This window comes from Bacillus sp. SKDU12, assembly GCF_010093085.1.
Classification (GTDB): Bacteria; Bacillota; Bacilli; order Bacillales; family Bacillaceae; genus Bacillus; species Bacillus mexicanus.
Genome location: NZ_MSRC01000022.1, coordinates 1 through 57671, shown reverse-complemented (window position 1 = coordinate 57671; position 57671 = coordinate 1). Strand labels below are relative to the sequence as shown.

Here is a 57671-nt window from a genome sequence, read left to right as displayed (position 1 = left end):
GGGCGGAGCGGCTTCATATCTGTCCTCGTTTTTTTCTGTGTCAAAAAACTTAGAGGAGATTAGGTGACAACCATGACAAAGTTAGTGAATGAAATGATTCTTGTCCTTGATTTCGGCAGTCAGTATAACCAGCTGATTACACGCCGCATCCGTGAGTTCGGTGTGTACAGTGAGCTGCATCCCCATACATTGACGGCTGAAGAAATTAAAGAAATGAATCCAAAAGGAATTATTTTATCCGGCGGTCCAAACAGTGTGTATGATGAAAACTCTTTCCGCTGTGACGAGAAAATCTTCGAGCTTGATGTTCCTGTTTTAGGAATTTGCTATGGCATGCAGCTGATGACTCATTACCTTGGCGGGAAAGTTGAAGCGGCAAGCCAGCGCGAATACGGAAAAGCAAACATCCGCATCGAAGGCACACCTGATTTGTTCAAAGATCTTCCGAACGAACAAGTGGTTTGGATGAGCCACGGCGATTTGGTTGTAGAGGTTCCTGAAGGCTTCACTGTTGACGCGACAAGCCATCACTGCCCGAATTCAGCGATGAGCAAAGCGGACAAGAAATGGTACGGCGTTCAGTTCCACCCGGAAGTGCGCCACTCTGAATACGGCAATGATCTTTTGAAAAACTTTGTATTTGGCGTTTGCGATTGTGAAGGCAAATGGTCAATGGAGAACTTTATTGAAATCGAAATGCAGAAAATCCGTGAAACGGTCGGAGACAAGCAGGTTCTTTGCGCGCTAAGCGGCGGTGTTGATTCCTCTGTTGTTGCTGCTTTGATTCATAAAGCGATCGGTGATCAGCTGACTTGTATCTTTGTAGATCATGGTCTTCTCCGTAAAGGCGAGGCTGAAGGTGTCATGAAAACATTCAGCGAAGGCTTTAACATGAACGTAATTAAAGTAGACGCAAAAGACAGATTCTTAAATAAACTTAAAGGTGTTTCTGATCCTGAGCAAAAACGCAAAATCATCGGTAATGAATTCATTTACGTGTTTGATGATGAAGCGGACAAGCTCAAAGGCATCGACTACCTTGCACAAGGAACGCTTTACACAGATATCATCGAGAGCGGTACAGCAACGGCGCAAACGATCAAATCTCACCACAATGTCGGCGGGCTTCCTGAAGACATGCAGTTTGAACTGATCGAGCCGTTAAACACGCTTTTCAAAGACGAAGTGCGCGCGCTTGGCACAGAGCTCGGCCTTCCGGATGATATCGTATGGCGCCAGCCTTTCCCAGGACCGGGACTCGGAATCCGCGTTCTTGGCGAAGTAACAGAAGAAAAACTGGAAATCGTTCGCGAATCTGATGCGATTCTCCGTGAAGAGGTTGCTAATCATGGGTTAGAGCGTGATATCTGGCAATACTTCACTGTTCTCCCTGACATCCGCAGCGTTGGTGTTATGGGTGACGCAAGAACATATGATTACACAATCGGAATCCGCGCCGTTACATCAATCGACGGCATGACATCTGACTGGGCGCGTATCCCATGGGATGTGCTGGAAGTCATTTCGACACGTATCGTAAACGAAGTGAAGCACATTAACCGCGTGGTGTACGATATTACAAGTAAGCCGCCTGCGACGATTGAGTGGGAATAAGTAAATAACTAATAGAAAAACGTCCCTTTTACAAAAAGGGGCGTTTTTTTATCTTTTTGAAACCGTTTCGGCAGTTTTCGTATCTAACAACATAGGAGGTGGATAAGGTGAAGGAAGAAAGATTGATTACAAAGGCGAGAAAAGGAAATACTCGAGCCTTTGAAAAGCTTATGCTGGCACATCAAGATACTTTATATAAAACAGCTTATCTCTATTTGAGAAATAAAGAGGATGCACTTGATGCTGTACAGGAAACGGCTTATAAAGCTTTTATGAATATAGAAAAACTAAAAGAGCCAAAGTATTTTTTAACATGGCTAACCCGAATATTGATCAATTCCATTTTTGCCATGAATAAAAAGAAAGGCGATTTGGTTCCGTTTGAGCAGCAGCATGATACTGGAACCGATCAAGCCAATATTGAGGAATACATGGATTTGCGAAATGCGATTGATTCACTTGATGAACATGTTCAGCTCACGATTCAGCTCTATTATTTTCAAGATTATTCGATTTCAATGATAGCTGAACAAACGGGAATGGCAGAAGGCACGATCAAAACCCATTTACATAGAGCGAGAAAAGCATTGAAGCAGGAGCTGGAAAAGGAGGACCAAAATAAATGGACAAATACCAAGTAAAACAGATGTATGACGAAATAACAGTGCCAAAGAAAGCACTCAAAAATGCAATACATCAAGCTGTCGTTCGTGCTGAAAATGACAAGAACAGCAGACGACGTTTTAAATGGGGACGAAACATTACTAATGGAATCGCTGTTGCTGCTGTGGTAGGTATACTGTATTTAACGTCCGGTCTTTTCCTGCCTTCTATAAACAAAGAGATGGGAAGCATACCCATTGTCGGCCAAATTTATAAGGAGTTTCAAGATAAAGTTGGCCTATCATTGTTTGAAAGCAATTTGGTCACAGCTTTGAATGAAAAGGCTGAATCCAGAGGAATCACCGTTTCTGTAAACAGCTCCTATTACGATGCCGGACAGCTTGTCTATAATTTTACTGTTGATAACTTCCAGTCTGATGAAAATGAGCTCAGCTATCGTGTGAGCAATTCGAGTTTTAACGATAATTTTTCAATCGATCCTGATTCTTTAAGGCTCAAAAAATTAAATAACAAACAATATGCTGGTCAATTAAGGCTTTATACAAAAGGGATAGAAATAAAAAATGGGGATACCGTGCCTTTTGTGATTACTCAGATCAATGAAATACCGGGGAATTGGAGATTTAAACTGCCGATTACCAAAAAGAAAACGAGTTATTTAGAAAGCTCAAAAGTGGTATCAGCTCATCATAATCGTTATCAATTTTCCAATATTCAAGTGGAGAACGGAAAGCTCGGATCTGTCCTTCAATTTACAATAGATTATCAAGGCATAGCAAAAAATGATACGGTGGCAATTGATGAAGTCAAAGATGATTTAGGAAACACATATGAGATGACAGAGTCAAACATCGAACTTGGAAATCGCAAAAAGGTAAACGAGAGAACGGTAAGAGTAAAAGGACAAACACTGTTAGAATCACCAATTAATCCAAAAGCGAAAAAGCTAACATTAAGAGCATATATTAAATCTGAGGCAGAGGTCAGTGAAATTGTCCCGCTAAATGCTGAGATGCCGTTTCATGTTTCAAAAACAAACCATCAAAACATAGGGATTGAAATCAATAACATGAAACAAGAAGGAAGAAAAGTATTGGTGCAATACCGCTTCACTGGAATTGATACCTCAAGCATGGACGAAAATGATTTAGTGAATATAGGTGAAACGATTGGTCTTGGTGATACGAAAAAAATGCAATCTTGGCCTGATCCAGTAGGTGATTATGAAGAAGGTTATTATTTGAAAGCAAATACAGCTAAAGTGAAAAATATGAACACAGCCGAAATGGTATCCACTTTTGAACTGGATGATGCCTATCTTGATAAGCTATCTTTAAAACATTTCGAGTTTGATAAGTATGGTCTGTATATCGATAAAGGTGTTATAAATGATCTTATTCAACCCAATCCATTCTCATTTACTGTACCAGTGCATCAGGTGAAGCAGCCTAGTGAAAAAAAGTCATCATAAGTTGAAAAGCCGTATGCAGTCATGCATACGGCTTTTTTATCATTTATACCAATTAAGTCAATAGACGAATAAACCAAATTTTTTAATAAGTAATGTTCGTTATTTATATTGTCATTTCATGTCGCAATTGGTACAATAGACGCAGAAATCAAATAAGATGAATTCGTATAATCGCGGGGATATGGCCCGCAAGTTTCTACCAAGCTACCGTAAATGGCTTGACTACGTAAACATTTCTTTCGTTTGATATAAATAAAACACGTTTATTTATTCAAACTGGAATCCGTCTGTAGTCAAGCGTCCCAAAATGTATTGGGGCGTTTTTTATTTGGCGATTTCAGGGCAGGATAAATAGCAAAGAGTGAAGGGAGTCAAATAGCGTGAAGACGTTTTTTCAGTTTGATGAGCTGGGCACCAGCTATCGCAATGAAATCATTGGCGGATTAACGACTTTTTTATCTATGGCCTATATTCTGTTCGTCAATCCGATTACGCTTGCTTTGGAGAGCGTGAAAGATTTTCCGGAGGCGCTGAGAATTGATCAGGGTGCGGTCTTTACAGCGACAGCGCTGGCATCGGCAGCAGGCTGTATTTTAATGGGATTGATCGCGAAATATCCAATCGCCATCGCGCCCGGTATGGGGCTGAACGCGTTTTTTGCATTTTCTGTCGTCCTCGGTATGGGTATTTCATGGCAGGCAGCTTTGTCTGGTGTTTTCATTTCAGGTCTTATTTTCGTTGCTCTTTCGTTAACAGGTTTTCGTGAAAAAATCATCAACGCCATTCCGCCTGAACTGAAATTGGCAGTCGGCGCGGGTATCGGCCTTTTTATTACATTCGTTGGATTACAAGGTTCAGGAATCATTTCAGCGAACTCTTCCACACTTGTCAGCATCGGAAACATTCACAGCGGCCCTGTGCTGTTAACGATTTTCGGTGTGGTTGTCACAGTTATTTTAATGGTGCTTCGCGTTAACGCGGGCGTGTTTATCGGGATGCTGTTAACAGCAGTAGCCGGCATGATTTTCGGTTTGGTTCCGGTTCCGACGCAAATTGTCGGGAGTGTGCCGAGCCTTGCGCCGACGTTCGGACAAGCGTGGCTTCATCTGCCGGATATTTTCTCCGTACAAATGCTGATCGTCATTTTAACGTTCCTGTTTGTCGGATTCTTTGATACAGCGGGTACACTTGTTGCTGTAGCGACTCAGGCTGGTTTGATGAAGGAAAACAAATTGCCGCGTGCGGGCCGCGCGCTTCTAGCTGATTCATCTTCCATTGTCATTGGCGCTGTGCTTGGTACGTCTACAACAACTTCTTACGTTGAATCAAGCTCAGGTGTAGCTGCCGGTGCCCGTTCAGGATTTGCGGCGATTGTAACAGGTATTCTCTTTTTACTTGCTACGTTTTTCTCACCGCTTCTTTCAGTCGTTACATCAAACGTAACAGCTCCGGCGCTGATTATTGTCGGTGCGCTGATGGTGGCGCCGCTTGGCAAAATTGCTTGGGATAAGTTCGAGGTGGCCGTTCCTGCTTTCCTTACCATGATCATGATGCCGTTAACGTACAGCATTGCGACTGGTATTGCTATCGGATTTATTTTCTATCCGATTACGATGGTGTGCAAAGGAAAAGCCAAAGAGGTTCACCCGATCATGTACGGACTGTTTGCCGTATTTATCCTGTACTTTATCTTCTTAAAATAAACAATGAAAACCAGCTGCCGGCAGCTGGTTTTTTTGTTGCAAAAGATAAAACCTTTTCATACGATATACCGTCATGTAGATGTGCCATTAGGCTTTATTTAAATGACTTGACTGTTCAGGAAGGCTTCGATACCTTATATAAGTGTTTTATTTTCTGAATGGTATTCCGCCGTATTTTTTTGATAGGAGTTGCTGACATGACGGAAGAAAGAAAAGAAACGTTTGAAGAAGAAGTTAACCAGCGTGAAAGAATAGATGCAGATGAAGAACCGCTATCGAGAATGTCCAGAAAGGCGAGCAGGCAAAGCAAGCAAAAGCAGAAACCGCACAAAAAACGCGGTGAATCAACTGTTAAAGACAAGCTTGCGCCTATATGGGCAGCCATCAACAGATATTGCGGTTTTGCGTTTTCGATTTTAAAATCACCGGCGAAAACCGTGGTAGCGGATGGTTTTTCTCATTATAAGTATGGTTTGATTTCAATGCTTATATTCAGTATCGTCTTTTCAATTGGAAACTGGTTTCAATTAAAGGCGAGCTGGAACCGGCCGCTCGGTTTTGGAGAACGCCATCATGCTTTTTACGACGGGTTTTTAGTCGTTCTTGTGTATTTGCTGATCTTTTTAGCGGTAATGGTCTTAGCGGTATGGGCTGTCTCCCGCTATATGATAAAGCAGCGGGTGACATTCAGAGAAGCGGCTGCCGGTTTGGGTTCATTGCTTGTACCGGTGATTGCAGTTTCTATCCTTTGGATGATTTTTGCAATCGTCAATATCTCAGTGTTGACCGTTCTGTTTACAGTGCTGATCTTGTTCTCAATCTTTTTTGCGATGGCGCTGTATGTGCAGCGTCTGCATCAAGCGGCACACGATGCACCAATTGACTATATCTATTGTGTATTTGCGGTGGTTGCCGTAGCGCTGCTGTTTGCGGCGGTGACTTGGCCATTTATATCTGAATATTTCACGGCATCGCTGATTCCGCTTTAATGAAAAAACCGGCTGTTTATAGCCGGTTTTTTCATGTCACATATTTTACAAATATATCTAAAAAACATAGTTGATTCAAAGGATTAACCCATGTATGATAAGGAAAAAGTTGTAAAATACAAACGCAAGAAGCCTTTATTTTAAGGGAGGATGATGGACATGGCCGAGGTGCTTCGCCGAGCGATTCATCAAAAAAAACAATTTTTAAAAACCAAATTACTGCTTTCGGAATTTTATCAGGGGAGAGGGGAACAGCTTGCCGATTATACGCTGAGTGAGCTTGAGAAAGAATACAAGTCCCTTCTGAGAGTGAAAAAAGAGATTTGACAATATAGGAGAAGAGGTGAGTCTGCTGAAAAGCGGGCTTTTTTATTTTGATTTTGAAAAAGTGAGAAAGAGGGTAAACTACTACTGTTTAATCTCATGAAGCGTGTCGAAATATTTTCCTTAAGATTACGGTCTCAACTCATTGTAAATGGTCGATTTCTCTAGTAGAATATGAATGCTTTATGCAAGCTGAAGAGTAGGGAGTTGAAATAAAATGATGCAAACCGTCTTATCAAATGGAGCAGCCATGGTTCTCATCATTCTCATTATTAATATTGTTTATGTATCATTTTTCACAATAAGAATGATATTAACGCTGAAAGGCCAGCGCTACTATGCGGCCGGCATCAGTACGATTGAAATATTGGTGTATGTGATGGGGCTGAGTCTTGTACTCGATAACTTAGACCAGATTCAAAATGTGATCGCGTATGCGCTCGGTTACGGTCTTGGTGTGATTGTCGGTATGAAAATAGAAGAGAAACTGGCACTCGGCTATATTATGGTCAATGTGATTACGAAGGAGCTTGATGTTGATCTGCCGAAGCAGCTTCGGGAAAAAGGCTACGGTGTGACAAACTGGGTGGCCGGCGGGCTTGAAGGCGATCGCACAGCCCTTCAGATTTTGACACCGAGAAGATATGAACTCCAGCTGTATGATACGATTAAAACAATAGATCCAAAAGCCTTTATTATTGCGTATGAACCAAAAACAATCCATGGCGGCTTCTGGGTTAAAGCAGTGAAAAAGAGGAGAATTAAAGAATAATGGCAAAACCGAAGAAGAAAAAGTTTGAAGTAACAGAGCAGCAAACCATTGATGCGGTGCTTCAACAAATGAAAGAAGAAGGATATTTGCCTGTACGGCGAATGGAAGAACCTATTTTTATGGAAAAGAAGGAAAATGGGTCAATTCAGATTGTTCCGTGCGGAAAAAAAATCATATTCGAAGGGAAATTGATCTAAAACACGAACATTAAAAGAATGAATTTTTGTATCGTTCGATAATATCGTTGACATTATCCATGTCCGTTGTTAAGATAAACATGAAATCAAAACACGACCTCATATAATCTTGGGAATATGGCCCATAAGTTTCTACCTGGCAACCGTAAATTGCCGGACTATGCAGGAAAGTGATCGATAAAACTGACATGGATATATCGCAGAAGCGAACGACTGACGATACATGTACCATGCCCGGTTTGTATTGCTTCCTCATAAGTGCAATGCAGAGCGGGTATTTTTTATTTTCTGAAAACAAAAGCATGAGAAGGTGGGAACAGAATGCAGCCGCTAGTAGGAGTCATCATGGGAAGCACTTCCGATTGGGAGACAATGAAAAACGCATGCGACATACTCGACGAACTTAATGTTCCGTACGAAAAAAAGGTTGTTTCCGCTCACCGGACGCCTGATTTGATGTTTGAATACGCTGAAACCGCCAGAGAAAGAGGCATCAAGGTAATAATCGCCGGTGCCGGAGGAGCGGCCCATCTTCCAGGGATGACGGCGGCGAAAACAACACTGCCGGTCATCGGAGTTCCCGTTCAGTCCAAAGCGCTGAACGGGATGGATTCACTTCTTTCCATCGTTCAAATGCCTGGAGGCGTGCCTGTTGCAACAACAGCTATTGGCAAAGCGGGAGCCGTGAACGCCGGCCTGTTAGCGGCGCAAATTTTGTCAGCCTTTGTCGAAGAGCTTGCCCGTAAGCTGGATGAGAGAAGAGAACATACAAAACAGACGGTGTTAGAAAGCAGTGATCAGCTTGTCTAATCAAATCATCTATCCGGGAGCTGTAATCGGCATTATCGGCGGCGGCCAGCTTGGGAAAATGATGGCTGTATCCGCCAAACAAATGGGATATAAAGTCGCTGTCGTTGATCCGGTGAAAGATTCGCCGTGCGGGCAGGTTGCGGATGTCGAGATTACCGCACATTACAATGACCGTGAAGCGATTCGGAAATTAGCTGACATCAGCGATATCATCACGTATGAGTTTGAAAACATCGACTATGACGCGCTGCATTGGCTAAAGGATCATGCGTATCTCCCGCAAGGAAGTGAGCTGCTGCTCGTTACCCAAAACCGTGAAACAGAGAAAAAAGCAATTCAAGCCGCAGGCTGTGAAGTCGCGCCGTACAGCATTGTTCATACAAAGGATGAACTGAAACAGGCGGTACATAAGCTCGGGCTTCCCGCAGTGCTGAAAACATGCCGCGGCGGATACGACGGCAAAGGCCAATTTGTCATCAAGGAAGAGACGCAAATGGAGCAGGCTGCCGCTCTTTTAGAACACGGCACTTGCATTCTCGAAAGCTGGGTTTCTTTTAAAATGGAACTGTCGGTTATCGTCGTCAGATCGGTAAACGGCGAAATCTCAACATTTCCGACAGCTGAAAATATTCACCACAACAATATTCTCTTCCAAAGCATCGTGCCTGCGCGGGTGGAGGAAGGAATTGAGAAGAAGGCTGCTGAGCTGGCTGTTAAGCTTGCGGAGGAGCTCAATCTTGTCGGACCGCTTGCTGTTGAGTTGTTCCTGAGAGAAGATGGAGAGCTTTTAGTCAATGAACTGGCGCCAAGGCCGCACAATTCTGGGCATTATACGCTGGACCTATGCGAAACGAGCCAGTTTGAACAGCATATCAGAGCGGTATGCGGCCTTCCGCTGGGAAAAACAGATTTGCTGAAGCCAGGCATGATGGTGAATCTTCTCGGTGATGAAGTGAAGCTTGTGGAGGAAGTGCCGGAGCTTTTAAAAGAAGCAAAGCTTTATATATACGGAAAACATGATATTAAAAAAGACCGCAAAATGGGGCATATTACTTTTATGAAGCAGCCTGAAGACGACTGGATTCAGGAGATTACAAATCAATGGATGAATAGAGACGGAGGACAAGCAGAATGATCGAACGTTATTCAAGACCTGAAATGTCCGCGATTTGGACGGATGAAAATAGATTTCAAGCGTGGCTAGAGGTGGAGATTCTCGCCTGTGAAGCGTGGGCGGAGCTTGGCGTTATTCCGAAAGAAGACGTAAAGGTCATGCGCGAAAACGCGTCATTTGACATCAACCGTATTTTAGAAATCGAACAGGACACGCGCCATGACGTTGTCGCTTTTACACGCGCCGTTTCCGAATCATTGGGCGAAGAAAGAAAGTGGGTGCACTACGGCTTAACGTCAACTGACGTCGTGGACACAGCTCTTTCGTACTTATTAAAACAGGCAAACGATATTCTGCTCAAGGACCTTGAGAGATTTGTTGACATTATTAAGGAAAAAGCAAAAGAACATAAATACACAGTCATGATGGGGCGTACACACGGCGTACACGCTGAACCTACAACATTCGGCTTGAAACTTGCGCTTTGGCATGAAGAGATGAAACGTAATCTTGAGCGTTTCAAACAAGCGAAAGCAGGCATCGAGGTTGGGAAGATTTCCGGCGCTGTCGGCACATATGCGAACATTGATCCATTTGTTGAGCAATATGTATGTGAGAAGCTCGGATTGAAAGCAGCACCGATTTCAACTCAAACCTTACAGCGTGACCGCCATGCTGATTATATGTCGACGCTTGCTTTGATTGCGACAAGCATCGAGAAATTCGCAGTGGAAATTCGCGGGCTGCAAAAAAGTGAAACACGCGAAGTTGAGGAATTTTTCGCGAAAGGGCAAAAGGGTTCATCTGCAATGCCGCACAAACGCAACCCGATCGGCTCAGAAAACATGACAGGCATGGCGCGCGTCATCCGCGGCTACATGCTAACAGCTTATGAAAATGTGCCATTATGGCATGAACGCGATATTTCTCATTCTTCAGCTGAACGGATTATTCTCCCCGATGCGACAATCGCGCTCAACTACATGCTGAACCGCTTCTCAAACCTCGTGAAGAACTTAACGGTCTTCCCGGAAAACATGAAGCGCAACATGGATCGCACGCTCGGCCTGATCTACTCTCAGCGCGTGCTGCTTGCTTTGATTGACACAGGCCTTACTCGGGAAGAAGCCTATGACACAGTGCAGCCAAAAGCAATGGAGGCATGGGAAAAACAAGTGCCGTTCCGTGAGCTTGTGGAAGCGGAAGAGAAAATCACATCCCGTCTTTCTTCAGAAAAAATTGCTGACTGTTTTGATTACAACTACCATCTGAAAAATGTTGATCTGATCTTTGAACGTTTAGGTTTAGCGTAGAAGAAGCTGATAAGCGGCTTCTTCTAGGCTGCTGTCGTTTGAAAATTCCCAACATTCGGGTTAGGAGGCCTTCTGTGAATATTGTGAAGAATGAACTTTTATATGAGGGAAAAGCAAAAAGGATCTATAGAACCGATGAAGAAAACACGCTGTATGTCGTGTACAAAGACTCCGCCACTGCCTTTAACGGTGAAAAAAAAGCAGAAATCAGCGGAAAAGGGCGTTTAAATAACGAAATTTCAAGTTTCATTTTCAAGCACCTTCACGCTAAAGGCATTCACAATCACTTTATCGAGCGCATTTCAGAAACAGAACAGCTTATTAAAAAGGTAACGATTGTGCCGCTTGAAGTCGTCGTCAGAAATGTTGTGGCAGGAAGCATGTCCAAACGTCTCGGCATTCCCGAAGGCACGGAGCTCGAGCAGCCGATTATCGAATTTTATTATAAGGACGACGCGCTGGGTGATCCGCTCATCACAGAAGATCATATTTGGCTCTTGAAGGCGGCGACTCCTGAGCAGGTAGAAACAATTAAGTCCATTACAAAAACAGTAAATGAAGAGCTTCAAACGATTTTTGATGATTGTCATGTCAGATTAATAGATTTCAAGCTTGAATTCGGTTTAGATGCAGACGGGCAAGTGCTATTGGCGGATGAAATTTCTCCTGACACATGCCGCTTGTGGGATAAAGACACGAACGAAAAGCTGGACAAAGATTTATTCAGACGCAATCTTGGAAGCTTAACCGACGCGTACGAAGAGATTTTCAAAAGACTGGGAGGCATTCATCATGTATAAAGTAAAAGTATATGTCAGCTTAAAAGAAAGTGTGCTAGATCCACAAGGGAGCGCTGTCCAGCATGCCTTGCACAGTATGACGTACAGCGAGGTTCAGGATGTACGCATCGGAAAATACATGGAGCTCACCATTGAAAAATCTGACCGTGATCTTGATGTCCTCGTAAAAGAAATGTGCGAAAAACTTCTTGCGAACACAGTGATTGAAGATTACAGATACGAGGTTGAGGAGGTAGTCGCACAGTGAAATTTGCGGTGATTGTGTTACCCGGCTCCAACTGTGATATCGATATGTATCATGCTGTAAAGGATGAGCTAGGCCATGAAGCGGAATATGTCTGGCATGAGGAAACAAATCTTGACGGCTTTGACGGGGTATTAATTCCGGGAGGATTTTCTTACGGCGATTACTTGAGATGCGGTGCTATCGCCAGATTTGCGAATATTATGCCAGCTGTCAAACAGGCGGCCGCTGAAGGAAAACCTGTTCTTGGCGTCTGCAACGGATTCCAGATTTTACAGGAGCTTGGCCTTCTGCCAGGGGCAATGAGACGCAATAAAGATTTGAAGTTCATTTGCCGTCCGGCTGAATTAATTGTGCAAAACGACAAAACATTATTCACAGCTTCTTATGAAAAGGGCCAATCAATTACAATCCCGGTTGCCCATGGTGAAGGAAATTTCTACTGTGATGACGAGACGCTTGCTTCATTGAAAGAAAATAACCAAATCGCTTTCACATACGGCTCCAATATGAACGGGAGTGTCAGCGACATTGCCGGTGTCGTGAATGAGAAAGGCAACGTATTAGGCATGATGCCTCACCCTGAGCGCGCGGTTGATGAACTGCTTGGAAGCGCCGACGGTCTTGCTTTGTTTCAGTCTATCGTGAAAAATTGGAGGGAAACTCATGTCACTACTGCTTGAACCAAGTAAAGAACAAATAAAAGAAGAGAAAATGTATCAGCAAATGGGTGTCAGTGATGATGAGTTTGCACTGATTGAATCCATTCTTGGCAGATTGCCGAATTACACTGAAATCGGAATTTTTTCTGTTATGTGGTCAGAGCATTGCAGCTACAAAAATTCAAAACCCATTCTGCGTAAATTTCCGACAAGCGGCGAGCGTGTGCTGCAGGGGCCGGGAGAAGGCGCCGGGATTGTTGATATCGGTGATAACCAAGCGGTTGTGTTCAAAATTGAATCACATAACCACCCATCTGCTCTTGAACCTTATCAAGGCGCTGCGACTGGTGTAGGCGGCATTATCCGTGATGTATTCTCAATGGGTGCCCGTCCAATCGCTGTATTGAATTCTCTTCGATTTGGTGAATTGACTTCACCGCGCGTGAAGTACTTGTTTGAAGAAGTAGTAGCGGGTATCGCCGGTTACGGCAACTGCATCGGTATTCCGACAGTCGGCGGAGAAGTGCAGTTTGACAGCAGCTATGAAGGGAATCCGCTTGTCAACGCCATGTGTGTCGGTTTAATCAACCATGAAGACATCAAAAAAGGCCAGGCGAAGGGTGTCGGCAACACAGTCATGTACGTAGGAGCGAAAACAGGACGTGACGGAATCCACGGTGCTACGTTTGCTTCTGAGGAAATGTCTGATTCGTCTGAAGAAAAGCGCTCTGCTGTTCAAGTCGGCGATCCGTTTATGGAGAAGCTTTTGCTTGAAGCATGTTTGGAAGTCATCCAATGTGATGCGTTAGTCGGCATTCAGGATATGGGAGCTGCCGGTTTAACGAGCTCAAGCGCGGAAATGGCAAGTAAAGCCGGCTCTGGTATTGAAATGAACCTTGATCTGATTCCTCAGCGTGAAACAGGTATGACTGCATATGAAATGATGCTTTCTGAATCACAGGAGCGGATGCTTTTGGTCATTGAGCGCGGACGTGAGCAGGAAATCATCGATATTTTTGACAAGTACGATCTTGAAGCGGTTTCTGTCGGACGTGTCACAGATGATAAAACGCTTCGCCTGACACACAAAGGAGAGGTAGTATGCGAGCTGCCTGTTGATGCCTTGGCAGAAGAAGCGCCGGTGTATCATAAGCCATCTCAAGAGCCTGCCTACTACCGCGAGTTTTTAGCAACGGATGTTCCGGCTCCTCGAATTGATGATGCGAACGAAACACTGAAGGCTCTTCTCCAGCAGCCGACGATCGCAAGCAAAGAGTGGGTTTACGATCAGTATGACTACATGGTGCGCACGAATACAGTTGTCGCTCCTGGGTCTGATGCAGGTGTTCTCAGAATCCGCGGAACGAAAAAGGCGCTGGCGATGACGACAGACTGTAACGCCCGTTACCTCTATCTTGATCCTGAAGCCGGCGGAAAAATTGCTGTCGCTGAAGCGGCACGCAACATCATTTGCTCAGGGGCAGAACCGCTTGCAGTGACAGATAACCTTAACTTCGGAAATCCAGAGAAACCGGATATCTTCTGGCAGATCGAAAAAGCGGCTGACGGCATCAGTGAGGCGTGCAATGTTCTCAGCACACCTGTTATCGGCGGAAACGTTTCGCTTTATAACGAATCAAACGGAACGGCGATTTACCCGACACCTGTAATTGGCATGGTCGGTTTAATTGAAGATACAGCACATATTACAACACAGCATTTCAAAGAAGCAGGAGATCTCATATACGTGATCGGCGAAACAAAACCTGAGTTTGCCGGAAGCGAGCTGCAGAAAATGACAGAAGGCCGCATTTACGGAAAAGCGCCGCAAATCGATCTTGATGTAGAGCTGGCTCGCCAAAAAGCATTGCTTGCCGCGATTAAAAAAGGCTTCGTTCAATCTGCGCATGATGTGTCTGAAGGCGGCTTAGGCGTAGCGATTGCAGAAAGTGTCATGACGGGGGAAAACCTTGGTGCGAACGTAGCTATAGAAGGGGAAGCAGCCTTATTATTCTCTGAATCTCAATCCCGCTTTGTCGTTTCTGTGAAGAAAGAACACCAAGCCGCGTTTGAAGCAGCTGTGGAAGATACGGTTCATGTCGGTGAGGTTACAGCTGACGGAATTTTAACGATTCAAAATCAAGACGGACAACAATTGATTCATGCGCAAACGAAAGAGCTTGAGCGCGCGTGGAAAGGAGCTATCCCATGCTTGCTGAAATCAAAGGCTTAAATGAAGAATGCGGCGTTTTTGGGATTTGGGGACATGAAGAAGCTCCGCAAATCACGTATTACGGTCTCCACAGCCTCCAGCACAGAGGACAGGAGGGCGCGGGAATTGTCGCAACTGACGGTGAAAAAATAACAGCGCACAAAGGCCAAGGGCTGATTACGGAAGTCTTTCAAAATGGCGAGCTCAGTAAAGTGAAGGGAAAAGGAGCTATCGGGCACGTTCGGTACGCGACGGCTGGAGGCGGCGGATACGAAAATGTTCAGCCGCTCCTCTTCCATTCCCAAAACAACGGAAGTCTGGCGCTTGCTCATAACGGAAATCTTGTCAATGCCACTCAGCTGAAGCAGCAGCTTGAAAATCAAGGGAGCATTTTTCAAACCTCCTCAGACACTGAGGTTTTGGCTCACCTGATCAAAAGAAGCGGCCACTTCACCCTGAAGGAGCAAATGAAAAACGCGCTTTCCATGCTGAAAGGCGCCTACGCATTTCTGATTATGACCGAGACAGAAATGATTGTTGCCCTTGATCCAAACGGGCTTAGACCGCTGTCAATCGGCATGATGGGCGGCGCTTATGTGGTCGCCTCAGAAACGTGCGCATTCGATGTCGTCGGTGCGACATATCTTCGTGAGGTAGAACCGGGCGAAATGCTGATCATCAATGATGAAGGCATGAAATCAGAGCGTTTTTCCATGAATATCAATCGTTCCATTTGTAGCATGGAGTACATTTATTTCTCAAGACCGGACAGCAACATTGACGGCATTAACGTGCACAGTGCCCGTAAAAACCTTGGGAAAATGCTGGCTCAGGAATCCGCAGTTGAAGCTGACGTCGTGACAGGGGTCCCGGATTCCAGTATTTCTGCGGCGATCGGCTATGCAGAAGCAACAGGCATTCCGTATGAGCTCGGCTTAATCAAAAACCGCTATGTCGGCAGAACGTTTATTCAGCCATCCCAGGCTCTTCGAGAGCAAGGTGTGAGAATGAAGCTGTCGGCGGTGCGCGGGGTTGTGGAAGGCAAACGCGTCGTCATGGTAGACGACTCTATCGTGCGCGGAACAACAAGCCGCCGGATTGTCACGATGCTCAGAGAAGCGGGTGCGACAGAGGTGCATGTCAAAATCAGTTCACCGCCGATCGCTCATCCGTGTTTTTACGGCATTGATACATCCACACATGAAGAATTAATTGCGTCATCGCATTCAGTTGAAGAAATTCGTCAGGAAATCGGGGCTGACACCCTCTCATTTTTGAGTGTGGAAGGACTCTTGAAAGGCATTGACAGACCATATGAGGATGCTAATTGCGGACAGTGTCTTGCCTGCTTTACAGGAAAATATCCGACTGAAATTTTCCAGGATACAGTGCTTCCTCATGTAAAAGAAGCCGTATTAACCAAATAAAACTTGAAAATGACATAAGGCAGCGCAATTCGGCTGCCTTTCTCTTTCTGCCCTCGTACAGGGAGATATTTTGAAAAGCGCCTTAAAGGAGTGAATAGGATGTCTGAAGCATATAAAAACGCAGGAGTTGACATCGAAGCCGGATATGAAGCTGTAAAACGAATGAAAAAACATGTGGAGCGCACAAAACGACTTGGCGTGATGGGCAGCCTCGGCGGTTTTGGCGGCATGTTTGACCTGTCTGAGCTTTCTTATCAAAAGCCCGTTTTAATCTCGGGAACGGACGGTGTCGGTACAAAATTAAAGCTCGCTTTTTCAATGGATAAGCATGACACGATCGGTGTGGACGCTGTTGCGATGTGTGTCAATGACGTACTGGCACAAGGTGCAGAGCCGCTGTTTTTCCTCGATTATTTAGCGGTCGGAAAAGCGGATCCTGTGAAAATTGAGCAGATCGTACAAGGTGTGGCAGACGGATGTGAGCAGTCAGGTTCAGCTTTAGTCGGCGGCGAAACGGCTGAAATGCCGGGACTATATACAGCTGATGAATACGATATTGCCGGTTTCTCAGTCGGAGTGGCGGAAAAGGACGAAATCGTGACTGGCGGCAATATCAAAGCAGGTCATCTTTTGATCGGCCTCAGCTCCAGCGGCCTTCACAGCAACGGATTTTCTCTGGTGAGAAAAGTGCTTTTGGATGATGCTGAGCTGGATCTTGATACAGCATACGAACCATTTGGGCGCCCGCTTGGCGAGGAACTGCTTGAGCCGACAAGAATTTATGTCAAGCCTGTTCTTGCCGCAGTGAAAAGCGGGAAAATCGACGGCATGGCGCACGTAACAGGCGGAGGATTCATCGAAAATATCCCGCGCATGCTACCAGACGGCTTAAGTGCGGAAATCGATCACGGCTCATGGCCGATCCCGCCTATTTTCTCTTTCCTGCAAAAGTACGGCAAGCTGAAGGAAGAAGACATGTTCAACGTTTTTAATATGGGAATTGGCTTTATTTTGGCAGTCAAAGAAGAGGATCTGACAGATGTGATCGAAACGCTTGAAAGCCATGGCGAAAAAGCCTATTTGATCGGGCGTGTAAAACAAGGCGAAGGCGTCACATTCGGCGGTGCGGCACTTTCATGAAAAAGTTCGCTGTATTTGCATCCGGGAACGGTTCAAACTTCGAAGCCATCGTCACGCGGATGAAAGAGGAGAACTGGGATGCGTCCGTATCGCTTCTCGTTTGCGACAAACCGCAGGCGAAAGTCATCGAACGGGCGGAAACGCACCAAATTCCATCCTTTGCATTTGAGCCGAAGTCTTACGAAAACAAGGCTGCATTTGAGCGGGCGATTATTGAACAGCTTCACCTTCATGATGTTGAAATGATTATTCTTGCCGGCTACATGAGGCTGATCGGCGATACGCTGCTTCAGGCATACGGAGGGAAAATCATTAATATTCACCCATCGCTTCTGCCTGCGTTTCCGGGGATCGACGCAGTCGGACAGGCGTACCGGGCGGGTGTGAAGGTGGCCGGAATCACTGTACATTACGTCGATAAAGGAATGGATACGGGGCCCATCATTGCTCAGAAGGCAATCGAAATAGACGAAAGCGATACATTGGAAACGATCGAACAGCAAATTCAGAAGCTTGAGCATAAATGGTATCCGAGTGTGATTAAACAGCTATTAGGATTAAATAACAGAGGTGAAAAGGCATGGCCATTAAACGTGCATTAATCAGTGTTTCAGATAAAACAAATCTTGTTCCTTTCGTAAAAGAATTAACAGAGCTTGGCGTTGAAGTCATCTCAACAGGCGGAACGAAAAAGCTTCTTCAAGAGAACGATGTGAATGTCATCGGAATTTCTGAAGTGACAGGCTTTCCTGAAATTATGGACGGGCGGCTGAAAACACTTCATCCGAATATTCATGGCGGCCTTCTCGCAGTTCGCGGCAATGAAGAGCATATGGCGCAGATCAATGAACACGGAATTCAGCCGATTGATCTCGTAGTCGTCAACCTTTATCCATTTAAAGAAACGATTTCTAAAGAAGATGTCACATATGAAGAAGCGATCGAAAACATCGATATCGGCGGACCGGGCATGCTGCGCGCGGCTTCAAAAAACCATCAGGATGTGACGGTTATCGTCGATCCGGCGGACTACAGCCCAGTGCTGAATCAAATCAAAGAAGAAGGCGGCGTATCACTTCAGAAAAAACGCGAGTTGGCGGCAAAAGTATTCCGTCATACTGCGGCGTATGATGCGCTGATCGCTGACTATTTGACAGATGCTGTCGGTGAAAAAGAACCTGAGCAATTCACAGTGACCTTTGAGAAAAAACAATCGCTTCGCTACGGAGAAAACCCGCATCAGGAAGCGACATTCTATCAAACAGCACTTCCAGTCAAAGGCTCTATTGCGCAGGCGGAACAGCTCCACGGCAAAGAGCTTTCTTACAACAACATTAAAGACGCGGACGCGGCAGTTCAAATCGTACGTGAATTCACTGAGCCGGCTGCGGTGGCTGTGAAGCATATGAATCCGTGCGGCGTAGGAACAGGGAAAACGATCGCAGAAGCATTTGACAGAGCGTTTGAAGCAGATAAAACATCGATCTTCGGCGGCATTATCGCGCTGAACCGTGAAGTGGACAAGGCAACTGCGGAGGTGCTTCACAGCATTTTCTTAGAAATCATCATTGCCCCTTCTTTCAGCCAAGATGCGCTTGACATCCTGACTGCGAAGAAAAATCTTCGTCTGCTGACGCTTGATGTGACTGCTGCCGTTCAAAAAGAAAAACAGCTGACTTCCGTTCAAGGCGGGCTGCTCATTCAAGACTTAGATATGCACGGCTTCGATGATGCGGAGATTAGCATCCCGACAAAAAGAGAGCCGAACGAGCAAGAGTGGGAAGACTTGAAGCTTGCTTGGAAAGTCGTCAAGCATGTGAAATCAAATGCGATTGTTCTCGCGAAGGACAACATGACAATCGGCGTGGGGGCAGGGCAAATGAACCGCGTCGGATCAGCGAAGATCGCCATCGAGCAAGCAGGAGAAAAAGCGAAGGGCGGCGCACTCGGATCTGATGCATTTTTCCCGATGCCGGATACTGTTGAAGAAGCGGCAAAAGCGGGCGTTACGGCTATTATTCAGCCAGGGGGATCTGTGCGTGACGAGGATTCTATCAAAAAAGCGGATGAATACGGCATTGCCATGGTGTTCACCGGGATTAGACACTTCAAACATTAAGGAGATGAAAACGACGTGAATGTATTCATTATCGGTAAAGGCGGAAGAGAACATACGCTGGCATGGAAGGCAGCGCAAAGCAGCCTCGTCGAGAATGTATTTGCCGCTCCTGGAAATGACGGCATGACAGCCTCCGCACAGCTTATAAATATTGAAGAAAGCGATCACGCCGGGCTTGTCTCGTTTGCAAAGGAAAATCAAGTCGACCTGACTATTGTCGGGCCTGAAGTTCCTTTAATTGAAGGTCTGGTCGATGAGTTTGAAAAAGCCGGTTTGCGCGTGTTCGGTCCATCAAAAGCCGCTGCGATCATTGAAGGCAGTAAACAGTTCGCTAAGGATTTAATGAAGAAATACGACATTCCGACCGCAGAATACGACACGTTTACCTCTTTTGAAGAGGCGAGGGCATACGTGCAGGAAAAAGGCGCTCCGATTGTCATCAAAGCAGATGGACTTGCCGCTGGAAAAGGGGTAACGGTTGCTATGACGGAGGAAGAAGCGATTGCATGCCTGCATGATTTTCTTGAGGATGAAAAGTTCGGTGATGCAAGCGCGTCTGTTGTCATTGAAGAATTTTTGTCCGGTGAAGAGTTTTCTCTGATGGCATTTGTCAAAGGGGAAAAAGTGTATCCAATGGTCATTGCTCAGGATCACAAGCGGGCGTTTGACGGAGATAAAGGCCCGAATACAGGCGGCATGGGCGCTTACTCTCCAGTTCCGCAAATTTCGGAAGAAACGGTTCGCCATGCTGTAGAAACGATCGTTAAGCCGGCCGCAAAAGCAATGGTACAAGAAGGCCGTTCCTTCACTGGCGTTTTGTACGCTGGATTGATGCTTACTGAAAACGGCTCGAAGGTCATTGAATTTAATGCCCGTTTCGGCGATCCGGAAACACAGGTCGTGCTTCCGCGCATGGAATCTGATATGGTACAGGTGCTTCTTGATCTTTTAGAGGATAAGGAAGTTGACTTAAGATGGAAGGATACCGCTGCTGTAAGTGTTGTGCTTGCTTCAGAAGGGTACCCGGAAAGCTATGCAAAAGGCACGCCGATCGGCAGCCTTGCAGCGGAAACAGAACAGGTTGTGGTCTTTCATGCAGGAACGAAAGCAAAAGGCGGAGAGTTTGTCACAAACGGCGGCCGCGTCGCCAATGTGACGGCTTTTGATGAAACGTTTGAAGCGGCGAGAGACCGAGTGTACAAAGCCGTTGATGAGATGATTAAGCCGGGGCTCTTTTTCAGAAAAGACATTGGCGCACGCGCTTTGAAGGCTGCCCAAAAATAAGTGCAAAACCCGCAGATTGAGCTGCGGGTTTTTTGTTATGCAAAAGCGGGGTGCTGAGCGGAGGAAGAAAGCACAACAAGTGTGGTCGGTTTGCCATGGGCCATCGAGGCGTCAATAAAATCCTCAAGCGTATGTACCGATTCTGTCACCACTTTTGTCACATAGCTGTACATCCCTGTAATGCGGTGATTTTCAGCCACATCTGGGTGCGCTGTGGCAAAGGCTGCGTAGTGTTTGCAGCTTTTCGGCTCCATCAGGATGAAAGCGGTGACATGCTTGTTTAGTTTTTCGTAACAGATATTCGCGCTGTACCCGGTAATCACTCCTTTGTCTTCCAGTTTCCTGACACGTTCCGCCGCGCTTGGCGAGCTGAGTCCGACAAGCTTTCCCAGCTCAACCATTGTTAATCTGCCATTTCGCTGCAAATGCGAGAGAATCTGAAGGTCTGTATCGTCCATTTGTCTGGCTCCTTTACATATTTAGGCGAATGAATGAAAATTCCTTTAATCATAAGGTGATACTGTTGATTTAACTTCATTGTAGCATATGGATGCCGTCTTATTTTTCCTATAATAAAGCCATCAATGGGAGAGGGGGTAGCATGTTGCCAAAGTTACAGCGTTCTATTACTTGGATACAAGGGACGGCGTTAACGATTGGGGCCGTTTTAGGCTGCGGAATATTGATTCTGCCGTCTGTCACAGCTGACGCAGCCGGTCCCGCTTCTTTATTTGTTTGGGTGTTTATGTCTTTCTTATCTTTTCTTCTTGTCGGCACGCTGGCCCGGCTTGTGAAAATAGCGCCCAGTGCGGGAGGAATTACGGCTTATGTGCAGCTGGCTTTTCAGAAAAAAGCCGGCACGGTTTTGGGCTGGATCATATTAGGGTCCGTTCCGATCGGTGTTCCCATCATCGCTTTGACTGGCGCGCATTACATCAGTTACATCATAAAGGCTTCCGATTGGCAGATTACTTTGATTGCGGGATGCATGCTGATTGTCTCAATTTTGCTTCATATGAGAGGTATTCAACTATCCGCGAATATCAGTACACTCGTCATGTGTGTCATCGTATTTCTTCTTGTCGCTTCGGTTGCCGTGTCATTGCCTCATGTCGAAGCAGCAGAATTTCAGCCGTTTCTTCCGCATGGCTGGCCTGCCGCGGGATCTGTTTCTGTGATGATTTTTTTCTCATTTGTAGGCTGGGAAATGATTACTCCATTGGCTGAGGAATTTCATCGCCCTGAAAAAGATGTCCCAATCAGCTTGTTTTTGGGAGCGGCTTGTGTGGCAGGGCTGTACATCCTGCTGTCATTTGTGACGATAGGGACTCATTCGTATGGAGAAAATGGAGAAATCGCATCGCTTGCCATGCTCATATCAAAAGGAGCTGGGGAAAGCGGCGTATTTGTAACAGTATGTTTAGCGCTGTTTATCACATTTACCACCATTCACGCCAATATTGCGGGTTTTTCCCGAATGGTGTACGCATTGGCGAGAGAAGGGCACATTCCCATCTATTTCGGAAAACTCGGCAAGACAAATCATACGCCTATCCGTGTATTGATAGCGCTGGCCGCAGTGTTTGGCTTAGTGCTGATATCGCATTGCCTGTTTCAAATCGATTTGACGACTCTGTTAAAAGGACCGAGTGCGGCTTTTATCGCATCTTACATATGTACAATGGCTGCAGCGCTGAAGCTGCTGAGCTGGAGAGATTCAGGCTGGTGGATGGCGCTCGGGGCGTTTGCGGCGTGCGCAGTGATTTACTCATTCAGCGGCTGGGCACTCCTTTATCCGACAGTGCTGGCAGCCGCAGGGTATCTCTATATAAAGAAAAAGCTTGCTCAAGAATCGTGAGCAAGCTTTTTTGTTTATCTGTTTTGATGCTCCTGTTCGTTATTGCCGGGAGCATTGTTTTGAAACATATAGGTCACAGGACAGAAGCGCAAGATTCCCGATCCTGCTTTCATGGCCCCCATAAAGATGTAAAAGAGGTGCATTCTGCACCAAGGTTTTTTCGAAAACTTTGCACTGGCGGCTGACATAATCGTCAGTCCGCATGCGATTCTGAAGACTGCATTGATGAGACTGATATTTGGCTTCATGGAAATCCGCTCCTTTGTACTTGCAAATGTAATTGACCTTCAAAAACTTGTTACGTTTTAATCATGCGTCATGAGGAAGGATGTGATAACATGAGTCTAATACATGTAAAGGAGAGTATGTGAATGTCCGAACGCACCTTTAACTGGAAAATCCAAGACATCAGGGCACAGGTTGATGTTGTAGACTCAAAGCTGCTTCCAACGCTCCTTTTACGGAATGCTCTCGTCTTAAATCCATATGTAAAACAATGGCTTAAAAAAAACATTTGGATTTATCAGGACCGCATTGTTTACGTGGGTCATGAACTTCCGAATCGAGCCGAAGAAATTCATACGATCGATTGTGAAGGAAAATACATTGTGCCGGGGTATATCGAACCGCACGCACATCCTTTTCAAATATATAATCCCCAAACGCTGGCGGAATATGTGTCTCAATACGGAACAACGACATTCGTGAATGATAACTTATTTTTGCTTTTACAAACCGGAAAAAAGAAAGCGCTTACCGTATTAAATGAACTTAAAAAGCAGCCTGTTCAATATTTTTGGTGGTCACGCTATGACCTTCAGACTGAGGTTCAGAACGAGGACCACGTTCTTCCGTTTGATGTCAGAAAGCAGTGGATTGAACATCCGGATGTGATTCAGGGCGGAGAAATGACCGGATGGCCTCGTTTAGTTGATGGTGATGATTTAATGCTTCACTGCATGCAAACTACAAAGAAGCAGAGAAAACGCATTGAAGGGCATTTCCCCGGCGCTTCGGATAAAACGCTTACAAAAATGAAGCTGTTCGGAGCGGATTGTGATCATGAAGCCATGACAGGTGATGAAGTAATGAGAAGGTTGGAACAGGGCTACTATGTTTCCCTTCGGAATTCTTCCATTCGCCCAGATGTAAGAAAAATCTTGCGGGAACTGCATGAAAAGGGATTCCGCTGTTATGACCACTTTTTTTACACGACAGACGGCGCGACACCGAACTTTTATAAAGGCGGCATGACAAACGAGCTGATCCGCATCGCGCTAGAAGAAGGTGTACCTGCAATCGATGCCTACAACATGGCATCATTTCATATTGCAAAGTATTATCAAATGGATGATTATTTAGGTGTGGTCGGACCGGGAAGATTGGCGTCGCTGAACATACTTGAAGATCCGTTACATCCGAATCCTGTGACTGTATTGTCAAAAGGGGTCATCCTTCGTGAAGACGGCTGTAATTTGAAGGCGTTTACAAAAATGAGCTGGGACAAAGGCGGTCTTGTCCCGCTTAAGCTTTCATATGATATGACGATGGATGATTTGCAGTTTTCCATGCCGATGGGCGTAAAAATGCGGAATGCGGTCATTATGGAGCCGTATATGATTGAGATTGACAATTCGATGGAACAGCTCTCGTTTGATCATGATGAAAGTTATTTGACAATGATTGATAAACATGGAAAATGGCGAGTGAATACGATGATAAAAGGGTTTGCTTCAAGCGTGCAAGGGTTTGTGAGCTCCTTTACGACGACAGGCGATATTGTCGCGATTGGAAAAAATAAAGCGGATATGCTGCTCGCATTCGCTCGCATGAAAGAGATCGGGGGAGGAATCGTTCTTGCGGAAAATGGGAACATTCTGCATGAAATTCCGCTTGCGCTATGCGGCTGTGCTTCTTCGGAAGCGTATGAAAATGTGCTGAAGAAGGAACAAAAGCTGATAGAGCTTTTGACTGAGAGAGGCTACGAGTTTTGTGATCCCGTCTATACGCTGCTCTTTTTGCAAAGTACACACCTTCCGTATATACGCATTACGCCGAGAGGAATCTTCGATGTCATGAAAAAAACTGTACTCTTTCCATCGATAATGCGTTAAAATATAAAAGAGCGGGGAGCCGACAAATGAAGAAATGGATGGCAGGTTGCGTGCTATGTTTTGTGTTTTTTCTGCTTGTATCCTGTCAGCAGAAGGATGCTCTTCCGGATGCTGAAAAGAAGCTGAAAGCTCCTTTGACGGGACTGGAGACTGAACAGAAGGTAATTGAACGCCGGCCTGTTGCTGTTGTGGTGAACAATCACTTGAAGGCAAGGCCGCAATCAGGGCTGTCTAAAGCCGACATTGTCATAGAAGCGCTTGCCGAGGGGCAAATTACACGATTCTTGGCCATTTTTCAAAGCCAGATGCCTGAAACTGTCGGACCGGTGCGGAGCGCGCGGGAATATTTCGTCACTCTCAGCAATGGCTTTGACAGCATATTTGTCCACCATGGCTGGAGTCCCGGCGCCAAAGAGCAGCTGGAATCCGGAGCTGCCGATTATATGAATGGATTGGATTTTGACGGAAGCTTATTTTGGAGAGCTGATTTCAGCAAACCGCCCCACAATTCCTACACGTCTTATGAGAATATAAAAAAGGCGGCGAAGCAAAAGGGATACGAGCTGAAGCGGAAAACAGATCCGCTGCTGTTTCAAACATCAGAAGCAAAACCTGCAAATGTATCTTACAATGTTCGGGTAGATTATGGAACAAAGAACATTACAAATCTTGTCGAATACAACTATGATAAAAAAGCTGAATCTTATATAAGAAGCTCTGATGGTGTCATAACGACAGACCGGGAAACCGGAAAGCCGGTTGCAATGCAGAATATTTTCATTGTTGAAGCCAGCCATCATACTATTGATCAAGATGGAAGACGCGACATCGACCTGGAATCAGGCGGGAAAGGTCTGTTGTTTCAGTGCGGCAGCGTTATTGAAACAGACTGGAAACAAGTAAACGGAAGAATTGTGCCGGTGAAAGACGGCAAATGGCTGCCGTTTGTGCCAGGAAAGACTTGGATTAATATCGTGCCTGATCTCGATGCGGCTTCTATTACGTAAAGGAGAAGGTGTGTAACGATGCAAATCGATAAATTACGCGGCAAAGAGCTGGACCAGTTATTCAACTCAATCTTATCGCTGAAAGACCTGGAGGAATGTTACCGGTTCTTCGATGATCTTTGCACAATTAACGAAATTCAATCGCTGGCTCAGCGCCTTGAAGTGGCGCGCATGCTTCGCGAAGGAAACACGTATCATAAGATTGAAACAGAAACAGGCGCTTCCACGGCTACAATTTCCCGTGTGAAACGCTGTTTAAATTACGGAAATGACGCTTATGAAATGGCGCTTGACCGTGTGAAGGGGACGGAAACAGAATCTTCTTCAAAATAAAAAAGAACCGCCCTGCCGCCGGCAAGGGCGGTTTTTTTATGCGACGTCTTCCTCCTGTTTTTCATTTCATAAGCAAGGAATCTTTTGTCTGAATCTTAGAGCTATTGAAGGCTTGCTGGATCTCTCTTTTTTTATGAAAAAAGAATCAAAACACCTTTTTCAGTGAATAACGAGATTAACGGCTTTTTCCGTTTTTCCGCGCTATGTGAATTTGTTATAATGTTTAAATGGTAACAAATGAATGGAGGAACGTATGACGTGTACGATGTAACGGAGTGGAAGCATGTCTTTAAACTCGATCCAAATAAAGATTTGCCTGATGAACAGCTGGAGATTCTTTGTGAATCAGGAACGGATGCAGTCATTATTGGCGGAAGCGATGGTGTGACAGAGGATAATGTCCTGCAGATGATGTCTAAGGTAAGACGGTTTTTAGTGCCGTGTGTCCTTGAGGTGTCAGCAATTGAAGCGATCGTTCCCGGCTTTGACTTATATTTTATTCCGAGTGTATTAAATAGTAAGAACGCGGACTGGATTGTCGGTATGCATCAGAAAGCAATGAAGGAATACGGAGAACTGTTGTCAATGGAAGAAATCGTAGCGGAAGGCTACTGTATCGCAAATCCTGATTGCAAAGCGGCAGCACTGACTGAAGCGGATGCGGAGCTGAGTATTGACGATATCGCCGCTTATGCGCGTGTATCTGAGCTATTGCATCTTCCGATTTTTTATTTGGAATACAGCGGTATGCTTGGCGACATAGAAGCCGTGAAGAAAACGAAATCTGTATTGGAAACGTCCACCTTGTTTTACGGCGGCGGCATCAAGGATGCGGAAACGGCAAAGCAATATGCAGAACATGCAGACGTGATCGTTGTGGGCAATGCGGTATATGAAGATTTTGACAGGGCTTTGAAAACGGTAGCAGCGGTGAAAGGCGAGTAGTAAATTGTACGGATTTGGTTTATGATAGAACATATGTTTTGTATAGGCGGGTGAACAAATTTTGAATTATATTAGCAATCAATTACTAAGCGGATTAAACCCCGTTCAGCAGGAGGCAGTCAAAACAACGGACGGCCCTCTCTTGCTGATGGCGGGAGCGGGAAGCGGAAAGACGCGTGTCCTGACACACAGAATCGCTTATTTAATGGCGGAAAAGCATGTGGCGCCGTGGAACATTCTGGCGATCACATTTACCAATAAAGCGGCACGCGAAATGAAAGAACGTGTGGAAAGCATTCTCGGACCTGGTGCGGACGATATTTGGATTTCCACATTCCACAGCATGTGCGTGCGAATTTTGCGCAGAGATATCGACCGGATCGGGATCAACCGCAATTTCTCCATCCTTGATACAGCTGATCAGCTTTCAGTGATTAAGGGGATTTTGAAGGAGCGCAATCTTGACCCGAAGAAGTTTGACCCAAGAAGCATCCTCGGCACGATCAGCAGTGCGAAAAACGAATTGACCGAACCAGAGGAATTCTCTAAAGTTGCCGGCGGCTACTATGATCAGGTAGTCAGCGATGTGTATACTGATTATCAGAAGAAGCTTTTGAAAAACCAATCGCTCGATTTTGATGATTTGATTATGACGACAATTAAACTGTTTGACCGTGTGCCGGAAGTGCTTGAATTTTATCAGCGTAAATTCCAGTACATCCACGTCGACGAGTATCAGGATACGAACAGAGCCCAATACATGCTCGTAAAGCAGCTTGCAGAACGTTTCCAGAACCTTTGCGTGGTCGGGGACTCTGATCAGTCGATTTATAGATGGCGCGGCGCGGATATCGCCAATATCCTTTCTTTTGAAAAAGATTATCCAAACGCCAGCGTGATTTTGCTTGAACAAAATTACCGTTCGACGAAACGGATTTTGCGCGCGGCGAACGAGGTTATCAAAAACAACTCAAACCGCAAACCAAAAAATTTGTGGACGGAAAATGATGATGGCATCAAAATTTCCTACTACCGCGGAGATAATGAGTTTGGCGAAGGACAGTTTGTAGCGGGGAAAATCCATCAGCTTTACAGCTCAGGTAAGCGGAAGCTGTCAGAGATCGCCATTTTGTACCGGACAAATGCACAGTCCCGTGTGATTGAGGAAACGCTTCTCAAATCTGGCTTGAACTATAACATTGTCGGCGGCACAAAGTTCTATGACAGAAAAGAAATCAAAGACATCCTCGCATACCTGCGCCTCGTATCCAATCCGGATGACGATATCAGTTTTACGCGTATTGTTAATGTCCCGAAACGCGGAGTCGGTGCGACATCACTTGAAAAAATAGCTTCGTATGCGGCGATGAATGGCTTGTCCTTTTTCCAAGCGATTCAGCAGGTCGATTTTATCGGGGTCAGCGCCAAAGCGGCCAACGCGCTCGACAGCTTCAGACAAATGGTTGAGAACCTGACCAATATGCAGGATTACTTATCCATTACAGAGCTGACAGAAGAAATTCTTGATAAAACGGAATACAGGGAAATGCTCAAGACTGAGAAATCAATCGAGGCCCAAAGCCGTTTAGAAAACATTGACGAGTTCCTGTCTGTTACGAAAAACTTTGAACAGAAAAGTGAAGACAAGACACTTGTTGCGTTCCTGACAGACTTGGCGCTGATCGCAGATATTGATCAGCTCGACCAGAAGGAGGAAGAGTCAGGAGGAAAGGATGCAGTCACCTTGATGACCCTGCATGCCGCAAAAGGGCTTGAATTCCCGGTTGTTTTCTTGATGGGGCTTGAAGAAGGCGTCTTCCCGCACAGCCGTTCATTAATGGAAGAAGCCGAAATGGAAGAAGAACGCCGCCTTGCTTACGTCGGCATTACAAGAGCGGAGCAGGAGCTTTATCTGACTAACGCCAAAATGCGGACCTTATTTGGCCGAACAAACATGAACCCGGAATCTCGCTTTATTGCTGAAATACCGGATGACTTATTGGAAAACCTAAATGAGAAAAAAGAAACAAGAGCGCCGTCTGCGAGAAAAATGCAGCCGAGACGCGGCCCTGTTTCACGGCCGGTATCCTACGCCAGCAAAACAGGCGGCGACACCTTAAACTGGGCAGTCGGAGATAAGGCCGGCCATAAAAAATGGGGCACAGGAACTGTCGTCAGCGTAAAAGGCGAAGGAGAAGGAACGGAGCTTGATATTGCTTTTCCGAGCCCTGTCGGTGTGAAACGCCTGTTAGCAGCGTTTGCTCCTATTGAAAAGCAGTGATTGAAGAGGAAAGGAAGAAGCAGATGGACAAAGAAACAGCGAAGCAGCGGACAGACGAACTGCGCCGCACGATCAACAAGTATAGCTATGAATATTACACCTTAGATGAACCGAGCGTCCCTGATGCCGAATACGACAGATTGATGCAGGAGCTGATTGCGATTGAGGAGAAGCATCCAGACCTCAGGACGCCCGACTCTCCTACACAGCGTGTCGGCGGGGCTGTGCTTGAAGCGTTTCAGAAGGTCACTCACGGCACGCCGATGCTCAGCTTAGGCAACGCTTTTAATGCGGATGATCTTCGTGATTTCGACCGCCGGGTGCGCCAGGCGGTCGGCGACGACGTGGCGTATAATGTGGAGCTGAAAATAGACGGTCTTGCTGTTTCTCTCCGTTATGAAGACGGCTATTTTGTCAGAGGTGCCACAAGAGGTGACGGAACGACAGGAGAGGATATTACGGAGAATTTGAAGACGATCCGGAATATACCGCTCAAAATGAAACGTGATCTGTCAATCGAAGTGCGCGGCGAGGCATATATGCCGAAGCGTTCGTTTGAAGCGCTCAATGAGGAACGGATCAAAAACGAAGAAGAACCGTTTGCCAATCCGCGAAATGCAGCTGCGGGATCACTCAGACAGCTCGATCCGAAAATTGCGGCGAAACGAAACCTCGATATCTTCGTCTACAGTATAGCGGAGCTTGACGAGATGGGTGTGGAGACGCAAAGCCAGGGGCTTGATTTTCTCGACGAAATCGGATTTAAAACGAACCAGGAACGAAAAAAATGCAGCAGCATAGAAGAAGTGATTGCGCTGGTCGATGAATTTCAGGAGAAGCGAGCTGACCTTCCGTATGAAATTGACGGCATCGTCATTAAAGTCGATTCTCTTGATCAGCAGGAGGAGCTTGGTTATACGGCGAAAAGCCCGCGTTGGGCCATCGCGTATAAATTTCCTGCTGAAGAGGTCGTGACAAAGCTTCTCGATATTGAATTAAATGTCGGCAGAACCGGTGTGATTACGCCAACCGCAATTTTGGAGCCGGTAAAAGTTGCCGGCACAACGGTCTCAAGAGCATCCCTTCATAACGAAGATTTAATTAAAGAGAAGGACATTCGGATTTTGGATAAGGTCGTTATTAAAAAAGCGGGCGATATCATTCCGGAAGTCGTGAATGTCCTCATTGAACAGCGCACAGGAGAAGAAAAAGAATTCAGCATGCCGACGGAGTGCCCTGAATGCGGTAGCGAACTCGTCCGCATCGAAGGAGAAGTGGCGCTCCGCTGTATTAACCCTGAATGCCCTGCGCAAATTCGGGAAGGGCTGATTCATTTTGTTTCCCGAAATGCCATGAACATTGACGGACTCGGCGAACGAGTGATCACACAGCTGTTTGAGGAGAACCTTGTCCGCAATGTGGCGGATTTGTATAAGCTGACGAAGGAACGGGTTATCCAGCTCGAACGCATGGGAGAAAAGTCAACTGAAAACCTGATCAGCTCCATTCAAAAATCAAAAGAGAATTCGTTAGAGCGCTTGCTGTTCGGACTTGGCATCCGCTTTATCGGTTCAAAAGCCGCAAAGACGCTTGCCATGCATTTTGAGAGCTTGGAGAATCTGAAAAAAGCTTCAAAAGAGGAGCTCCTTGCGGTCGATGAAATCGGTGAAAAAATGGCTGATGCGGTCATCACTTATTTTCATAAAGAAGAAATGCTTGAACTCCTGGACGAACTTCAGGAGCTGGGCGTAAACACACACTACAAAGGCCCGAAAAAAGTGAAAGCTGAGGACAGCGATTCTTACTTTGCGGGTAAAACTATTGTATTGACAGGAAAGCTGGAACAACTGTCAAGAAACGATGCCAAGGCGCAAATCGAAGCGCTCGGCGGCAAGATGACAGGCAGCGTCAGCAAAAACACAGACTTGGTCATCGCCGGAGAAGCGGCGGGAAGCAAGCTGGCAAAAGCACAAGAGCTGAACATTGAAGTGTGGAATGAAGCGCAATTAATGGAAGAGCTAAAGAAATAAGAGGAGTGTTTTCTATTGAAAAAGACGTTGGCAATGGCGGCAACGGCGGCAGTGTTAATGCTGTCTGCCTGCTCGTCAGGTTTTGGGGGGGATAAGGAGGAAGAGATCACGCAAAAGACACCGAAATCGTCAGAAAAAGCGATTGTCCCGAAATATAATATCTCTGACTCCTATTACAAAATGGTGCTGCCGTTTAAGGCGGGAAAAGCGCGCGGCTTAACAACGGAACAGCTGAATACAAGATTGGACATTGATGAGTTTGAAACAGGGCTGATGCGTCTTGCCCAAGATTCGTTCTCGACTGACGATTATCTATTCCAAGAAGGGCAATATTTAGATGAAGATACAGTGTTAAGCTGGCTGGCACGGAAAAAAACAGGATCTGATCTGAAAAAAGCCCAAAAAGATGATCAAAACTTTAAAAATGAAGGCTTGAACCCAGCGCTTCCAAGCTCCGGTTCCACAGAAGAAAAGAACGAAAACAGCCCGGTTTATTTAGCGTCCATGCTGGAACACGATTATTTAGTCAGAAAAGACAAAAATTCCATCCAGCTTGGCGGCGTGATGATCGGTCTTGCGTTAAACTCCGTGTATTACTATCGTGAGAAAACGGGCGATCCTCAAAAAGAAGTGGAAATTAAGGACAGCACGCTTCGCGAGCAGGGCGAAAAAATTGCACAAGAGGTCATTAACCGCCTCCGTAAAAAAGATAACTTGAAGAATGTGCCGATCACTGTCGCGCTCTACAAGCAGGCGTCAAAAACATCAATTGTTCCGGGGAATTTCATCGCTAAAACAGAAGTGAAGGCAGGCTCCGCGGATATTCCAAATTGGGATGACATCAAAGAAAAATACGTATTTTATCCGGCTGACGCAACGACAGCAGAAAAATACCCGGATGACTCAGAAGTCTTCAAGCGGTTCAAAAATTCAATTGAAGAATATTTCCCGAACTATACAGGCGTTGTCGGTACAGCGCTATATGAAAATGATGATATGAAAAAAATGAAAATTAGCATTCCAATGCAATTTTACGGAAAAAGTGAAGTCGTCGCATTCACCCAGTTCTTAACGGGAGAAGTGATGGACTACTACTCCAAGGGCTCGATTGATGTTGAAGTCAATATCACGTCCTCGGACGGACAGGAAGCGGTTATTATTCGCAATGCCGGAGATAAAGAGCCAACTGTTCACATTTATGAATGATCAACAAAGCAACCCCCTTGTGCCTATAAGGCCCGAGGGGTTTTTTGTGTTATAATTAGCAGGATAAGGAAATATGTTTTCGCTTCCGCCGAAGCACAAATCAAAGGGGAGGTATGTTGATGCTGGAATTCGTGTGAAAACAATGGGTATCAAATCAATAGCAAAAGAAAGGGAGTTAGAAAAACGTGCATAAAGAAATTAAAAAAATATTTCATGAAGATCAGGTTTTGGCAGAGGCGGCAGTGAGATATGGTTTCCGAAAGAGTCAGATGCGTTTTCTGGCAGATGCGGAAAACTACGTATATGAATGTATGAAAGATCATCAATCTTATATTTTAAAGATTACCCATACCATTCGAAGAACTTCAAATGATATGAGGGGAGAAATGGATTGGCTCCGTCACCTTGCAGAAGGCGGGCTTTCGGTTGCGAAATCGCTACCATCGCTGAGCGGAAAAGATGTTGAAGAGGTGCCGGACGGAAATGGCGGTTTCTTTTTATTGAGAATCTATGAGAAAGCGCCAGGGCAAAAAGTGGATGAATCGGACTGGAATGAAATGCTATTTTATGAGCTTGGCAAATACACAGGTGAGATGCACAACCTGACAAAAAGCTACAAACTGAGCAATCCCGCTTTTAAAAGACAGGAATGGGATGAAGAGGAGCAGTTAAAGCTGAGAAAGTATGTGCCTGAAGATCAGACAAAGGTGTTTCAGCAAGCCGATTTGCTGATGAATGAACTGCGGCGTCTTCCGAAAAATCGGGACAGCTATGGTTTGGTGCATGCGGATTTGCATCATGGCAATTTTCATTGGGATCATGGCAAAATCACAGCATTTGATTTTGATGATATTGGCTACAATTGGTTCATTAATGATATCAGCATACTCCTCTACAATGTGCTTTGGTATCCTGTTGTGCCTTATGAAAATAAAGCTGCATTTACAGAGGAATTTATGACGCATTTCATGAAAGGATACTGGGAGAAAAATGATCTGGATCCCGCGTGGCTGAGAAGGATACCTGATTTTCTGCGCCTTCGCCATATGCTGATTTACGGATTGCTGCATCAGATGTTTGACCTTAACACAATAGGAGAAGAGGAAAAAGAAATGCTCGCCGGCTTCAGACGAGATATAGAAAATGGCACACCGATTACAGCATTTGATTTTTCCGCACTGATGTAGATAAAAAAGCCAATGGGATTCAATGTCCCATTGGCTTTTATAATGTATCACATTTAACGCCGACTACGCCTTCAATGTCTTTAATATCATAGTAGACATCGGTCGTGTACCTGTTTTTATGGACGCGGACCTTCACTTCCATAATTGGGAATTCCTTTTCGCCGAGGTCGTCGATCCGGACAGAGTGTGTTTTGATATCTCTTCTTTTCATTTCTTTTAAAATCTCTGTCATTTTGTCTTTATCAGAAAGCGACATTCTGATGCGGATGTCTTTTTCCTGCAGGCGGTCCGGACCGATCTTTCTGACTGCCCATGGCAGAAATTCCACACTGATCAGGATGAACAGAAGACTGGCAAATGCTTCTTTATAAAATCCGGCTCCCGTTGCCAGCCCAAGCCCCGCTGCTCCCCAGATCATAGCTGATGTCGTCAAGCCGGAAATGACATCATTGCTTTTTCGCAAAATGACACCGGCTCCGATAAAGCCGACGCCGGAAATGATTTGTGCCGGCAGACGCAGCGGGTCCATCATGATGCGATAGTATTTAGGGAAATGATATGCCGCATTTATACTGACGATCGTCAGCATGCATGAGCTGACGGCGATAACGATACAGGTTTTTAATCCGAGCGGTTTATTTTTTAATTCACGCTCCAGCCCAATGACCATGCCAATCAAAGTAGCAATGGCCAATTTTAATAAAATATCAGGATCAATATACCAGCTCAACAGCAAATTCCCCCCTTCTCTAAGGTGTTTTTAAATAAATATGATTTTCTCACAGTATTTATAGCAAAACAAGAGCATAAAAGCCACCAAGCGGTGCTTGATGGCTTTTTGATTACTTTTTGCGTTTTAATAACAGTTTTTCCATGACACCGAACAATCGGTAAGAGGCTTTTGCAGGACGTTTTGTGATCAAGCTTCCGATAACACCCGCAATCATACTCAGGAAAAATCCTGGAATCATTTCATAGATACCTGTGGAGTCAGCTAAGCCAGTTGTAATCCAAATTAATACTGTGGCAGCTCCGACAATCATGGCTGAAAGGGCGCCCCATTCAGTCATTCGTTTCCAATACAGGCTCAGAAGAATAGCAGGCCCAAAAGCAGAACCGAATCCGGCCCATGCATAACCAACCAGATCAAGAATCGTGCTGCTTGGATTCAAGGACATCAGAACCGCAATAACTGCGATCATTAAGACTGACAGCCGACCGGCCAAGACCAATTCTTTATCCGATGCTTCCCTTCTGAAAAATGTCCGATATAAATCCTCGATCATCGCGCTCGCTGTTACCAGAAGCTGAGAAGAGATCGAACTCATAATGGCTGCTAAAATAGCAGACAGCAAAAATCCCGTAATCAATGGGTGGAACAAAATTTTAGAAAAAATAATGAAAATCGTTTCAGGATCACTTATAGCAACTCCGAATTTATGCGCGTAAGCCACACCGACTAAACCTGTTACGGTTGAACCTAGAATAGAGATGATCATCCAGCTCATGCCGATTCTGCGTGCAGGTTTTAAATCCTTGATATGCTTAATCGCCATAAAACGGACGATGATATGAGGCTGGCCGTAGTAGCCTAAGCCCCAGGCCAAATAGGAAATAATGCTAATGACGCTCGCGCCTTTAAATATATCCAATAGCTTTGGGTCTACAGCTGTAATCTCATGTAAAGCAGGAGAAACGCCGCCCAGCTGGGTAAAAGCAACGATCGGCACAAGCACTAGTGCTACAAACATGATCGCACCCTGTACAAAATCAGTCAAACTGACAGCAAGGAAACCGCCAAATAGTGTATACAACACAACAATACCTGTAGTCAGCAGAAGTCCAAGTGTATAATCGGCTCCAAAAGCAGATTCAAATAATCTTCCGCCTGATACCATACCAGAAGAAGTATACAGTGTGAAAAAGATCATAATGATTAAAGCTGATACAATTTTCAGCACTGATGAAGAATGCTGGAATCGTTTATCAAAGAAATCGGGAATCGTAATCGCGTCATCCGCCGCTTCCGTATAAGCTCTAAGACGGGGCGCCAATAGAAGATAGTTCGAATACGCGCCGATTGTTAAACCGAGTGCAAGCCATAATGTCGACAAGCCTGTCGCAAACATTGCGCCTGGTATTCCCATCAGCATCCATCCGCTCATATCCGCCGCTCCGGCAGACAAAGCAGTTACAAATGGCCCGAGACCTCTACCTCCAAGCATGTAATCATTGATGTCAGTTGTTTTCTTAAATGAGTACCAGCCGATTAACAGCATGGCAGAAAAGTAAATTCCTAATGATATAATAATTTCAATACTCACGTTTTACCCTCTTTTCACTAATAATGTTGCATCACCTCTCAAATTGATGGTGCCAGTTAAGCATCCTGGCGCAAGTGCAAACCTTACAATCATTCGCTGTGCAGGTGCACTTGTTAACTTAACCTAACAAAGTATTCCCGTCCATTCAAGCGATGAAACTTGGATATTCCGAGGAAAATACTGTTGCAAACCTAGAAGGGAACAGAGAATAAAACGCTTTCAAAAAATAACAAAAGTAAAAATTTTCAGAAAATTATTTTGTTTCTCCTTTGCCTCATTTTAGTATAAAATAAATAGGGTATTATCTCGGAATCACAAGCCAGTCCCAAGGCGTTTTGTTGCTTTAGAGGGCTTGTTTTTGATATGATCAGTATTATATGACTTAACGGAGAAATATGTGGAGGTGGATCATATGTCACGAATTTCAATAGAAGAAGTAAAGCACGTTGCGCACCTTGCGAGACTTGCAATTACTGACGAAGAAGCAAAAATGTTTACTGAACAGCTTGACAGCATCATTTCCTTTGCCGAGGAGCTTAACGAGGTTAACACAGACAATGTGGAGCCTACAACTCACGTGCTGAAAATGAAAAATGTCATGAGAGAAGATGAAGCGGGTAAAGGTCTTCCGGTTGAGGATGTCATGAAAAATGCGCCTGACCATAAAGACGGCTATATTCGTGTGCCATCAATTTTGGACTAAAGGAGGGACACAAGAATGTCATTATTTGATCGTAAAATCACAGAATTAAAACAGCTCATACATAAAAAAGAGATTAAGATTTCTGATCTGGTTGATGAATCTTATAAACGCATCCAAGCAGTTGATGATAAGGTGCAAGCCTTTTTGGCATTAGATGAAGAAAAAGCGCGCGCATACGCGAAGGAGCTTGATGAGGCGGTTGACAGCCGTTCTGAGCACGGCCTTCTTTTCGGTATGCCGATTGGCGTAAAAGATAATATCGTAACAAAAGGGCTGCGCACAACATGCTCCAGCAAAATTCTCGAAAACTTTGATCCGATCTACGACGCTACTGTTGTTCAGCGCCTTCAAGACGCTGAAGCGGTCACAATCGGGAAATTGAACATGGATGAATTCGCCATGGGATCATCTACTGAAAACTCAGCGTACAAGCTGACGAAAAACCCATGGAACTTAGAGACAGTTCCCGGCGGTTCAAGCGGCGGTTCAGCGGCTGCGGTTGCTGCGGGAGAAGTTCCGTTTTCACTTGGATCTGACACAGGCGGTTCCATCCGTCAGCCGGCATCTTTCTGCGGTGTTGTCGGATTAAAGCCTACATACGGACGCGTTTCCCGTTACGGACTGGTCGCATTTGCGTCTTCATTAGACCAAATCGGGCCGATTACGCGTACAGTTGAGGACAACGCGTTTTTGCTTCAAGCGATTTCTGGCGTTGACAAAATGGACGCTACGAGTGCAAATGTGGACGTTCCTGATTTTCTTTCTTCATTAACTGGCGACATCAAAGGATTGAAAATCGCTGTACCGAAAGAATACCTCGGTGAAGGTGTCGGCAAAGAAGCGAGAGAATCTGTACTTGCTGCCCTGAAAGTTCTTGAAGGCCTCGGCGCTACATGGGAAGAAGTATCTCTTCCGCACAGCAAATATGCGTTAGCGACATATTACCTGCTGTCATCTTCTGAAGCGTCAGCCAACCTTGCACGCTTTGACGGCATTCGCTACGGTTACCGTACAGACAACGCGGACAACCTGATCGACCTTTATAAGCAAACACGTTCAGAAGGCTTCGGCGATGAAGTCAAACGCCGCATCATGCTCGGAACGTTCGCTTTAAGCTCAGGCTACTACGATGCGTACTACAAAAAAGCGCAAAAGGTGCGTACGCTGATTAAGAAAGATTTCGAAGACGTTTTTGAGAAATACGATGTTATTGTCGGACCTACTACCCCGACACCTGCATTTAAAATCGGTGAAAACACGAAAGATCCGCTCACAATGTACGCAAACGATATCTTAACAATTCCAGTCAACCTTGCGGGCGTACCGGGCATCAGCGTACCGTGCGGATTAGCAGACGGACTTCCGCTCGGCCTGCAAATCATCGGAAAACATTTTGATGAAAGCACTGTATACCGTGTTGCTCATGCATTTGAACAAGCGACAGACCATCATAAAGCAAAACCTGAACTGTAAGGGGTGAAAAGAATTGAACTTTGAAACGGTAATCGGACTTGAAGTCCACGTCGAGTTAAAAACAAAATCAAAAATTTTCTCAAGCTCTCCAACGCCATTCGGCGCGGAGGCGAACACGCAGACAAGCGTAGTTGACCTCGGATATCCGGGCGTCCTGCCTGTTCTGAACAAAGAAGCTGTTGAATTCGCAATGAAAGCGGCTATGGCGCTCAACTGTGAGATCGCAACAGATACGAAGTTTGACCGCAAAAACTATTTCTACCCAGATAACCCGAAAGCGTATCAGATTTCTCAATTTGATAAGCCAATCGGCGAAAATGGTTGGATTGAAATTGAAGTCGGCGGAAAAACAAAACGCATCGGCATCACACGTCTTCACCTTGAAGAAGATGCCGGAAAACTGACACATACAGGCGATGGCTATTCTCTTGTTGACTTCAACCGTCAAGGAACACCGCTTGTTGAGATCGTATCTGAGCCGGATATCCGCACGCCGGAAGAAGCGTATGCGTATCTTGAAAAGCTGAAGTCTATCATCCAATATACAGGCGTTTCCGACTGTAAAATGGAAGAAGGTTCACTTCGCTGTGACGCCAATATTTCTCTTCGTCCGATTGGCCAAGAGGAATTCGGCACAAAAACAGAATTGAAAAACTTGAACTCCTTTGCGTTTGTTCAAAAAGGCCTTGAGCATGAAGAAAAACGTCAGGAGCAGGTTCTTCTTTCCGGCGGCTTGATTCAGCAGGAAACGCGCCGTTACGACGAAGCGACGAAGAAAACCATTCTCATGCGTGTCAAAGAGGGATCTGACGACTACCGTTACTTCCCGGAGCCAGACCTTGTCGAGCTCTACATTGATGACGAATGGAAGGAGCGCGTAAAAGCAAGCATTCCTGAGCTTCCGGATGAGCGACGCAAGCGTTATATCGAAGAGCTTGGCTTGCCTGCATATGATGCGATGGTTCTGACCCTGACAAAAGAAATGGCTGATTTCTTCGAAGAAACTGTTCAAAAAGGCGCTGAAGCCAAACAAGCGTCTAACTGGCTCATGGGTGAAGTGTCAGCTTATCTGAACGCTGAGCAAAAAGAGCTTGCGGACGTTGCCCTCACACCTGAAGGCCTTGCCGGCATGATCAATTTGATTGAAAAAGGAACCATTTCCTCTAAGATCGCCAAGAAAGTCTTTAAAGAATTGATTGAAAAAGGCGGCGACGCTGAGAAGATTGTGAAAGAAAAAGGCCTCGTTCAAATTTCTGACGAGGGCGTGCTGCTGAAGCTTGTTACAGAAGCGCTTGACAACAACCCTCAATCAATCGAAGACTTTAAAAACGGGAAAGACCGCGCGATCGGCTTCCTTGTCGGACAGATTATGAAAGCGTCCAAAGGACAAGCCAACCCGCCGATGGTCAACAAAATCCTGCTTGAAGAAATAAAAAAACGCTAATCAAAAAGCAGCCCGCCTCTATAAAGAGGGGGCTGCTTTTTTGTGGTCAAATTGAGATGAAAATAGAAATGGAAGCCCGAAGTTTTTCAACTTCTTCGATATGAGTTCCGGTTAAGTTAGACAGCAAGCCTTTAATAATCGGCTTGCGCGGTTGATCCTGAGCAATTTCTTCTTCGATGACATCCAGCGATACGATAATATCCTCGGGCAGCGTCTTGTTTTCTTTCACTTTCTGAATATCCGCAAGCAGCTGGTCTTTCCCCGCAGGCATCGGGCTGAAAATGTCTTTGGGCAAAATTGGAGGGAGGGCTGAACGGCTCAGCCCCTGTACAAGATCATCGAGTCTCTCAATGATAAAGGCTGAGATTTCTTCTGCATCAATGCTGAAATCTCCGTTGAATACCATCACATTCATATAGGAATGCACAATGCCCCTTGCCATGATAGAAAGGTCAGCGACATACCGCTCCATTCTTTCGCCATAAGATGCCAGCAGGGCGTTCCGGTACAGTTTATCCGTTTCCGCAGTGATTTTATAAAAGTATTGTTTGATTTCTTGATTCTCCGGTATGATATTTTCGGTAAGCAAAAGAACGATAAAATCTTTATGATCGCTAAAATCTTCAAATTGAGCGCCAATTTGCTTTTTCAGCACTTCTCTAGGCGGTTTTCCGGCTAGCACTTCTTTTATATTTTTCATCTTTTTCATAGACATGCCGATGTAATATTCACAAGCGGATAACAGCAGCTCGTCTTTCGATTTGAAGTGCAAATAAAAAGCGCCCTTAGAGATGCCGCATTCACTGACAATTTCTTGGATCGTCGTAGAACCAAATCCTTTTTTCGCAAACAAATGAATGCTGGTTTTTATGATTCTCTCTTTCTTTTCATTCATGACGTGCTACCCCTTAATCGTTGAAAAATTTAGTAAAATTTTCTGGTATATGAGTTGACGCTGTTGCGTTATTAAGTTTAGTATTATATAGAATGACCAGTCAGTCAATAAAAAATATAATGGAGGATATGATGAATCACGTTATTAATTTCGTACTGAAAAACAAATTCGCAGTATGGCTGATGACGATTATCGTAACGGCAGCCGGCTTGTATGCGGGTATGAATATGAAGCAAGAATCCATTCCTGACGTGAACATGCCTTACTTGACGATCAGCACGACATATCCAGGTGCGACGCCTAGCCAAGTAGCTGATGAGGTGAGCAAACCGGTTGAACAAGCGGTGCAGAATTTGGACGGGGTCAATGTTGTGACTTCGACCTCTTATGAAAACGCATCGTCAGTCATGATTGAATATGACTATGAAAAAGATATGGACAAAGCCAAAACAGAAGCGGCTGAAGCATTAGAAAATGCCAAACTGCCTGATGACGCGAAGGATCCGGAAATTTCACGCTACAGTTTAAACTCTTTCCCGATTCTGACGCTCAGCGTGTCCAGCGATAAAGACAATCTGCAAGAGCTGACGAAAAAAGTCGAGGACAGCCTTGTGACGAAGCTTAAAGGCATAGAAGGCGTTGCCTCAGTTCAAGTATCAGGCCAGCAGGTTGAAGAGGTTGAGTTCTCTTATAAAGAAGACAAACTGAAAGAATACGGCCTTGATAAAGATACAGTGAAGCAAGTGATTCAAGGTTCAGATGTGACAACTCCTCTTGGATTATACACATTTGGAAATAGTGAAAAATCGGTCGTCGTCAGCGGCGATATTGAAACGATTAAAGATTTGAAGAATATGAGAATCCCGACGGCATCTGCTTCAGGTGCAGCATCTCAAGCGGCGGCGCAGAGTGCACAAGCAGCACAGGCGCAGCAAAGCGTAAGCACAGACGTGCCGACGGTTAAGCTTTCTGACATTGCATCGATTAAAGATGTAAAAAAAGCTGAATCTGTTTCACGCACAAATGGCAAAGACAGCATCGGCATCAACATCGTCAAAGCAAACGATGCGAATACCGTCGAGGTTGCTGACAATGTCAAAAATGAGCTGAAGCAGTTTAAAGAAGACCATAAAGGCTTCGATTACAGCTCCACACTCGATATGGCAGAGCCAATCACACAGTCAGTTGAAACAATGTTAAGCAAAGCCATCTTCGGTGCTATTTTTGCAATCGTGATTATTCTCTTATTCTTAAGAGATATCAAATCAACATTAATTTCGATTATTTCTATTCCATTATCATTGCTGATTGCACTTCTTGTGCTGCAGCAGCTTGACATCACACTGAATATCATGACACTCGGTGCGATGACTGTTGCGATTGGACGGGTTGTCGATGACTCTATTGTTGTGATTGAGAACATTTACCGCCGCATGAGACTCAAGGACGAGCCGCTTCGTGGAAAAGCTCTGGTTCGTGAAGCGACGAAGGAAATGTTTAAACCAATCATGTCTTCCACAATCGTAACAATCGCAGTATTCCTGCCGCTCGCGCTAGTAGGCGGACAAATTGGCGAATTGTTTATTCCATTTGCTTTGACGATCGTTTTTGCGCTTGCCGCATCCTTATTCATTTCGATCACGCTTGTGCCGATGCTGGCGCACAGCCTGTTCAAAAAATCATTAACAGGGGCGCCGGTCAAAGCGAAAGAACACAAGCCAGGCAAACTTGCAAACATTTATAAAAGCGTATTGAGCTGGGCGCTGAGCCATAAATGGATCACATCTATTATCGCGGTTCTGATGCTCCTTGGAAGCTTGTTCCTCGTACCGTTAATCGGTGCCAGCTACTTGCCGTCCCAAGAAGAAAAAACGCTGCAGCTCACGTACAGTCCAGAACCTGGAGAAACAAAAAAAGAAGCCGAAGATGAAGCTGCAAAAGCGGAAAAAGCTCTGCTTGACCGCAAGCATGTCGATACGGTTCAGTATTCATTAGGCTCTGGAAGTCCGCTTGCCGGAGGAAATTCAAACGGTGCGCTATTCTATATCAAATATGAAAGCGACACGCCTGATTTTGATAAAGAAAAAGACAACGTGCTGAAGATCATCCAAAAACAATCTGACCGCGGAGAATGGAAGTCACAGAACTTTAGTTCTTCAGGCAATAACAATGAGCTAACATACTATGTGTATGGCGATTCAGAAAATGACATTAAAGATACGGTCAAAGACATTGAAAAAATCATGAAAGATGAAAAGGATCTGAAAAACGTACATTCAGGCCTTTCCAGCACATATGATGAGTACACATTTGTCGCTGACCAAGAAAAATTAAGCAAACTCGGTTTAACCGCGTCTCAAATTTCTCAAGCCTTAATGACACAAACATCACAAGAACCGCTCACAACCGTGAAAAAAGACGGCAAAGAGCTTAATGTAAACATTAAGACGGAAAAAGACGAGTATAAGAGTGTAAAAGATTTAGAGAACAAAAAAATCACTTCTGCGACAGGCCAGGAAGTCAAAATCGGCGATGTTGCCAAAGTGAAAGAAGGCTCAACATCAGACACAGTGTCAAAACGTGACGGGAAAGTCTATGCCGATGTTACAGGTGAAGTAACAACAGACAACGTTACAGCTGTATCAGCTGGTGTCCAGAAGAAAATTGATAAGCTTAACCTTCCTGATAACGTATCGATCGATACAGGCGGGGTATCAGCAGATATCGCTGATTCCTTCAAAAAGCTCGGTTTAGCGATGCTTGCAGCAATTGCGATTGTTTACCTTGTGCTCGTGGTTACATTCGGCGGAGCACTAGCACCATTTGCGATTCTGTTCTCATTGCCGTTCACAGTCATCGGCGCCCTGGTCGGACTTTATGTATCAGGTGAAACGATCAGTCTGAACGCCATGATCGGGATGCTCATGCTGATCGGTATCGTTGTCACGAATGCCATTGTCTTAATTGACCGCGTCATCCATAAGGAAGCGGAAGGACTGTCTACGAGAGAAGCGCTCTTGGAAGCCGGCTCTACACGACTCCGCCCAATTCTGATGACAGCCATCGCGACAATCGGCGCCTTGATTCCATTAGCACTCGGCTTCGAAGGCGGAAGCCAAGTCATTTCAAAAGGACTCGGTGTAACGGTTATCGGCGGTTTAATCAGTTCGACGCTTCTGACGCTCTTAATCGTGCCAATCGTATACGAAATATTGGCGAAGTTCCGCAAGAAAAAACCGGGAACGGAAGAAGAGTAAAAAACAAAAGCCTCAGCTCTGCTGAGGCTTTTGTGCATTTTCACCTGTAAGATTATGTACATTTTGTTGCGATTTTTTTAACTCATAGTATAATTAAAGGTTGTTAGTGTAAAAATGGATCGGATACTCTTAAGTAGGATGATGAGATAATGAAACGTGCACGTATAATATACAATCCGACTTCAGGACGGGAGGTTTTTAAAAAGCAACTTGCCCAGGTCCTGCAAAAATTTGAACAAGCCGGCTATGAAACCTCCACCCATGCGACGACATGCGCAGGAGACGCAACGCACGCCGCCAAGGAGGCGGCATTGCGTGAGTTTGATTTAATCATTGCGGCAGGCGGGGATGGAACCATCAACGAGGTCGTCAACGGGCTTGCGCCTTTAGACAAGCGTCCGACACTCGGTGTCATTCCTGTCGGCACAACAAACGACTTCGCCAGAGCGCTCGGCATTCCGCGTGAGGATATTTTAAAATCGGCAGATACGGTCATTAACGGCGTTGCCCGCCCGATTGATATCGGACAGGTGAACGGCCAGTATTTTATCAATATCGCCGGAGGAGGCCGTCTGACAGAGCTGACGTATGACGTACCAAGCAAACTCAAAACGATGCTCGGCCAGCTTGCTTATTATTTAAAAGGAATGGAAATGCTGCCTTCACTTCGTCCGACAGAAGTCGAGATTGAATATGACGGCAAGCTGTTTCAAGGTGAAATCATGCTGTTTTTAGTCACGCTGACAAATTCCGTCGGCGGGTTCGAAAAACTCGCGCCGGATTCCAGCCTGAATGATGGCATGTTTGATTTGATGATATTAAAGAAAGCAAATCTTGCTGAATTTATCAGAGTCGCAACGATGGCGCTTCGCGGAGAACATATCAACGATCAGCACATTATTTATACAAAAGCGAACCGCGTGAAAGTCAATGTATCAGAAAAGATGCAGCTGAATCTGGACGGCGAGTACGGCGGCATGCTGCCGGGCGAATTCGTGAATTTGTACCGACACATTCACGTCGTCATGCCGAAGGAGAAAGCGGAACAGCTGGATGACTAAAACTTGGCTTGGTAAGCCAAGCTCAGAATGTTGACAAAATCCTAAAACAGTTTTCGTTTTAGGATTTTGTCATCTTTTCAGCGTGATTGAAAACCTTTGAAGTCTAGGAAGGGCGAGCATCGGGCGCACTTCCGCAGGATGCGGTGACAGCGGCGTTTGAGCAGGACGCTCTAGTTTTTAGCCGCTGATCTTTTTACGTGAGCACCGAAGAACAGGACTGACAACGAATGCGAAGGTTTGCCTACACGCTGAAACTTGGCTTGAATAGGCCAAGTTTTTCTTTCGCTTAAAACAAGAGGTGAACATACATGAAAATGAAACCCCCAGTAGAAAAAAACGAATACTACGACGTGATATTTGAGGATTTGACCCACGAGGGAGCGGGCGTCGCGAAGGTGCAGGGCTTCCCGATCTTTGTGCCGAACGCTTTGCCTGAGGAAAAAGCCCAAATCAAAGTGACACGAGTCAAAAAAGGCTTTGCTTTCGGCCGCTTGATCGAGCTGAAGGAAGAAAGCCCGCACAGAACCGACGCTCCATGCCCGATTTACAAGCAATGCGGCGGCTGCCAGCTCCAGCACATGACGTACGAAGGCCAGCTCTTGTTTAAACAAAAACAAGTCAAAGACGTCTTAGAACGGATCGGTAAGCTGGACCTGTCAAACGTCACTGTACACCCGACACTCGGCATGGAAGATCCGTGGAACTACAGAAACAAAGCACAGGTGCCAGTAGGAGAACGGGAAGGCGGCCTCGTCGCCGGATTTTATCAGCAAAGAAGCCATGACATCATCGACATGAGTGCCTGCCTGATCCAGCAATCCAAAAACGACGAAGCCGTCCAAGCTGTCAAAGACATTTGCGCAAACTATGATGTCAAAGCCTACAACGAAGAACGCCACAAAGGCTGGCTCCGCCACATCATGGTCAGATACGGCGTCGTTACAGGCGAAATGATGATCGTCTTCATCACAAGAACGAACGACTTCCCGCACAAAGCGAAGATTATCGAAGACATCACAGCACAATTCCCGCACGTCAAATCCATCGTGCAAAACATCAACCCGACTAAAACAAATGTGATCTTTGGCAACGAAACAAATGTCATCTGGGGCGAAGAATACATCTACGACCTCATCGGAGACGTCAAATTTGCCATCTCCGCCAGATCGTTCTATCAGGTCAACCCGGAGCAAACAAAAGTGCTCTACGACAAAGCGCTTGAATACGCTGAGCTGCAAGGGGAAGAAACCGTCATTGACGCCTACTGCGGCATTGGAACGATTTCTCTATTCTTGGCAAAGCAAGCGAAAAAAGTGTACGGCGTTGAAATTGTGCCGGAAGCGATTGAGGATGCGAAACGAAACGCTGAGCTGAACGGCATCACAAATGCGGAATTCGCAGTTGGAGAAGCGGAAACCGTGATACCAAAGTGGTACGAAGAAGGCATTACGGCCGACACGCTCGTCGTCGACCCGCCAAGAAAAGGCTGCGACGAAGCCCTTCTGCGGACGATTGTGGAGATGAAACCGAAGCGGGTGGTGTATGTGTCCTGTAATCCTGGCACGCTTGCAAGAGACCTGCGGGTGCTTGAGGATGGCGGGTATCAGACGCGCGAAGTGCAGCCTGTGGATATGTTTCCGCATACGAATCATGTGGAGTGTGTGGCTGTGCTTGAAATTAGAGAAGGCAACTAACCCCTTTGTTGGGTGTTGCCTTTTTTTATTGTTAAAGCAAATGCTTATGCTTCCATGTTTTTCTTTAGCAATCTTATATTTAAATCACTTATTTCGGATATATGCCATTCAAGTGAGGTTGTCATTTTGTGGATTTCGAACAAGAGTAGATCAGCATCTTGAACATTGTTAAGATCAATGCGTTTACTCTTTTGTAGAAGTTTATCCATATCGTTTATTATTGCAGATAAGTCATTTAGATTGTCTTGTTGTTCTTTGGATTGTTCAACGGAAATTGTATTTGTTTGACAGTGGTTATTTATCTTTTCTAAGAGGTTAACAATTTCTCTTAATTGGTTATACATTACTTCCACCTATCTTGTTTTTTAAGGATTTTGTTTGGTCTGCATATAAGAGTTTGAACATAAAACATTCTATCGCCTTCTCACCTATTTCTTCAAAAAACGAGACACAGCCTAAGCTGCGTTTCGTTCTTAACCAAGCGTTCCGTTTTCTGCAATCGTCATTTCCTTGTCAAAGATGGCTTTGTCTGCTAGGGAGTTCGTTGAATCGTTTGCAGCTTTGCTTGTCATGTTTCTGGATGCTACGTTTACTTCATTTCCTAAGGAAGAACTGATAAAGCTTACACCGATTAAAGCAATTACAGCGCACAAAGTCAGTTTACATTTCATACAAACAATCTCTCTCTGAATTTGTTTGCGGGCATGAACCATCTTTTTGAAACAGATAACAGAATCATCCATCTGCCCAATTTCAGTATAAAACTTTGCGGCTGATAATGCCAACTCTTCCATATAAGGATATCTTTGGGATGTCTCTAATTTGTTGAAAATGTTTAATAAAATGGACGCATCTTCTTTTTTGATAAACAGCGCCTGTAATCCTTCAAACATGATTTTAAATAGGCCATCGCCGAATTTACATGCGAAGCGTACGCCTTTTTTGAAACAATCCACTGCCTGTTCTTGTTTATGTTGGAGAAAATAAATTAAGGCTAAATCGTGGTAAGCTTGTGTCAAGTTGTTGAAATTTGATTTTTTAAATTGGAGTATCGATTTCTCCATGTATTTTGCTGCTTTCGTCAATTCCCCCATTTTAAGATAACAATTTCCAATATTGAATAAAGCTTGGCCGTAAATCCGCTTGTTTTTGCTTTCAAGGAGCCGTGCGCCTTTGAGTGCCTCTTCGAGATGAGGGAGCGCCTTTTCATAACTTTCTAAATCGTCGTAGTTTCCTGCGATTACAAAATGGCATTGTATGCGGCGGACTGAGTAAAGGTCGTGTGTTTTATAGATGTTATACGCCTGAGAAGAATAGTGCATGGATATGTGGGTTTGTTTCATATGATAAAATACTTCAGCCATTTTAAAATAAAATTCCGCCCGCTCAATTTCATCTGAAATATAGGGAATTGTATTTTCCGCTTTTTGATAGAATGAAATGGCACTTAAGAAATTGCCCTCTTTGAATTCATACATTCCTTGAAAAAAGTAATAGTAGTATTCAACGAGTTTTTCTATTTTTCTGTTGCTGCCTTCTATTCTCTTTAGATATTCTGATAACTCCATTTGGTTTCCTTCGGATGGAATCACATAGTCGATCATAAGCCGATGACGAAATGTAATGAGCTGATAGTAAATCAAGAGGTCTTGGTCTTCTTCCATGACGTCAATATCCCGTTCGATCTCAGCTTTAAGCATTTCAGCGTCAGTCACATTAAACTTTTGAATATGCCGGTTCCACTCATTAATTTTCATCCCAACGTGCGGAGACGAAATCGTGCCCAAACTCCTCACCCTTCCTCTGCTCACTAATTATGTAAATTTTATCAATACTGAAATTTAATAGGAAGGGGTTGAGAGACCGCAAAAAAAATTTTCGGTGTGATCCGCAAATGGCAGTTTGGGCGTTTCGCGTTATATTTGGTTTTGAGTGGGTTAGTGCAACTCCGATTTTTGAATTTTAGATTGCGGTGATTATGACTTACCAGTTTCATCATACTTTTTTAGTAGTTTTTCTGTCCTATGCATTTCCTTGAGCATAGGATTCATGTAGTCGTTAGCTGATTCTAGATATGCTCTTGTCAGGGTATCTAGTTTATTTTTAACTTTAGAGAGGTCTTCTTCGAATTGCTCATCCGATGATTGAAGGATAAATTCTTTGGCTTCCTCATATCTTTTTAATATGTTTTTCACCATTGGAGTTGGATACTTTTGATTGTTTGTTTTTATTGCTGTGATTGTTAAATTAATTTGTTTTATTAATTCTCTTCTTACTGTCAAAATGTTGCTCCTTTTATAAAGAGATATGAGATAAATATAAAACCTTAATATCCTCTGTATTAAAGAGAAGTCTAGAATCATCTAAAATCTCGTCGTATAGAAAACTTTAACCCATTCAGAAGCAATCAATTTATTTGTTGATCGGTTAACAAATTTTATAATAGGATTTGTTTTTTCGGTTTCCATAAAAGCCAACCTGAGAATATAAAATAGCCCAGCAGTAAAAAGCTGAGCTATTTTTGAATTATAAAGCGAAGTAGTTTATTACAAACTGTTTATCATCCTCATCTTCAGGCAATATTCCTAAATTTTCATATTCCCACACTACTTGTCGTTGAGTACCGTTTAAGTCTGAGGCAATAACATCGGTGTAATCATAATCTATTGAAAACTTCCCGCTTCGTTCTAGATGCAAAGTGAGGTTTGTCCATAAGTCCTCATTGTTTGTTTTAAATTCATTTCGTAACTCTTCGATATAATCATGCAATTCATATAGAAGTTCGTCATATATATCTTCATCAACATTAAAGTGCTCAGGAATATCGTGTGAATATATATATTCCTGATTTTGTGGAATAGTAAAGAAAAAGTAAACTTCTGAAGAATCATCTGAAATTTCGGCATAAAGAGCAACCTTCTCCCACTCTGACGGTATAATCTCATTTATTTGCTCGGCTATCTTTTGATATAATTCACCCATTTTTTTAGTTTCCAATCTTTTCACCTTCAATCGTCGAGAAATCTTAGTTATCAAAAATAGCCCAGCAGAGAAGCGCTGAGCCATTATTGATTTATAGACCGAAGTAGCTTATTACAAATTCTTTATCGTTCTAATCTTCAGGCAATATCCCTAAATTTTGATATTTCCAAACATCTCGTCTTTGAAGGTCATTAAGTTCAGACGATAAAACATCATCATAATTATAATCAATTGAAAACTTTCCGGTGTTTTCTAATTTTAAAGTGAGATTAGTCCAAATATCTTGGTTGCCTAGTTTAAATTCTTCTTTTAGTTCTTCAAATAGCTCTTGAAGTTCAATCAGCAGTTGATCGTAAATTTCTTCGCTTACATTAAATTTTCCAGGTATATAATGAGAATATAAGTAATCACTATTATTTGGTGTTGTAAAATAATAGTATATATCTGCTGAGTCATCAAGTATTTCAGCATATAAAATGATCTTTTCCCATTGCGATGGAATCATTTCATTTAGATGTTCAGCAATCTTTTGATATAGTTCACCCATTTTTTGAGTTTCCATTAGATTAACCTTTAACTTTGAATTGTTGAGGGCATTATTTAATATTTAAATAATCCTTAACCATCTGTAAATAAAAAACTACATTGTTTCATTTAATTATCCGATTGTTCATTTAGATATTGTTCAAGGAACTTTCTGCTGCTCTCGCTCATTGGCGTAATTCCCAAGTGCTTATATTCCCAAATTACTTGTCGCTCAGTATCAGTATATTTTGAAGCCAGTACATCTTCATAATCATAATCAATTGAGAACTCCCCATTTCTTTCTAAATTTAGTGTGAGGTTAGTCCAAATATCTGAGGATTGCTTTTTAAATTCATCCCTTAATTCATCAAATAAATCTTGAAGGTCTAGTAGCATATTTTTGTAAATTCGATTACTTACTTGGAAATTTTCTGGAATATCGTGTGAATAAATATATTCTTCGTCTTCTTGTGTGTTAAAGAAAAAATAAACTTCTCTGGAGTCATCCAAAATTTCGGCATATAGAGTAACCCTCATCCATTCGGAGGGAATCATATCATTTATTTTTTCAGCAATCTTTTGATATAGTTGTTCTATTTTAGCAGTTTCCATTTTCATCAGCCTCCAAATTGGTTTCTAATTGTTATGCTCTTTGTTCTTTCTTCTCCAATTTTATATGTTATATCAAATAAAGTGGGTCTTAACGAATCGCTCTCATATACATTTTCAATTGTGACAGTAACCTTTTTTGGAGGCTCTTCTTTAAGCGCCTGCGACCATGCCTGTTCTAACTTGTACCATTTCCCGCCGCTCCTATTAATCTGAGAATTCATCGGCACGATATTGTCAAACTGGCCTGAGCCTTTGAATTGGGTGGCGATTAAATGGCCTCCGTCGTCATCTGTCAGCCGGTCTGGTTTACCTGCTTTAGACTGTGCATATTGGTTACGTTTTGCTTCTCCCAGCTGCAAGTCTGCTTTGACACTTGTAATTCTACCATAGTTGTCAGTGGTGTAAGTGTAGCCTTCTTTTGTTTTATAGACAACATTCGGCTTCAGCACTTTCTTTCTGCTCCATTTTGCGTAATGCTCGCCGTATTTGACGGTTACTGGCGGTACATGTGGCGCTGGAGTTCGTCTTCCGCTTGCTGAGGTTCCGTATGGTTTCGGCAGGATGACTTTGGCGAATTTCTGCAGTCCTTCTTTTAGTGTAACCCCGTTGACTGCGTTGTAAGGTACTCCCGCCGGCACTAAGTCATGACGGGGATGATACGGGAGAATATCCGCAAGTGTGAGATCTCCGATTTGATTTAACTTGGTTTTGACGTGTTTTTTTGATACTTCAATGCCTGTGTTTACCTTTTGTTTAATCTGATCAACGGTTTGTTTTGAGACCGTTATGGCTTTTTGGGCTTTTGCTGATTTGCTTGCTGCTTTTTTTACTTTTGTTGTCACTTTGGCAGCTGTGCCTGTTTTGGAGACGGCACCTACGCCTTTTGTTCCGACAACTGATGTGACAACAGTGCCCACCGCATATGACACCCATCTTGCTCGTGAGTAGGTGTCACCATTCACCATGTCTTTTTGATACGATTCTTCGATTGCTGCTGAAATGGCTTCATACGTTTTGATCGGGTGAGCCACTGCTCCTGTAATGGCTTCAACGGTTCCGCCCGGATCTGTGACCATATCCCACAGGCCTACGACCGCGTCTTTTCCGGAATCATAAAGGCCGACGGCAACCCCTTTGAAGCCTGCTTCAAGCTCACGCGTGTTTTCAATTTGGGTGAAGTATCTTTGCTGTTCTGCTGTCAGATTTTCATAGCCGATCGTTTTTGCCATTGAGTAGAATTCATCAGCATCTGCATAATCGTAGTTTTTCAGTCTTTCTTTCAGTTTTTCAATCTCGCGTTCCTTCGCTTCCTCCTTCTTAATCTTCAAGTAAGCATCCGTCCGCTTTTCAATGTCGCCTGTTTTCTTATGTATGTCACTCTCACGGTACGCTTTGGCGTTGTAGTGGATGGGCGTTGCGTTTTTGCCTTTGCCCGTTGCTTCTTGGAGCTTTTGGAAATCGGACTTGATGAATTGTTCGTTTGGTTCTGACAGGGCGTATTCTGTCTGCAGGTCTTCGTCCAAAGCATCTAGCTTTTCTAGCGTTTTTTTGCGTTTGTCATTGGCATCAGCCAGCTCGTCTTTGAAGGTTTCTGTTGAAAACAGGTCGAGCGGGAGGATGTCGTCGATATCGTTCAGGATGTCTTTCATCGCTTTTTTCTGTTCGGACATGATGGATTTCGATTTTTTATGGGCATTTGCCAGCTCGTGCTCCAGAAAGGATTCTTCGATGTATGAGTTTGAAAGGCCTTTGTCTTCGGCTGCTCCGGCGATGCTGTTGAAAAATGCGATTTTCATGTCGATGTAGTCGATCCATTGGTCGGTGACGCCGACATGGTCGTTGTAGAAGGCTTTGATATTGCTGGCGCCTTTCCCTGAGAACTCGCTGTCACTTAGATCAGCAATGCTTTTTAATGCTTTTCTCAAGCTGATCATTTGCGTTCTTAGTCCTTTGTACTCTTTTGCCCGATCTGTCGCTTCCGAAAGTAGCGTTTTTGCTTCAAATACTTTCATGACCATTTCCCTTCTTTTGTGCGCTCACTATCAAAATTTTACCACGGGTCGGGATGAGAGAGGCTGTCCGTGAGAAACCGTTTAAAAAAGAAAAAGAGATTCAGGATTTATGTGAAGCCAATCTTCAGCAGATGTTGGGTCTCAAGTTTGTGAAATCCGAATTCAGGATCAGCCGTTTTCGCATTGATACGTTGGCATTTGATGAAGAGACGAAATCTTTTGTGATTATCGAGTATAAAAATTCGAAGAACTTTAGTGTTGTTGATCAGGGCTATGCTTATTTAGCGGCAATGCTCAATCATAAGGCTGATTTTATTCTTGAGTACAATGAGAATGATGAGCGTCCGTTAAAGCGGGATGATGTAGACTGGTCGCAGTCGAAGGTGATGTTTATAGCGCCTGTTTTTACGGTGTATCAAAAGCAGTCCATCCATTTTAAAGATCTGCCAATTGAATTGTGGGAGATGAAAAGGTACGAAAATGATTTGATCCATCTAAACCAAATGAAGGCTGAGGGCGTATCCGAGTCAATTAAGACGATTTCGCGGCAAAGTGAGACCATTCAAGAGGTCAGCAAAGAAATCAAAGTGTTTTCTGAAGAGGACCACCTTGCAGAGAAGACATTTGATATCATAGAGCTTTATCAGCAGCTAAAGGAATTCATTTTAAATTTGGGCGAGCATATTTCAATTAAACCGACAAAAATGTATATCGCGTTTACGGCAAATAAGCGGAACTTCGCGGATATTTCTCTATTAAAAAGCGGGCTTAAGGTGTGGGTGAATATGAAAAAGGGAGAATTGCATGACCCTGAAGAGAGAATGCGAGATGTCTCTGAGACCGGCCACTGGGGAAATGGAGACTATGAGATTTTCATAAAAGATGACGAACATATTGAATATATCATGGGGTTGATCAAGCAATCCTATGAGATAAATAAGTGAGAACTTCCATTGAGGAGTTCTTTTTTTGTAAATCGAGAGTGGTTTATGTCGCAATGTATCTGTTTGCAGACATAGGCCTTTTTTGTTAGAGTGTCATGTTTTACGAGCGAATGAAGCGGATACGGTATAAATGGAATCATATTCATAGGAGGGTTTACGAATGGCATATGAACAATATCAATCATTAGTTGAGGCGCTGCACGACTGCATGGTTGCGTGCAATCGTTGCTATGACGCCTGTTTAAAAGAAGAAAATGAGAATATGATGGCAGACTGCATTCGGTTGGACCGGGATTGTGCTGATATTTGTGCGTTTGTAGCGCAAGCGATTGTAAGAGGCACGCCGTTTGTTTCTGAGCTGACACAGGCTTGCGCTGCGATTTGTGAGGCTTGCGGAAATGAATGCAAAAAGCATGACAAAGAGCATTTTCAGGATTGCGCTGAAGCTTGTTTTTCATGTGCTGAGGCTTGTAAACAAGCAGTATAACATTCAGTTTGAAAAAAGGTGGAAACAGTGAGAGCAGACTGTTTCCACCTTTTTTATTCAAGTGAGATCCTCTTTTTTAACGATATACAGAGTGCCGTCTGTTTGAACTTCTGCGTAAAATACTTCTTTAGGATGTTGGGTGCCGGCTTCCTTTAGCCGAACCATCAGCCATTGTCTGTTCAGATGCAATTTTTTTAAGTTGCCTTCTTTCACTTTTCCATCAGCTATGACTGAAGCGGAATGAGATACTTTTTTGTTTTCTCCTTGCATGTTCATGTCCTGTTTTGTCACGCTTTGGTGTACTTCCTTTTTCAAAATAGATACAGTGCCGTCTGATTCGTAAAAAGCATCATCCACTTTGGCAATTGAAAAGATATTTTTTTCGAAGTAAAGATTGTAAAGTATCGATATCAATTCGAGCTTTTTTGAGCGCAGAATGACTGGCGTGAACCGCGAACCGAACGGCGGGAAATGTAATATCCAGAAACCCGATGATGATTGTAAAAGCGCTCCATACCAACAAGGCGATTATTCCATTTTTGGTACTGATGGTTGAGTCAATGGCAAGCGAGGCTCCGATCGTTCCAATGGACATGGCTGAAATAAAGTTAAAAAAGGGCAGCTGGGAGATCTCTTTTCTGCCCATCAGTCTTGTTAACACCAGCAATATGATAAAGGCGATGAAAAGTCTAATGATCACTTGTGTGACTGGCATCGGCATTCTCCTTTACATAGAATCTTTTCATAGATTTGCACTCTTTTATTTTTATTTGTAAAGGATGAAAAAGGGATTTGAAAGCTTTTGACAGGATGAAAAAGCAAATTCTTCCTATTCTCTTGTTTTCAAAATTTGGGATTGATAGAATATGACATATCTTACAGAAAGGGAGGGAAACCATTGAGTCAAGCCATACCATCTTCGCATGTTGGTGTAAAAATTAATGAATGGTACAAGATGATTCGTCAATTCAGTGTTCCGGATGCTGAGATTCTGAAAGCGGAGGTGGAGCAGGACATTCAGCAGATGGAAGAGGATCAGGATTTGCTGATCTATTATTCTCTTATGTGTTTTCGGCACCAGCTGATGCTGGATTATTTAGAGCCGGGACAAACATACGGGAATCGCCCTACAGTGACAGAGCTTCTGGAAACGATTGAAACTCCTCAGAAAAAACTCACAGGTCTTTTGAAATACTACTCTTTATTTTTCCGCGGCATGTATGAATTTGATCAAAAAGAATATGTGAAAGCGATCAAGTTTTATCGCGAGGCGGAAAATGAACTGCCGTTTTTGTCAGATGAAATTGAGAAGGCTGAATTCCATTTTAAAGTGGCAGAAGCGTTTTATCATATGAAGCAAAACCATGTGTCAATGCATCACATCCTTCAAGCCTTAGACATTTACCGTAAACATCCACTATACAGCATTAGAACCATACAAAGCTTGTTTGTGATCGCGGGCAACTATGATGACTTCAAGCACTATGATAGAGCGATTCAGAATTTAGAAAAGGCGCTGGAATTGGCACTGGATAGTCAAAACGACCAGTTTATCGCCATTTCCCTGTTGAACATTGCGAATAGTTACGACCGTTCAGGAGACTATCAGATGGCCATACAATACTTTCAACAAGCGGTGAAACTAAGCAGAGAAACAGTAGCTGGCTTGCTTCCCAAAGTGTTGTTTGGCTTAAGCTGGACATTATGTAAAGCAGGCCAAAAACAGAAGGCGTTTCAGTTCATAGAAGAAGGGCTGGAGCATGTCACAACATCTCCTAAGGCGTGGCCTCTTTATAAACAATTGTACACATTTTTGCAGGCGGTGTACAAAGAGAGTATTGATGAGAGCAGCATCTTTGAGATGTTAGCCTATTTTGAAAAAAAGAACATGTACGCTTACATTGAAACATGTGCCCGCAGCGCTGCCGCTGTTTTTGAAAGCCGCTGTCATTTCGAGCGCGCTGCCGCGTTTTATCGAATCGTGCTGAAAGCGCAAGAAGATATTCAAAAAGGAGAGTGTTTATATGCTTATTAAGAAAAAAGTGATGATGTGCCTTGGTGTGACCCTGATTTGTGGAGGTATTTCGTTTCCGTTCCTGACAAACTCCGGCGATGTTAAAGAATCAACAGATCGAAACACGACGTATATCGATCATTCCCCTCAAAATAGTATGACTGATCAGGAGAAGAAAGCCCTTAGCTAGGGCTTTTTTCTTGCTTTACGGACGAAGTTCATCTTGGATTCCTTCTATTTCTAACGCAAGACACTCGAAACAATCAAACCATTTGAGGTATAATGGATAAAGTGAATAACAAAATACAGATTGATATATATGAAAGAGAGTGGAGCATCATGGGCCGTAAGTGGAACAATATTAAAGAGAAGAAGGCGTCTAAAGACGCGAATACGAGTCGGATTTATGCCAAGTTTGGCCGTGAGATTTATGTGGCAGCGAAGCAGGGCGAGCCTGATCCAGAATCTAACCAGGCGCTGAGGGTTGTGCTTGAGCGTGCGAAAACTTACAGCGTACCGAAAAACATCATTGAACGTGCGATTGAGAAGGCGAAGGGCGGAGCGGAAGAGAATTTCGATGAGCTTCGTTATGAAGGCTTCGGGCCGAATGGATCAATGATCATCGTTGATGCACTAACGAATAATGTAAACCGTACGGCGCCGGAAGTGCGTGCGGCGTTCGGGAAAAACGGCGGCAACATGGGTGTGAGCGGATCTGTTGCTTACATGTTTGATGCGACGGCTGTTATCGGTGTGGACGGTAAAACAGCTGATGAGGCGCTGGAAATCCTGATGGAAGCGGATGTTGATGTTCGTGACATTTTAGAAGAGGATGAAAGTGTAATCGTGTATGCCGAACCAGATCAATTTCATGCGGTGCAGGAGGCGTTTAAAAACGCAGGCGTTGAGGAATTCTCGGTTGCCGAGCTGACGATGCTTGCGCAGAGTGAAGTAACGCTTCCAGATGATGCGAAGGAACAGTTTGAAAAGCTGATTGACGCGTTAGAGGATTTGGAAGATGTTCAGCAGGTGTACCATAACGTTGATTTAGGTGAATAAGAAATGAGCAGGCTATCACAGCCTGCTTTTTTTTGTTATGTGGGCCGCCGCCTATACGATCTGACAGATAAGTTCATATTCTGGACTGTAACCTACGTGAAGGAGAGAGTGAATATGACTGATACTGATACAAGACAGATCTATGGCGGACCTGGTTTTGGCGATGGCATCGGCCGTCCTGGATTTGGCATGTATGGAGGCTACCCGGGGTCCGGCATGTATGGAGGCTATCCGGGGTCCGGCATGTATGGAGGCTACCCGGGGTCCGGCATGTATGGAGGCTATCCGGGGTCCGGCGTGTCGGAAGGATATCAGGATGCCGGGAAGTCTGAAGGCTAGAAGCGAAACGGATAGAATGGAGGCTCTGTCCATGCATCAGGATGCGAAGTATGCGTGAGAGGAGAG

52 protein-coding genes, 4 pseudogenes and 2 riboswitches are annotated in these 57671 nt (G+C 44.4%); of the genes and pseudogenes, 41 read left to right on the top strand and 15 right to left on the bottom strand.

Annotated elements, in window-relative coordinates:
* Positions 1-72 precede the first annotated feature (72 nt).
* The 20 genes from guaA (at position 73) to purD (ending at position 20819) form a co-directional block, all read left to right on the top strand.
* The gene (gene guaA / locus BTW01_RS17630; RefSeq protein ID WP_162104278.1) at positions 73-1614 is read left to right on the top strand and encodes a glutamine-hydrolyzing GMP synthase; all 1542 of its coding nucleotides are present in this window, start codon (positions 73-75) and stop codon (positions 1612-1614) included.
* 107 nt (positions 1615-1721) lie between these two features.
* On the top strand, positions 1722-2255 hold the full coding sequence (locus tag BTW01_RS17625) for a sigma-70 family RNA polymerase sigma factor (protein ID WP_162104277.1): 534 nt from the start codon (positions 1722-1724) through the stop codon (positions 2253-2255).
* Positions 2237-3709, top strand: coding sequence for a DUF4179 domain-containing protein (locus tag BTW01_RS17620; RefSeq protein ID WP_162104276.1), 1473 nt, complete (start codon positions 2237-2239; stop codon positions 3707-3709). The genes BTW01_RS17625 and BTW01_RS17620 overlap by 19 nt, the downstream gene beginning before the upstream one ends.
* Positions 3710-3852: 143 nt before the next feature.
* Positions 3853-3954, top strand: a riboswitch (purine riboswitch).
* A gap of 135 nt (positions 3955-4089) precedes the next feature.
* Positions 4090-5412, top strand: a complete 1323-nt coding sequence (gene pbuG, locus BTW01_RS17615) for a hypoxanthine/guanine permease PbuG (RefSeq protein ID WP_162104275.1) — start codon at positions 4090-4092, stop codon at positions 5410-5412.
* Between the two features lie 197 nt (positions 5413-5609).
* Positions 5610-6401 (top strand): hypothetical protein, encoded by a 792-nt coding sequence (locus BTW01_RS17610; RefSeq protein WP_162104274.1) that lies wholly within the window; start codon positions 5610-5612, stop codon positions 6399-6401.
* A gap of 159 nt (positions 6402-6560) precedes the next feature.
* A complete protein-coding gene (locus BTW01_RS17605) occupies positions 6561-6728 on the top strand; it encodes a Fur-regulated basic protein FbpA (protein WP_162104273.1) in 168 nt (55 codons plus the stop codon).
* A gap of 214 nt (positions 6729-6942) precedes the next feature.
* On the top strand, positions 6943-7497 hold the full coding sequence (locus tag BTW01_RS17600) for a DUF2179 domain-containing protein (RefSeq protein ID WP_162104272.1): 555 nt from the start codon (positions 6943-6945) through the stop codon (positions 7495-7497).
* Positions 7497-7694, top strand: a complete 198-nt coding sequence (locus BTW01_RS17595; RefSeq protein ID WP_162104271.1) for an NETI motif-containing protein — start codon at positions 7497-7499, stop codon at positions 7692-7694. Before BTW01_RS17600 ends, BTW01_RS17595 begins: the two co-directional genes overlap by 1 nt.
* A 79-nt stretch (positions 7695-7773) precedes the next feature.
* Positions 7774-7875, top strand: a riboswitch (purine riboswitch).
* A 140-nt stretch (positions 7876-8015) separates the two neighbouring features.
* Positions 8016-8504, top strand: a complete 489-nt coding sequence (gene purE, locus BTW01_RS17590; RefSeq protein ID WP_162104270.1) for a 5-(carboxyamino)imidazole ribonucleotide mutase — start codon at positions 8016-8018, stop codon at positions 8502-8504.
* The gene (gene purK, locus BTW01_RS17585; protein WP_162104269.1) at positions 8497-9639 is read left to right on the top strand and encodes a 5-(carboxyamino)imidazole ribonucleotide synthase; all 1143 of its coding nucleotides are present in this window, start codon (positions 8497-8499) and stop codon (positions 9637-9639) included. The genes purE and purK overlap by 8 nt, the downstream gene beginning before the upstream one ends.
* Positions 9636-10931, top strand: coding sequence for an adenylosuccinate lyase (gene purB, locus BTW01_RS17580; protein WP_162104268.1), 1296 nt, complete (start codon positions 9636-9638; stop codon positions 10929-10931). The genes purK and purB overlap by 4 nt, the downstream gene beginning before the upstream one ends.
* Before the next feature lie 74 nt (positions 10932-11005).
* Positions 11006-11731, top strand: coding sequence for a phosphoribosylaminoimidazolesuccinocarboxamide synthase (gene purC, locus BTW01_RS17575; RefSeq protein ID WP_162104267.1), 726 nt, complete (start codon positions 11006-11008; stop codon positions 11729-11731).
* A complete protein-coding gene (gene purS / locus BTW01_RS17570) occupies positions 11724-11978 on the top strand; it encodes a phosphoribosylformylglycinamidine synthase subunit PurS (RefSeq protein WP_162104266.1) in 255 nt (84 codons plus the stop codon). Before purC ends, purS begins: the two co-directional genes overlap by 8 nt.
* Complete coding sequence (gene purQ / locus BTW01_RS17565; RefSeq protein ID WP_162104265.1) at positions 11975-12658, top strand: phosphoribosylformylglycinamidine synthase subunit PurQ; 684 nt, start codon at positions 11975-11977, stop codon at positions 12656-12658. Before purS ends, purQ begins: the two co-directional genes overlap by 4 nt.
* Complete coding sequence (purL, locus tag BTW01_RS17560; RefSeq protein ID WP_162104264.1) at positions 12642-14870, top strand: phosphoribosylformylglycinamidine synthase subunit PurL; 2229 nt, start codon at positions 12642-12644, stop codon at positions 14868-14870. The genes purQ and purL overlap by 17 nt, the downstream gene beginning before the upstream one ends.
* A complete protein-coding gene (purF, locus tag BTW01_RS17555) occupies positions 14846-16276 on the top strand; it encodes an amidophosphoribosyltransferase (protein ID WP_162104263.1) in 1431 nt (476 codons plus the stop codon). Before purL ends, purF begins: the two co-directional genes overlap by 25 nt.
* Before the next feature lie 99 nt (positions 16277-16375).
* Positions 16376-17416 (top strand): phosphoribosylformylglycinamidine cyclo-ligase, encoded by a 1041-nt coding sequence (gene purM, locus BTW01_RS17550; RefSeq protein WP_162104262.1) that lies wholly within the window; start codon positions 16376-16378, stop codon positions 17414-17416.
* On the top strand, positions 17413-18018 hold the full coding sequence (gene purN / locus BTW01_RS17545; RefSeq protein WP_162104261.1) for a phosphoribosylglycinamide formyltransferase: 606 nt from the start codon (positions 17413-17415) through the stop codon (positions 18016-18018). Before purM ends, purN begins: the two co-directional genes overlap by 4 nt.
* Complete coding sequence (purH, locus tag BTW01_RS17540) at positions 17997-19535, top strand: bifunctional phosphoribosylaminoimidazolecarboxamide formyltransferase/IMP cyclohydrolase (protein WP_162104260.1); 1539 nt, start codon at positions 17997-17999, stop codon at positions 19533-19535. Before purN ends, purH begins: the two co-directional genes overlap by 22 nt.
* A 15-nt stretch (positions 19536-19550) precedes the next feature.
* Positions 19551-20819, top strand: a complete 1269-nt coding sequence (gene purD, locus BTW01_RS17535) for a phosphoribosylamine--glycine ligase (protein WP_162104259.1) — start codon at positions 19551-19553, stop codon at positions 20817-20819.
* Positions 20820-20854: 35 nt separating this feature from the next.
* Here the strand turns inward: purD and BTW01_RS17530 are convergent, their stop codons facing one another.
* Complete coding sequence (locus BTW01_RS17530) at positions 20855-21277, bottom strand: Lrp/AsnC family transcriptional regulator (RefSeq protein ID WP_162104258.1); 423 nt, start codon at positions 21275-21277, stop codon at positions 20855-20857.
* 143 nt (positions 21278-21420) lie between these two features.
* Here BTW01_RS17530 and BTW01_RS17525 point away from each other — a divergent pair, with 143 nt between their 5' ends.
* On the top strand, positions 21421-22677 hold the full coding sequence (locus BTW01_RS17525) for an APC family permease (RefSeq protein ID WP_162104257.1): 1257 nt from the start codon (positions 21421-21423) through the stop codon (positions 22675-22677).
* 14 nt (positions 22678-22691) lie between these two features.
* Here BTW01_RS17525 and BTW01_RS17520 read toward each other — a convergent pair whose 3' ends face one another.
* Complete coding sequence (locus tag BTW01_RS17520) at positions 22692-22925, bottom strand: YgaP family membrane protein (RefSeq protein WP_162104256.1); 234 nt, start codon at positions 22923-22925, stop codon at positions 22692-22694.
* 123 nt (positions 22926-23048) lie between these two features.
* Between BTW01_RS17520 and BTW01_RS17515 the strand changes: the two genes are divergently transcribed.
* From BTW01_RS17515 to BTW01_RS17480, 8 genes and pseudogenes are all read left to right on the top strand, one after another.
* Positions 23049-24791: an adenine deaminase gene (locus tag BTW01_RS17515; RefSeq protein WP_162104255.1), complete on the top strand. Its 1743-nt coding sequence runs from the start codon at positions 23049-23051 to the stop codon at positions 24789-24791.
* Between the two features lie 26 nt (positions 24792-24817).
* Positions 24818-25814 (top strand): annotated as a pseudogene (locus BTW01_RS17510) (DUF3048 domain-containing protein).
* A 2-nt stretch (positions 25815-25816) separates the two neighbouring features.
* On the top strand, positions 25817-26131 hold the full coding sequence (locus tag BTW01_RS17505; protein ID WP_162104254.1) for a YerC/YecD family TrpR-related protein: 315 nt from the start codon (positions 25817-25819) through the stop codon (positions 26129-26131).
* 258 nt (positions 26132-26389) lie between these two features.
* Entirely contained in the window at positions 26390-27076 is a 687-nt protein-coding gene (locus BTW01_RS17500; RefSeq protein WP_162104253.1) for a heptaprenylglyceryl phosphate synthase, read from the top strand.
* Positions 27077-27137: 61 nt separating this feature from the next.
* Positions 27138-29357: a DNA helicase PcrA gene (gene pcrA / locus BTW01_RS17495; protein ID WP_162104252.1), complete on the top strand. Its 2220-nt coding sequence runs from the start codon at positions 27138-27140 to the stop codon at positions 29355-29357.
* A gap of 23 nt (positions 29358-29380) precedes the next feature.
* Positions 29381-31387, top strand: coding sequence for an NAD-dependent DNA ligase LigA (gene ligA / locus BTW01_RS17490; RefSeq protein ID WP_162104251.1), 2007 nt, complete (start codon positions 29381-29383; stop codon positions 31385-31387).
* Between the two features lie 15 nt (positions 31388-31402).
* Positions 31403-32593, top strand: coding sequence for a CamS family sex pheromone protein (locus BTW01_RS17485; protein ID WP_162104250.1), 1191 nt, complete (start codon positions 31403-31405; stop codon positions 32591-32593).
* Between the two features lie 185 nt (positions 32594-32778).
* Positions 32779-33780, top strand: coding sequence for a phosphotransferase enzyme family protein (locus BTW01_RS17480; RefSeq protein WP_162104249.1), 1002 nt, complete (start codon positions 32779-32781; stop codon positions 33778-33780).
* 37 nt (positions 33781-33817) lie between these two features.
* Here BTW01_RS17480 and BTW01_RS17475 read toward each other — a convergent pair whose 3' ends face one another.
* Entirely contained in the window at positions 33818-34516 is a 699-nt protein-coding gene (locus BTW01_RS17475; RefSeq protein ID WP_162104248.1) for an MgtC/SapB family protein, read from the bottom strand.
* A 106-nt stretch (positions 34517-34622) separates the two neighbouring features.
* Positions 34623-36104 carry a sodium/proline symporter PutP gene (putP, locus tag BTW01_RS17470; protein WP_162104247.1) on the bottom strand — a complete coding sequence of 494 codons (1482 nt, stop codon included), beginning with the start codon at positions 36102-36104 and terminating at the stop codon, positions 34623-34625.
* Positions 36105-36516: 412 nt separating this feature from the next.
* On the opposite strand from putP, the gene gatC reads away from it, so the two are divergent.
* Genes gatC through gatB form a run of 3 tightly spaced genes read left to right on the top strand, consistent with a single transcriptional unit; the run spans position 36517 to position 39724 of the window.
* Positions 36517-36807: an Asp-tRNA(Asn)/Glu-tRNA(Gln) amidotransferase subunit GatC gene (gatC, locus tag BTW01_RS17465; protein ID WP_024715828.1), complete on the top strand. Its 291-nt coding sequence runs from the start codon at positions 36517-36519 to the stop codon at positions 36805-36807.
* A gap of 15 nt (positions 36808-36822) precedes the next feature.
* Positions 36823-38280, top strand: a complete 1458-nt coding sequence (gene gatA, locus BTW01_RS17460; RefSeq protein WP_162104246.1) for an Asp-tRNA(Asn)/Glu-tRNA(Gln) amidotransferase subunit GatA — start codon at positions 36823-36825, stop codon at positions 38278-38280.
* Positions 38281-38293: 13 nt separating this feature from the next.
* Positions 38294-39724 carry an Asp-tRNA(Asn)/Glu-tRNA(Gln) amidotransferase subunit GatB gene (gatB, locus tag BTW01_RS17455; protein WP_162104245.1) on the top strand — a complete coding sequence of 477 codons (1431 nt, stop codon included), beginning with the start codon at positions 38294-38296 and terminating at the stop codon, positions 39722-39724.
* An 18-nt stretch (positions 39725-39742) separates the two neighbouring features.
* Here the strand turns inward: gatB and BTW01_RS17450 are convergent.
* Positions 39743-40619, bottom strand: a pseudogene (locus BTW01_RS17450) (TetR/AcrR family transcriptional regulator).
* Between the two features lie 131 nt (positions 40620-40750).
* Here BTW01_RS17450 and srfP point away from each other — a divergent pair.
* From srfP to rlmD, 3 genes are all read left to right on the top strand, one after another.
* Positions 40751-43876 carry a surfactin resistance protein SrfP gene (gene srfP, locus BTW01_RS17445; protein WP_162104243.1) on the top strand — a complete coding sequence of 1042 codons (3126 nt, stop codon included), beginning with the start codon at positions 40751-40753 and terminating at the stop codon, positions 43874-43876.
* 149 nt (positions 43877-44025) lie between these two features.
* The gene (locus BTW01_RS17440) at positions 44026-44937 is read left to right on the top strand and encodes a diacylglycerol kinase (protein WP_162104242.1); all 912 of its coding nucleotides are present in this window, start codon (positions 44026-44028) and stop codon (positions 44935-44937) included.
* Positions 44938-45245: 308 nt separating this feature from the next.
* Complete coding sequence (gene rlmD / locus BTW01_RS17435) at positions 45246-46631, top strand: 23S rRNA (uracil(1939)-C(5))-methyltransferase RlmD (RefSeq protein ID WP_162104241.1); 1386 nt, start codon at positions 45246-45248, stop codon at positions 46629-46631.
* 44 nt (positions 46632-46675) lie between these two features.
* Here rlmD and BTW01_RS17430 read toward each other — a convergent pair whose 3' ends face one another.
* From BTW01_RS17430 to BTW01_RS17395, 8 genes and pseudogenes are all read right to left on the bottom strand, one after another.
* Complete coding sequence (locus tag BTW01_RS17430) at positions 46676-46975, bottom strand: hypothetical protein (protein WP_162104240.1); 300 nt, start codon at positions 46973-46975, stop codon at positions 46676-46678.
* A 129-nt stretch (positions 46976-47104) separates the two neighbouring features.
* Positions 47105-47302, bottom strand: coding sequence for a hypothetical protein (locus tag BTW01_RS17425; protein ID WP_162104239.1), 198 nt, complete (start codon positions 47300-47302; stop codon positions 47105-47107).
* Positions 47292-48418 (bottom strand): annotated as a pseudogene (locus BTW01_RS17420) (tetratricopeptide repeat protein). The gene BTW01_RS17425 and the pseudogene BTW01_RS17420 overlap by 11 nt, the downstream one beginning before the upstream one ends.
* 189 nt (positions 48419-48607) lie before the next feature.
* Positions 48608-48913 (bottom strand): hypothetical protein, encoded by a 306-nt coding sequence (locus BTW01_RS17415; protein ID WP_162104238.1) that lies wholly within the window; start codon positions 48911-48913, stop codon positions 48608-48610.
* Positions 48914-49157: 244 nt separating this feature from the next.
* Positions 49158-49628, bottom strand: a complete 471-nt coding sequence (locus BTW01_RS17410; protein ID WP_162104237.1) for an antitoxin YezG family protein — start codon at positions 49626-49628, stop codon at positions 49158-49160.
* A 115-nt stretch (positions 49629-49743) separates the two neighbouring features.
* Positions 49744-50175, bottom strand: coding sequence for an immunity protein YezG family protein (locus tag BTW01_RS17405; RefSeq protein WP_162104236.1), 432 nt, complete (start codon positions 50173-50175; stop codon positions 49744-49746).
* Between the two features lie 92 nt (positions 50176-50267).
* Entirely contained in the window at positions 50268-50750 is a 483-nt protein-coding gene (locus tag BTW01_RS17400) for an antitoxin YezG family protein (protein ID WP_162104235.1), read from the bottom strand.
* A 5-nt stretch (positions 50751-50755) separates the two neighbouring features.
* Complete coding sequence (locus tag BTW01_RS17395) at positions 50756-52762, bottom strand: T7SS effector LXG polymorphic toxin (RefSeq protein ID WP_162104234.1); 2007 nt, start codon at positions 52760-52762, stop codon at positions 50756-50758.
* Between the two features lie 53 nt (positions 52763-52815).
* Here BTW01_RS17395 and BTW01_RS17390 point away from each other — a divergent pair, with 53 nt between their 5' ends.
* Both BTW01_RS17390 and BTW01_RS17385 read left to right on the top strand, forming a co-directional pair.
* On the top strand, positions 52816-53706 hold the full coding sequence (locus tag BTW01_RS17390; RefSeq protein ID WP_162104233.1) for a DUF5655 domain-containing protein: 891 nt from the start codon (positions 52816-52818) through the stop codon (positions 53704-53706).
* Between the two features lie 160 nt (positions 53707-53866).
* Entirely contained in the window at positions 53867-54193 is a 327-nt protein-coding gene (locus tag BTW01_RS17385) for a four-helix bundle copper-binding protein (RefSeq protein ID WP_162104232.1), read from the top strand.
* 57 nt (positions 54194-54250) lie between these two features.
* On the opposite strand, the gene BTW01_RS18570 is transcribed toward BTW01_RS17385, so the two are convergent.
* Both BTW01_RS18570 and BTW01_RS18565 read right to left on the bottom strand, forming a co-directional pair.
* Entirely contained in the window at positions 54251-54550 is a 300-nt protein-coding gene (locus BTW01_RS18570; protein ID WP_238391437.1) for a YetF domain-containing protein, read from the bottom strand.
* Complete coding sequence (locus BTW01_RS18565; protein WP_238391436.1) at positions 54543-54908, bottom strand: hypothetical protein; 366 nt, start codon at positions 54906-54908, stop codon at positions 54543-54545. The genes BTW01_RS18570 and BTW01_RS18565 overlap by 8 nt, the downstream gene beginning before the upstream one ends.
* A 183-nt stretch (positions 54909-55091) precedes the next feature.
* On the opposite strand from BTW01_RS18565, the gene BTW01_RS17375 reads away from it, so the two are divergent.
* The 4 genes and pseudogenes from BTW01_RS17375 to BTW01_RS17360 form a co-directional block, all read left to right on the top strand.
* Positions 55092-56228 (top strand): tetratricopeptide repeat protein, encoded by a 1137-nt coding sequence (locus tag BTW01_RS17375; RefSeq protein WP_162104231.1) that lies wholly within the window; start codon positions 55092-55094, stop codon positions 56226-56228.
* Positions 56218-56397, top strand: a complete 180-nt coding sequence (locus BTW01_RS17370; protein WP_162104230.1) for a phosphatase RapH inhibitor — start codon at positions 56218-56220, stop codon at positions 56395-56397. Before BTW01_RS17375 ends, BTW01_RS17370 begins: the two co-directional genes overlap by 11 nt.
* Positions 56398-56546: 149 nt before the next feature.
* Positions 56547-57266: a YebC/PmpR family DNA-binding transcriptional regulator gene (locus tag BTW01_RS17365; protein ID WP_162104299.1), complete on the top strand. Its 720-nt coding sequence runs from the start codon at positions 56547-56549 to the stop codon at positions 57264-57266.
* 114 nt (positions 57267-57380) lie between these two features.
* A pseudogene (locus BTW01_RS17360) lies at positions 57381-57590 on the top strand (spore coat protein); the annotation flags it as partial.
* Between the last annotated feature and the right edge of the window lie 81 nt (positions 57591-57671).

What these genes read in the sequence shown, in the direction of transcription:
- BTW01_RS17400 (WP_162104235.1), bottom strand. Translation starts at nt 50,750, where the DNA reads ATGGAAACTGCTAAAATAGAACAACTATATCAAAAGATTGCTGAAAAA.
- BTW01_RS17610 (WP_162104274.1), top strand. Translation starts at nt 5,610, where the DNA reads ATGACGGAAGAAAGAAAAGAAACGTTTGAAGAAGAAGTTAACCAGCGT.
- BTW01_RS17505 (WP_162104254.1), top strand. Translation starts at nt 25,817, where the DNA reads ATGCAAATCGATAAATTACGCGGCAAAGAGCTGGACCAGTTATTCAAC.
- BTW01_RS17370 (WP_162104230.1), top strand. Translation starts at nt 56,218, where the DNA reads ATGCTTATTAAGAAAAAAGTGATGATGTGCCTTGGTGTGACCCTGATT.
- purE (WP_162104270.1), top strand. Translation starts at nt 8,016, where the DNA reads ATGCAGCCGCTAGTAGGAGTCATCATGGGAAGCACTTCCGATTGGGAG.
- purH (WP_162104260.1), top strand. Translation starts at nt 17,997, where the DNA reads ATGGCCATTAAACGTGCATTAATCAGTGTTTCAGATAAAACAAATCTT.
- BTW01_RS18565 (WP_238391436.1), bottom strand. Translation starts at nt 54,908, where the DNA reads ATGCCAGTCACACAAGTGATCATTAGACTTTTCATCGCCTTTATCATA.
- BTW01_RS17385 (WP_162104232.1), top strand. Translation starts at nt 53,867, where the DNA reads ATGGCATATGAACAATATCAATCATTAGTTGAGGCGCTGCACGACTGC.
- BTW01_RS17520 (WP_162104256.1), bottom strand. Translation starts at nt 22,925, where the DNA reads ATGAAGCCAAATATCAGTCTCATCAATGCAGTCTTCAGAATCGCATGC.
- BTW01_RS17595 (WP_162104271.1), top strand. Translation starts at nt 7,497, where the DNA reads ATGGCAAAACCGAAGAAGAAAAAGTTTGAAGTAACAGAGCAGCAAACC.
- gatC (WP_024715828.1), top strand. Translation starts at nt 36,517, where the DNA reads ATGTCACGAATTTCAATAGAAGAAGTAAAGCACGTTGCGCACCTTGCG.
- BTW01_RS17405 (WP_162104236.1), bottom strand. Translation starts at nt 50,175, where the DNA reads ATGGAAACTCAAAAAATGGGTGAACTATATCAAAAGATTGCTGAACAT.
- guaA (WP_162104278.1), top strand. Translation starts at nt 73, where the DNA reads ATGACAAAGTTAGTGAATGAAATGATTCTTGTCCTTGATTTCGGCAGT.
- BTW01_RS17525 (WP_162104257.1), top strand. Translation starts at nt 21,421, where the DNA reads ATGTTGCCAAAGTTACAGCGTTCTATTACTTGGATACAAGGGACGGCG.
- rlmD (WP_162104241.1), top strand. Translation starts at nt 45,246, where the DNA reads ATGAAAATGAAACCCCCAGTAGAAAAAAACGAATACTACGACGTGATA.
- BTW01_RS17425 (WP_162104239.1), bottom strand. Translation starts at nt 47,302, where the DNA reads ATGAAATGTAAACTGACTTTGTGCGCTGTAATTGCTTTAATCGGTGTA.
- BTW01_RS17390 (WP_162104233.1), top strand. Translation starts at nt 52,816, where the DNA reads ATGAGAGAGGCTGTCCGTGAGAAACCGTTTAAAAAAGAAAAAGAGATT.
- purS (WP_162104266.1), top strand. Translation starts at nt 11,724, where the DNA reads ATGTATAAAGTAAAAGTATATGTCAGCTTAAAAGAAAGTGTGCTAGAT.
- purL (WP_162104264.1), top strand. Translation starts at nt 12,642, where the DNA reads ATGTCACTACTGCTTGAACCAAGTAAAGAACAAATAAAAGAAGAGAAA.
- purF (WP_162104263.1), top strand. Translation starts at nt 14,846, where the DNA reads ATGCTTGCTGAAATCAAAGGCTTAAATGAAGAATGCGGCGTTTTTGGG.
- BTW01_RS17365 (WP_162104299.1), top strand. Translation starts at nt 56,547, where the DNA reads ATGGGCCGTAAGTGGAACAATATTAAAGAGAAGAAGGCGTCTAAAGAC.
- srfP (WP_162104243.1), top strand. Translation starts at nt 40,751, where the DNA reads ATGAATCACGTTATTAATTTCGTACTGAAAAACAAATTCGCAGTATGG.
- gatA (WP_162104246.1), top strand. Translation starts at nt 36,823, where the DNA reads ATGTCATTATTTGATCGTAAAATCACAGAATTAAAACAGCTCATACAT.
- BTW01_RS17600 (WP_162104272.1), top strand. Translation starts at nt 6,943, where the DNA reads ATGATGCAAACCGTCTTATCAAATGGAGCAGCCATGGTTCTCATCATT.
- BTW01_RS17605 (WP_162104273.1), top strand. Translation starts at nt 6,561, where the DNA reads ATGGCCGAGGTGCTTCGCCGAGCGATTCATCAAAAAAAACAATTTTTA.
- BTW01_RS17430 (WP_162104240.1), bottom strand. Translation starts at nt 46,975, where the DNA reads ATGTATAACCAATTAAGAGAAATTGTTAACCTCTTAGAAAAGATAAAT.
- BTW01_RS17440 (WP_162104242.1), top strand. Translation starts at nt 44,026, where the DNA reads ATGAAACGTGCACGTATAATATACAATCCGACTTCAGGACGGGAGGTT.
- purB (WP_162104268.1), top strand. Translation starts at nt 9,636, where the DNA reads ATGATCGAACGTTATTCAAGACCTGAAATGTCCGCGATTTGGACGGAT.
- BTW01_RS17530 (WP_162104258.1), bottom strand. Translation starts at nt 21,277, where the DNA reads ATGGACGATACAGACCTTCAGATTCTCTCGCATTTGCAGCGAAATGGC.
- BTW01_RS17395 (WP_162104234.1), bottom strand. Translation starts at nt 52,762, where the DNA reads ATGAAAGTATTTGAAGCAAAAACGCTACTTTCGGAAGCGACAGATCGG.
- BTW01_RS17620 (WP_162104276.1), top strand. Translation starts at nt 2,237, where the DNA reads ATGGACAAATACCAAGTAAAACAGATGTATGACGAAATAACAGTGCCA.
- BTW01_RS17515 (WP_162104255.1), top strand. Translation starts at nt 23,049, where the DNA reads ATGTCCGAACGCACCTTTAACTGGAAAATCCAAGACATCAGGGCACAG.
- purN (WP_162104261.1), top strand. Translation starts at nt 17,413, where the DNA reads ATGAAAAAGTTCGCTGTATTTGCATCCGGGAACGGTTCAAACTTCGAA.
- purM (WP_162104262.1), top strand. Translation starts at nt 16,376, where the DNA reads ATGTCTGAAGCATATAAAAACGCAGGAGTTGACATCGAAGCCGGATAT.
- ligA (WP_162104251.1), top strand. Translation starts at nt 29,381, where the DNA reads ATGGACAAAGAAACAGCGAAGCAGCGGACAGACGAACTGCGCCGCACG.